51 protein-coding genes and 1 pseudogene (1 of these 52 cut by a window edge) are annotated in these 56,626 nt (G+C 63.4%); 34 read left to right on the forward strand and 18 right to left on the reverse strand.

Annotated elements, in window-relative coordinates:
• Window positions 1–169: 169 nt before the first annotated feature.
• From ACODS5_RS05415 to ACODS5_RS05430, 4 genes are all read right to left on the reverse strand, one after another.
• Window positions 170–928, reverse strand: coding sequence for a collagen-like protein (locus ACODS5_RS05415; RefSeq protein WP_489108156.1), 759 nt, complete (start codon window positions 926–928; stop codon window positions 170–172).
• Window positions 921–1,196, reverse strand: a complete 276-nt coding sequence (locus ACODS5_RS05420) for a DUF1145 domain-containing protein (RefSeq protein ID WP_134693636.1) — start codon at window positions 1,194–1,196, stop codon at window positions 921–923. Before ACODS5_RS05420 ends, ACODS5_RS05415 begins: the two co-directional genes overlap by 8 nt.
• A gap of 99 nt (window positions 1,197–1,295) precedes the next feature.
• Window positions 1,296–2,015 carry a PA1041 family peptidoglycan-binding anchor lipoprotein gene (locus ACODS5_RS05425; RefSeq protein ID WP_134693637.1) on the reverse strand — a complete coding sequence of 240 codons (720 nt, stop codon included), beginning with the start codon at window positions 2,013–2,015 and terminating at the stop codon, window positions 1,296–1,298.
• Between the two features lie 89 nt (window positions 2,016–2,104).
• The gene (locus ACODS5_RS05430; protein WP_134693638.1) at window positions 2,105–2,797 is read right to left on the reverse strand and encodes a PA1041 family peptidoglycan-binding anchor lipoprotein; all 693 of its coding nucleotides are present in this window, start codon (window positions 2,795–2,797) and stop codon (window positions 2,105–2,107) included.
• 159 nt (window positions 2,798–2,956) lie between these two features.
• Between ACODS5_RS05430 and ACODS5_RS05435 the strand changes: the two genes are divergently transcribed.
• The 6 genes from ACODS5_RS05435 (at window position 2,957) to ACODS5_RS05460 (ending at window position 8,621) form a co-directional block, all read left to right on the forward strand.
• The gene (locus tag ACODS5_RS05435) at window positions 2,957–3,451 is read left to right on the forward strand and encodes a DUF6231 family protein (protein WP_134693639.1); all 495 of its coding nucleotides are present in this window, start codon (window positions 2,957–2,959) and stop codon (window positions 3,449–3,451) included.
• Between the two features lie 4 nt (window positions 3,452–3,455).
• On the forward strand, window positions 3,456–3,932 hold the full coding sequence (locus ACODS5_RS05440; protein WP_489108157.1) for a YchJ family protein: 477 nt from the start codon (window positions 3,456–3,458) through the stop codon (window positions 3,930–3,932).
• Between the two features lie 2 nt (window positions 3,933–3,934).
• A complete protein-coding gene (locus ACODS5_RS05445) occupies window positions 3,935–4,411 on the forward strand; it encodes an LEA/WHy family protein (RefSeq protein ID WP_489108158.1) in 477 nt (158 codons plus the stop codon).
• A gap of 7 nt (window positions 4,412–4,418) precedes the next feature.
• Complete coding sequence (locus tag ACODS5_RS05450) at window positions 4,419–4,622, forward strand: SEC-C metal-binding domain-containing protein (protein WP_134693642.1); 204 nt, start codon at window positions 4,419–4,421, stop codon at window positions 4,620–4,622.
• Between the two features lie 171 nt (window positions 4,623–4,793).
• Window positions 4,794–7,229, forward strand: a complete 2,436-nt coding sequence (locus tag ACODS5_RS05455) for a penicillin acylase family protein (protein WP_489108159.1) — start codon at window positions 4,794–4,796, stop codon at window positions 7,227–7,229.
• Between the two features lie 276 nt (window positions 7,230–7,505).
• Window positions 7,506–8,621: a succinylglutamate desuccinylase/aspartoacylase family protein gene (locus ACODS5_RS05460; protein WP_134693644.1), complete on the forward strand. Its 1,116-nt coding sequence runs from the start codon at window positions 7,506–7,508 to the stop codon at window positions 8,619–8,621.
• A gap of 6 nt (window positions 8,622–8,627) precedes the next feature.
• Here the strand turns inward: ACODS5_RS05460 and ACODS5_RS05465 are convergent, their stop codons facing one another.
• The gene (locus ACODS5_RS05465; RefSeq protein WP_134693645.1) at window positions 8,628–8,870 is read right to left on the reverse strand and encodes a hypothetical protein; all 243 of its coding nucleotides are present in this window, start codon (window positions 8,868–8,870) and stop codon (window positions 8,628–8,630) included.
• Between the two features lie 98 nt (window positions 8,871–8,968).
• On the reverse strand, window positions 8,969–9,535 hold the full coding sequence (gene dcd / locus ACODS5_RS05470) for a dCTP deaminase (protein ID WP_003258001.1): 567 nt from the start codon (window positions 9,533–9,535) through the stop codon (window positions 8,969–8,971).
• Between the two features lie 329 nt (window positions 9,536–9,864).
• Here dcd and ACODS5_RS05475 point away from each other — a divergent pair, with 329 nt between their 5' ends.
• Window positions 9,865–10,074, forward strand: coding sequence for a cold-shock protein (locus ACODS5_RS05475; RefSeq protein WP_003254922.1), 210 nt, complete (start codon window positions 9,865–9,867; stop codon window positions 10,072–10,074).
• Between the two features lie 225 nt (window positions 10,075–10,299).
• Here ACODS5_RS05475 and apbC read toward each other — a convergent pair whose 3' ends face one another.
• On the reverse strand, window positions 10,300–11,394 hold the full coding sequence (apbC, locus tag ACODS5_RS05480) for an iron-sulfur cluster carrier protein ApbC (protein WP_489108160.1): 1,095 nt from the start codon (window positions 11,392–11,394) through the stop codon (window positions 10,300–10,302).
• 158 nt (window positions 11,395–11,552) lie between these two features.
• Between apbC and metG the strand changes: the two genes are divergently transcribed.
• The 8 genes and pseudogenes from metG (at window position 11,553) to ACODS5_RS05520 (ending at window position 17,956) form a co-directional block, all read left to right on the forward strand.
• Window positions 11,553–13,595 (forward strand): methionine--tRNA ligase, encoded by a 2,043-nt coding sequence (gene metG, locus ACODS5_RS05485; protein ID WP_489108161.1) that lies wholly within the window; start codon window positions 11,553–11,555, stop codon window positions 13,593–13,595.
• A gap of 85 nt (window positions 13,596–13,680) precedes the next feature.
• Entirely contained in the window at window positions 13,681–14,208 is a 528-nt protein-coding gene (locus tag ACODS5_RS05490) for an Rnf-Nqr domain containing protein (RefSeq protein WP_134693648.1), read from the forward strand.
• Window positions 14,205–14,948: pseudogene (rsxB, locus tag ACODS5_RS05495) on the forward strand (electron transport complex subunit RsxB); the annotation flags it as partial. The gene ACODS5_RS05490 and the pseudogene rsxB, both read left to right, overlap by 4 nt.
• A complete protein-coding gene (locus ACODS5_RS05500; protein WP_134693650.1) occupies window positions 14,944–15,915 on the forward strand; it encodes an RnfABCDGE type electron transport complex subunit D in 972 nt (323 codons plus the stop codon). The pseudogene rsxB and the gene ACODS5_RS05500, both read left to right, overlap by 5 nt.
• Window positions 15,912–16,511: an RnfABCDGE type electron transport complex subunit G gene (locus tag ACODS5_RS05505; protein ID WP_489108162.1), complete on the forward strand. Its 600-nt coding sequence runs from the start codon at window positions 15,912–15,914 to the stop codon at window positions 16,509–16,511. Before ACODS5_RS05500 ends, ACODS5_RS05505 begins: the two co-directional genes overlap by 4 nt.
• A complete protein-coding gene (locus ACODS5_RS05510) occupies window positions 16,508–17,032 on the forward strand; it encodes an Rnf-Nqr domain containing protein (RefSeq protein ID WP_134693652.1) in 525 nt (174 codons plus the stop codon). Before ACODS5_RS05505 ends, ACODS5_RS05510 begins: the two co-directional genes overlap by 4 nt.
• A gap of 4 nt (window positions 17,033–17,036) precedes the next feature.
• Complete coding sequence (nth, locus tag ACODS5_RS05515; protein WP_134693653.1) at window positions 17,037–17,675, forward strand: endonuclease III; 639 nt, start codon at window positions 17,037–17,039, stop codon at window positions 17,673–17,675.
• A gap of 104 nt (window positions 17,676–17,779) precedes the next feature.
• Window positions 17,780–17,956, forward strand: a complete 177-nt coding sequence (locus ACODS5_RS05520; RefSeq protein WP_167659518.1) for a PA3496 family putative envelope integrity protein — start codon at window positions 17,780–17,782, stop codon at window positions 17,954–17,956.
• Window positions 17,957–17,996: 40 nt separating this feature from the next.
• Here ACODS5_RS05520 and ACODS5_RS05525 read toward each other — a convergent pair whose 3' ends face one another.
• Window positions 17,997–18,623 carry a response regulator transcription factor gene (locus ACODS5_RS05525; RefSeq protein ID WP_134693654.1) on the reverse strand — a complete coding sequence of 209 codons (627 nt, stop codon included), beginning with the start codon at window positions 18,621–18,623 and terminating at the stop codon, window positions 17,997–17,999.
• A gap of 365 nt (window positions 18,624–18,988) precedes the next feature.
• On the opposite strand from ACODS5_RS05525, the gene ACODS5_RS05530 reads away from it, so the two are divergent.
• The gene (locus ACODS5_RS05530) at window positions 18,989–19,519 is read left to right on the forward strand and encodes a hypothetical protein (RefSeq protein WP_134693655.1); all 531 of its coding nucleotides are present in this window, start codon (window positions 18,989–18,991) and stop codon (window positions 19,517–19,519) included.
• Between the two features lie 54 nt (window positions 19,520–19,573).
• Here the strand turns inward: ACODS5_RS05530 and ACODS5_RS05535 are convergent, their stop codons facing one another.
• Together ACODS5_RS05535 and ACODS5_RS05540 are read right to left on the reverse strand one after the other, a co-directional pair.
• Window positions 19,574–20,791, reverse strand: a complete 1,218-nt coding sequence (locus ACODS5_RS05535; RefSeq protein ID WP_134693656.1) for an argininosuccinate synthase — start codon at window positions 20,789–20,791, stop codon at window positions 19,574–19,576.
• Window positions 20,792–20,925: 134 nt separating this feature from the next.
• The gene (locus tag ACODS5_RS05540; RefSeq protein ID WP_134693657.1) at window positions 20,926–21,900 is read right to left on the reverse strand and encodes a flagellar protein MotY; all 975 of its coding nucleotides are present in this window, start codon (window positions 21,898–21,900) and stop codon (window positions 20,926–20,928) included.
• Window positions 21,901–22,030: 130 nt separating this feature from the next.
• On the opposite strand from ACODS5_RS05540, the gene pyrC reads away from it, so the two are divergent.
• Window positions 22,031–23,077, forward strand: a complete 1,047-nt coding sequence (gene pyrC / locus ACODS5_RS05545) for a dihydroorotase (protein ID WP_134693658.1) — start codon at window positions 22,031–22,033, stop codon at window positions 23,075–23,077.
• 59 nt (window positions 23,078–23,136) lie between these two features.
• Window positions 23,137–23,748: a ribonuclease T gene (rnt, locus tag ACODS5_RS05550; protein ID WP_372239547.1), complete on the forward strand. Its 612-nt coding sequence runs from the start codon at window positions 23,137–23,139 to the stop codon at window positions 23,746–23,748.
• 127 nt (window positions 23,749–23,875) lie between these two features.
• Here the strand turns inward: rnt and ACODS5_RS05555 are convergent, their stop codons facing one another.
• Complete coding sequence (locus ACODS5_RS05555) at window positions 23,876–24,478, reverse strand: peroxiredoxin (RefSeq protein ID WP_009684560.1); 603 nt, start codon at window positions 24,476–24,478, stop codon at window positions 23,876–23,878.
• A gap of 216 nt (window positions 24,479–24,694) precedes the next feature.
• Here ACODS5_RS05555 and ACODS5_RS05560 point away from each other — a divergent pair, with 216 nt between their 5' ends.
• Both ACODS5_RS05560 and bfr read left to right on the forward strand, forming a co-directional pair.
• Window positions 24,695–24,916, forward strand: coding sequence for a bacterioferritin-associated ferredoxin (locus ACODS5_RS05560; RefSeq protein ID WP_011532520.1), 222 nt, complete (start codon window positions 24,695–24,697; stop codon window positions 24,914–24,916).
• Window positions 24,917–25,118: 202 nt separating this feature from the next.
• The gene (gene bfr, locus ACODS5_RS05565; RefSeq protein ID WP_134693660.1) at window positions 25,119–25,592 is read left to right on the forward strand and encodes a bacterioferritin; all 474 of its coding nucleotides are present in this window, start codon (window positions 25,119–25,121) and stop codon (window positions 25,590–25,592) included.
• Between the two features lie 178 nt (window positions 25,593–25,770).
• On the opposite strand, the gene grxD is transcribed toward bfr, so the two are convergent.
• Together grxD and ACODS5_RS05575 are read right to left on the reverse strand one after the other, a co-directional pair.
• Window positions 25,771–26,106: a Grx4 family monothiol glutaredoxin gene (grxD, locus tag ACODS5_RS05570; protein WP_027918973.1), complete on the reverse strand. Its 336-nt coding sequence runs from the start codon at window positions 26,104–26,106 to the stop codon at window positions 25,771–25,773.
• A 91-nt stretch (window positions 26,107–26,197) separates the two neighbouring features.
• Complete coding sequence (locus ACODS5_RS05575) at window positions 26,198–28,306, reverse strand: molybdopterin oxidoreductase family protein (RefSeq protein WP_489108163.1); 2,109 nt, start codon at window positions 28,304–28,306, stop codon at window positions 26,198–26,200.
• Window positions 28,307–28,670: 364 nt separating this feature from the next.
• Between ACODS5_RS05575 and argF the strand changes: the two genes are divergently transcribed.
• Both argF and ACODS5_RS05585 read left to right on the forward strand, forming a co-directional pair.
• Window positions 28,671–29,591: an ornithine carbamoyltransferase gene (argF, locus tag ACODS5_RS05580; protein ID WP_134693662.1), complete on the forward strand. Its 921-nt coding sequence runs from the start codon at window positions 28,671–28,673 to the stop codon at window positions 29,589–29,591.
• Window positions 29,588–30,697: an ABC transporter ATP-binding protein gene (locus tag ACODS5_RS05585; protein WP_134693663.1), complete on the forward strand. Its 1,110-nt coding sequence runs from the start codon at window positions 29,588–29,590 to the stop codon at window positions 30,695–30,697. The genes argF and ACODS5_RS05585 overlap by 4 nt, the downstream gene beginning before the upstream one ends.
• Before the next feature lie 88 nt (window positions 30,698–30,785).
• Here the strand turns inward: ACODS5_RS05585 and ACODS5_RS05590 are convergent, their stop codons facing one another.
• A complete protein-coding gene (locus ACODS5_RS05590; RefSeq protein ID WP_134693664.1) occupies window positions 30,786–31,565 on the reverse strand; it encodes a PhzF family phenazine biosynthesis protein in 780 nt (259 codons plus the stop codon).
• A gap of 99 nt (window positions 31,566–31,664) precedes the next feature.
• Window positions 31,665–32,135: a Cys-tRNA(Pro) deacylase gene (gene ybaK, locus ACODS5_RS05595; RefSeq protein ID WP_134693665.1), complete on the reverse strand. Its 471-nt coding sequence runs from the start codon at window positions 32,133–32,135 to the stop codon at window positions 31,665–31,667.
• 304 nt (window positions 32,136–32,439) lie between these two features.
• Between ybaK and ACODS5_RS05600 the strand changes: the two genes are divergently transcribed.
• The 4 genes from ACODS5_RS05600 (at window position 32,440) to glpD (ending at window position 37,538) form a co-directional block, all read left to right on the forward strand.
• Entirely contained in the window at window positions 32,440–33,291 is an 852-nt protein-coding gene (locus ACODS5_RS05600; RefSeq protein WP_489108164.1) for an MIP/aquaporin family protein, read from the forward strand.
• Window positions 33,292–33,370: 79 nt separating this feature from the next.
• Window positions 33,371–34,870 (forward strand): glycerol kinase GlpK, encoded by a 1,500-nt coding sequence (glpK, locus tag ACODS5_RS05605; RefSeq protein WP_134693667.1) that lies wholly within the window; start codon window positions 33,371–33,373, stop codon window positions 34,868–34,870.
• Between the two features lie 153 nt (window positions 34,871–35,023).
• Entirely contained in the window at window positions 35,024–35,779 is a 756-nt protein-coding gene (glpR, locus tag ACODS5_RS05610; protein ID WP_489108165.1) for a DNA-binding transcriptional repressor GlpR, read from the forward strand.
• A 220-nt stretch (window positions 35,780–35,999) separates the two neighbouring features.
• A complete protein-coding gene (gene glpD / locus ACODS5_RS05615) occupies window positions 36,000–37,538 on the forward strand; it encodes a glycerol-3-phosphate dehydrogenase (protein ID WP_177414262.1) in 1,539 nt (512 codons plus the stop codon).
• Window positions 37,539–37,585: 47 nt separating this feature from the next.
• On the opposite strand, the gene ACODS5_RS05620 is transcribed toward glpD, so the two are convergent.
• Window positions 37,586–41,728 carry an NEL-type E3 ubiquitin ligase domain-containing protein gene (locus ACODS5_RS05620; protein WP_489108166.1) on the reverse strand — a complete coding sequence of 1,381 codons (4,143 nt, stop codon included), beginning with the start codon at window positions 41,726–41,728 and terminating at the stop codon, window positions 37,586–37,588.
• Window positions 41,729–42,060: 332 nt separating this feature from the next.
• On the opposite strand from ACODS5_RS05620, the gene ACODS5_RS05625 reads away from it, so the two are divergent.
• The 6 genes from ACODS5_RS05625 to aauR all read left to right on the forward strand — a co-directional run bounded on the left by ACODS5_RS05625 (window position 42,061) and on the right by aauR (window position 48,558).
• Entirely contained in the window at window positions 42,061–42,978 is a 918-nt protein-coding gene (locus ACODS5_RS05625; RefSeq protein WP_134693671.1) for a glutamate/aspartate ABC transporter substrate-binding protein, read from the forward strand.
• 143 nt (window positions 42,979–43,121) lie between these two features.
• Complete coding sequence (locus ACODS5_RS05630) at window positions 43,122–43,868, forward strand: amino acid ABC transporter permease (RefSeq protein WP_489108167.1); 747 nt, start codon at window positions 43,122–43,124, stop codon at window positions 43,866–43,868.
• A complete protein-coding gene (locus ACODS5_RS05635; protein ID WP_489108168.1) occupies window positions 43,869–44,540 on the forward strand; it encodes an amino acid ABC transporter permease in 672 nt (223 codons plus the stop codon).
• On the forward strand, window positions 44,537–45,271 hold the full coding sequence (locus tag ACODS5_RS05640; protein WP_134693475.1) for an amino acid ABC transporter ATP-binding protein: 735 nt from the start codon (window positions 44,537–44,539) through the stop codon (window positions 45,269–45,271). Before ACODS5_RS05635 ends, ACODS5_RS05640 begins: the two co-directional genes overlap by 4 nt.
• A gap of 60 nt (window positions 45,272–45,331) precedes the next feature.
• Window positions 45,332–47,236: a two-component sensor histidine kinase AauS gene (gene aauS, locus ACODS5_RS05645; RefSeq protein WP_134693474.1), complete on the forward strand. Its 1,905-nt coding sequence runs from the start codon at window positions 45,332–45,334 to the stop codon at window positions 47,234–47,236.
• Entirely contained in the window at window positions 47,233–48,558 is a 1,326-nt protein-coding gene (gene aauR, locus ACODS5_RS05650) for a two-component response regulator AauR (RefSeq protein ID WP_489108169.1), read from the forward strand. The genes aauS and aauR overlap by 4 nt, the downstream gene beginning before the upstream one ends.
• A gap of 77 nt (window positions 48,559–48,635) precedes the next feature.
• Here the strand turns inward: aauR and ACODS5_RS05655 are convergent, their stop codons facing one another.
• The gene (locus ACODS5_RS05655) at window positions 48,636–49,631 is read right to left on the reverse strand and encodes an alpha/beta fold hydrolase (RefSeq protein ID WP_489108170.1); all 996 of its coding nucleotides are present in this window, start codon (window positions 49,629–49,631) and stop codon (window positions 48,636–48,638) included.
• Window positions 49,632–49,822: 191 nt separating this feature from the next.
• On the opposite strand from ACODS5_RS05655, the gene ACODS5_RS05660 reads away from it, so the two are divergent.
• Both ACODS5_RS05660 and metR read left to right on the forward strand, forming a co-directional pair.
• Window positions 49,823–55,255, forward strand: a complete 5,433-nt coding sequence (locus tag ACODS5_RS05660) for a dermonecrotic toxin domain-containing protein (RefSeq protein WP_489108171.1) — start codon at window positions 49,823–49,825, stop codon at window positions 55,253–55,255.
• 116 nt (window positions 55,256–55,371) lie between these two features.
• Window positions 55,372–56,289, forward strand: coding sequence for a transcriptional regulator MetR (metR, locus tag ACODS5_RS05665; RefSeq protein WP_134693470.1), 918 nt, complete (start codon window positions 55,372–55,374; stop codon window positions 56,287–56,289).
• On the opposite strand, the gene ACODS5_RS05670 is transcribed toward metR, so the two are convergent.
• Window positions 56,273–56,626, reverse strand: the 3' portion of a protein-coding gene (locus tag ACODS5_RS05670; protein WP_134693469.1) for an NUDIX hydrolase. The gene runs 60 nt beyond the window's last position; the window shows 354 of its 414 coding nt (coding positions 61–414); the start codon falls outside the window, past its right edge — the gene reads right to left on this strand; it ends in the stop codon at window positions 56,273–56,275. The genes metR and ACODS5_RS05670 overlap by 17 nt on opposite strands.

The following is a 56,626-nucleotide window of genomic DNA, read 5'->3' on the forward strand; positions in this document are numbered from 1 at the left end:
TGGTTCCTTTTTGATCCTTCAAAAAGGGACCCGCCGTAAGGGCGGAAAGGTGATTGTGCGTCGACATCGCAAATGAATGCGCCTACAACTCTAAAAACCAACTAACCAACTAACCAACTAACCAACTAACCAACTAACCAACTAACCAAACAACCCTATTCAAACCCACTCAAAGCCGCTGCAGAATCAACTCCCCAGAAGCCCCAGCCAACCCAGGCTGCCCGGCCTGCCCAGGCCGCCCACTGGCCCCCGCATCGGTTCTATAAACCAGACACCCCTTGCTCGCCCCACCCCGCCCCGCCTTGCCCGCAGCCCCCGGCTTACCCGGCGCACCACCATCGAGCCGTACCACGATCCGCTCCTGAGCGAACCCCTCAGGCACGCTCAAGCGAATCCGCCCGCCCGCGGCGCCATCATGACCATTGCCCCCATCATCACCATTGGCCCCCCGGCTAGCCTGACCCCAGGTGCAACCACCCGGCGTGCCATTGGCGCCATCGAGCCCGAAATACCCAGGCGCCCCCGCCCCGCCGCGGGCATCGATAGCCAACCGCTCGGCCTCCAGCGCCTCCAGGCGCAGATCCAGGTTGCGTCCCGGCCGCGCCGCGCGCTCGTAGGTGCCCGGCGCGCCCGGTGCGCTGAACTCGCTGCCTTCGGCCAACGCCGCATGCGCCGCCACGATATTCAGCTCATGCTCGGCCGGGGCAATGGCAATGCGCGCATCGCGCCCCAGTTCGAGCCGGTCGATCTTCAATTCAGTCAGGCTGGCCGGCAGCAGCAAGGTCGCCGAATCGGCCACCCGCAACTGCTCCAGGTGCACACTGGCCGACTTGTTGGGCAGGCGCAGCATCGAATGGGCGGCAACTTCAAGGCTCTCGGCCTGAGCCAGAGGGGTGGCCAATGCGGCCAACAACATCAATTTACGCATGGCTCGACGCCTCCTGCGGCCGTGGGATGGACATGACGTGGAAAATGCCGGTCAGCAAGATCTGCAACCGATCGAACCAGCGATGGCTGCGCCCACGCAGGCTGCCATTGAAAAACAGCACCTCCAGCGCATGCAAGCCGAGCAGGAAAGCGCCCGCGGCGTTGATCAGCAGGTTGAACGGCAAGGGCTGCGGCATGAACAGGTTGACCAGCACCACCCACCAGAACACCACCGTCAGGGCCTTGCCCAGGCCCAGGATGAACTTCATAGCCCCGCCCCCAAAGGATTGTTGTTATGTCGGAGCGGCCCGTTCGAGCGGGCCGTGCCGACAACAGTAACCCTACAGCTGGAGCGCGCGCCAGAGGGGTCAGTTCAGGTGCAACTCCACCCGTCGATTATGCGCGCGACCTTCGTCGGTGTCGTTGTCGGCCACCGGCTGCGCCTCGCCACGTCCCTGGCTGGTCACCTTGGTCGGCGCCAACCCCTGGCTGATCAGGTATTCGGCCACACTACTGGCACGCCGCTCGGACAGTTTCTGGTTGTAGCTGTCCGAGCCTACGCTGTCGGTGTGCCCGACCACCTTGACGCTGGTCACGCTGGGATCGTTGAGCTTGGGCAGCAGGCTGTGCAGCCGCTGCTGGGCACCGCCGGTGAGTTCGGCGGAATCGAAGGCGAACAACACCTGGCCCTGGTCGTCCAGGGTGATCACTTCAGGTGTCGCCACAGGCACTGGGGCCGGCGCCGATGCAGGGTACTGCGGCAACGGGCAGCCCATGTGATCGACCTGCGTCCCCGCCGGCGTGTCCGGGCAGCGGTCGCGGCGGTCGAAGACCCCATCGCCATCCTCGTCGCCATCCTGGGCATAACAGATCAACCCACCGGCAATGGCCCCGGCGACACCGGCGCCGGCCGCCCAACTGGAACTCTCGATGGCGCCCAGGCCACCACCGACCAGCCCGCCAAGCAGGCTGCAGATGGGCCAGGTCCTTTGATTGAGGGGCGCACTGCCGTCGCTGTGGGTGGCGCAACCTGCCAGCAGGCTGGTGGCCACTACCAGCGGCAGTGCCGCCTTCGACAAAACACGCATGGTGAATGCTCCTGTGTCACCGGCCGCTACCGGTCACACAGGAGTAAAGACGCGCCCGCGCCACTTCTCAAGGTACAGGCGCCACGCCATCAACGCTGGATCTTGATCTCGGTACGGCGGTTCATCGCGCGGCCATCGGCCGTGGCATTGTCGGCCACCGGCTGGGTCTCGCCGGCCCCCACCACCGAAACGAAGCTACCACGCGGCACACCGCTTTCGACCAGGTAGCTGGTCACCGACTGGGCGCGACGCTCGGAGAGCTTCTGGTTGTAGGTATCGGAGCCGACGCTGTCGGTATGGCCACTGACGCTCAGGCGGGCGCTAGGGGCTTCCTGCTTGAGGCGCGTGGCGACGGTGTTGAGGCGCTCCTTGTCGGTCGCGGTCAAGCGCGCCGAGTCGAACTCGAAGTGCACATCGCGAATGACGATGACTTCTTCCTTCTGCACCACGACTTCCTCGACCACTGGCGCAGGCTCCGGCGGGCAACCGTTGGCGTCGACCTGCACCCCGCGCGGCGTGCCCGGGCACTTGTCGCGGCTGTCCGGCACGCCATCGCCGTCTTCGTCGCCATCGCCATGGGCCCAGCAGTAGCCAGCCGCCAGACCGCCGCCGAGCAAGGCGCCCCAGCCTGCCCAGCTGGAACTCTCGATCGCGCCCAGGGCCGCGCCGCCCACACCCCCGACGGCAGCGCACTTGGGCCAGTCGGTTTTCTGCAAACCTGCACAACCAGTCAACACACTGGTGAGCAGAACCAGGGGTATCGCTGTGCGTACTATGCTCATCTTGTTGCTTCTCCTAGGGGAATCGGTGCAAAACCGATGCCCTGGGAGTAAAGACCGGCGATTCCCGCCCTGCCAGCAAGAAGCCACGACGCGGCGACGCGGCGCTTTGCCCGATCGCCGGGGACCGCTAGTCTTGAGCGACCTGAACGAGGAATGGCAATGACCGACGTTTTCTCACAACGTACACCCCAGCAGGCCCTGGCCGCCCTGCTCGAACGCTTCACCCCGCGCCATCTGCTGCTGGTGGGCAGCCGCTTCCCAGCCCTCGAGGCTTTCGCCGCCGCCCACCCCGATAGCCAGATCGAGGTTGCCGCGCCCGGCCCGCTGCCCAGCGAACAAGCGGCCCGACGCTTCGACCTGGCGGTACTGGTGGACTGCCTGGAGCACCTGCCCAAGCGTACTGGCCTCGAGCTGCTGGGCGGCATCCGCAACCTCAATGCCAGCCGCGTCGCGGTGCTGGCGGACCTGAGCGCCTGCGGCTGGCGGGACACCGACTTCTATTCGCTGGCGCTCTCGGCCAGCGAAAAATTCCAGCGCGACGAGCAGGTGCTGAGCCTGTTCACCTATGATCTGCATGACTACAAACAGGTCCCGGACTGGCTCAACGCCAGGTTCTGGGCCAACCCGGAAAATTTTGGCAAGTACTGGTGGTGATTCAATGAGTGTCTCGGTCTGCCCTTGCGGCAGTGGCAACCTGCTCGACGCCTGCTGCGGGTATTATCACAGCGGTACCCCGGCGCCGGACGCCCAGGCCCTGATGCGCTCGCGCTACAGCGCCTATGTGCTGGGGCTGGTGGACTACCTGGTGGCCACTACCCTGCCGGCCCAGCAAGCTGACTTGGACCGCGCCGGCATCGCCGCCTGGAGCGCCCAGAGCACCTGGCTGGGGCTGGAAGTGGAAAGCGCCGAGGTGCTTGGTGGCCAGCCCGAACATGCTTTCGTCACCTTCACCGCGCGCTGGCACGACCAGCAGGGCGATCACCAGCACCGCGAGCGTTCGGCCTTCGTCCAGCACGCTGGGCGCTGGTACTTCATCGACCCGACGGTGCCTTTCAAGGCCGGGCGCAACGACCCCTGCCCCTGCGCCAGCGGGCAGAAGTTCAAGAAATGCTGCGCCAGTTACCTCGGTAGCTGAGCATGCGCCTCCTGACCCGCCTGCTCACCCTCGGCCTGTTACTGGCCTGGCTGGCGAGCTGCGCGAGCTGGGGCGGCGATGCCTGGCGCGAACCGCAGGTGCACCTGCTGAAGGTCGAACCGGTCAAGCTGCACCTGCACCAGCAGGAGTTCGTCCTGCACCTGCAGGTCGACAATCCTAATGACAGCCGCCTGTTCATCCGCAACCTGGCTTATTCGGTCAAGCTCGGCGATCTGTTGCTGGCCGAGGACCAGGCCAGCCTCTGGCGCAGCGTCGGCGGCCATGCCCGGCGCACCTTCAAGATCACTGCATACACCAACCTCTGGCAGCACCTCAAGCCACTGGCCAAGCTGCTCAAGAGCGGGCAACCGTTGCAGTACCAACTGCGCGGCGAACTGGCTACCGGGTTGATCGTGCATCGAGACCTGCACATGACGCAAAGGGGTGAGATAATCTCCGGCGATCTTCAACCGGAGTAACACCGTAATGACCCAGCAACCCCATGTCCATGGCCCCGACTGCAACCACGATCACGACCACCAGCATGATCACGATCACGGCCATGTGCACGGCCCGCACTGCAACCACAGCCACCAGGAGCCGGTGCGCAACGCCCTGAAGGACGTCGGCCGCAACGACCCTTGCCCATGCGGCAGCCAGAAGAAATTCAAGAAGTGCCACGGCGCCTGACCGACGCACCACCGCTCCCCGGCAAATGCCGCGGGAGCGGGCCCACCCCACGCTCGAGCCGGCCCACCACGACCGCTGGTAAATAAAGCTCTCCGGCACCTTGCACGGCGACTGCGCGCTCACTACCTTAGCGCCTTTCACAACCTTGCCACGCCCTGCAGGAGCCTAGTCATGGCCGCCCCCGTCCTACCACCCTTCCGCCCACGCTTGGGCAGCGCCGCCGTGTTGCTCGGCATGCTCGCGCTCGCCGGCTGCCAACTGGGTGGCTACCAGGACAGCGTGCCGCCGACCACCGGCGTGCAACCACTCAAGGGCCTGGCACAGAACGTTTCGGTGCGGCGCAACGCCATGGGCGCGCCGTTGATCGAAAGCAGCACCTTCCATGACGCACTGTTCAGCCTGGGCTACGTGCATGCCGGCGACCGCATCGGGCAGATGGTCGCCATGCGTCTGCTGGCCCAGGGCCGCCTGGCGGAACTGGCCGGCAGCGAGGCACTGGAGATCGACCGCCTGATGCGCGCGGCCAATCTCAAGCAGAGCGCCGGCCAGCTCTATGCCGATGCCTCGCCGCGCTTGAAACGTTTCTTCGAGGTGTATGCCCGCGGGGTCAATGCCTACCTGTTCCGCTACCGCGACAAGCTGCCGGCTGAGCTGGCAAGCAGCGGCTACCGCCCGGAGTACTGGAAGCCCGAGGATTCGGCGCTGATCTTCAGCCTGTATGCCTTCAGCCAGTCGGTGAACCTGCAGGAGGAACTGTCGGCCCTGACCCTGGCGCAAAAGGTTGGCAGCGACAAACTGGCCTGGCTGCTGCCCGGCGCCCCCGACGAACCGCTGGCCGAAGCCGAGGTGGACAAGCTCAAAGGCCTGAACCTGGCCAGCCAACTACCGGGCCTGGCCTCGCTGGCGGCAGCCGGCCAGCGCCTGGCCGACCTCGGCCTGCTCGGCGCCCCTGGCTCGTCCAACCTGGCCCTGGGCCCTCAACGCTCGCGCAGCGGCAAGAGCCTGCTGGCCAGCGACAGCCGCGCCACCTGGGCACTGAGCCCGGTACAGATCCACACCAGCAAGTACCAGGTCGCCGGCCTGTCGCTTCCTGGCCTGCCGATCGTGCTGGCCGGCTACAACGGCAAGCTGGCCTGGAGCGCCAGCGCGGTAATGGCCGACAACCAGGACCTGTTCCTCGAACAAGTACGCCGCCAGGGCAGCCAGCTGAGCTACCTGGCCGATGGCAAGTGGCAGACGGCCCGCGCGCGCAACGAAACCTTCTTCGTCCGGGGCCAGCGCCCGCAGCGCGAGGTGCTGTACGACACCCGCCATGGCACCCTGCTGCCGGGCCATGGCAGCCTGGCCCTGGCGCTGCACCTGCCGCAGCTCAAGGACGACCGCAGCCTCGATGCGCTGTTCGACCTGACCCGCGCGGCCAACATCGAGAAGGCCTTTGACAGCACCCGCGAGGTCGGTGCCGCGGCCCTCAATTTCGTCTTCGCCGAGCCGCAGCATATCGGCTGGCAGGTCAGTGGCCGCTACCCCAATCGCCGCGAAGGCCAGGGCCTGCTGCCCTCGCCAGGCTGGGACGGGCGCTACGACTGGGATGGCTTCGCCGACGCCATGCTGCATCCCTACGACCAGGACCCTCCGAACGGTTTCATCGGCCACGCCAACCAACGCAGCCTGCCCAAGGGCTACGGCATGCAGCTGTCGAGCAGTTGGTACTACCCCGAGCGCGCCGAGCGCCTGGCCCAGCTGGCCAGCAATGGACGCCACGACAGCCGCAGCCTGATGGCGCTGCAGAACGACCAGGTGACGCTGCTGGCCGACAAGCTCAAGCAGATGTTCGACGCCCCCGGCATGGCCCAGCCGCTCAAGCAGGCCATCGATGCCTTGCCCGCCGCCCAGCGCGACAAGGCCCGCGACGCGCTGGCCCGGCTCAAGGCTTTCGATGGCCGCTTGAGCCCGGTCTCGGCGGATGCCGCACTGTATGAATTGTTCCTTCAGGAAGTTACCCGGCAGACCTTCCTCGACGAACTGGGCCCGGAGTCCAGCCCAGCATGGCAGGCGTTTGTCGGCAACGCGCAACTGTCCTACTCGGCCCAGGCCGACCACCTGCTGGGGCGCGAGGACAGCCCGTTCTGGGACGACCGCGGCACCGCGCAGAAAGAAGACAAACCGGCCATCCTGGCCCGCAGCCTGGCCGCCGCGATCGATACCGGCACCGCGCAACTGGGCGCCGACCGCCGCGCCTGGCAATGGGGCAGGTTGCACCAGTACCGCTGGCCGGCATCGAACTACCAGGGCCTGGGCGACAACCTGAACCGCGCGCCGCTGGCCGCCGGTGGCGACTTCAGCACCCTGGCCCTGACCCCGTACGCCTGGGGCAGCCGCCTCGACAGCCAACTGCCAGCCTCGACGCGCATGGTCGTGGACTTCGGCCAGGCCGAACCCCTGCAGCTGCTGACCAGCAGCGGCCAATCCGGCAACCCTGCCAGCCGCCACTACAGCGACGGGCTGGATGCCTGGTTCAAGGGCCGCTTCATGAGCTTGCCGCTGCAACCGCAGAACTTCGCCCGGGCATATGGCAGCCAGCGCCTGACGCTGGTGCCGGGCAGGTAGGCAAACGGACAGCTGCCGGCCTTTCGCTGGCAGGGCGCCCCCGTGAAGCAAGCGACGCGGTGCCTGGCACCGGCTACGCCGGGTGTTCGCGGGTGTACCCGCTCCCACAGGCCTCAAGCCATGCGCGTCACCTGTAGGAGCCAGCCCTGCTGGCGAACCAGGCGACGCGGTACTTGGCTTAGCCTTGGGGCACACGGCAAATGATGCACCCCAGCGCAAGTTGTGCTTCTATCCTTGATCCCAGCCCCTACCGCAGACGCTCCGACCAGGACCACCATGCACCATTCGACCCATGACCTGCTGTCCCCCGTCCCGGGCATCGCCCGCCAGCTGCACAGTTTTCACTTCGGCCCACGCGGTGGCGCCAAGGTGTACATCCAGGCCTCGCTGCACGCCGACGAACTGCCGGGCATGCTGGTGGCCTGGCATCTCAAGCAACGCCTGGGCGAACTGGAACAACAGGGGCGCCTGCAGCGCGAAGTGATCCTGGTGCCGGTCGCCAACCCCGTGGGCCTGGAACAGGTACTGCTGGATGCGCCGCTGGGCCGCTTCGAGCTGCAGAGCGGAGAAAACTTCAACCGCCATTTCGTCGACCTGTCGGACAGCATCGGCGACCAGGTCGAGGCCCACCTCACCCAGGACCCCGTGCACAACCTGGCCTTGATTCGCGAATACCTGCGTCGCGGCCTGGATGCACACGCGCCACGCACGCCACTGCAGTCGCAGCGCCTGACCCTGCAACGCCTGGCCTGCGACGCCGACATGGTGCTCGACCTGCACTGCGACTTCGAAGCGGTCGAGCACCTGTACACCACGCCCGAGGCCTGGCCACAGGTCGAGCCGCTGGCCCGCTACCTCGGCGTGCAAGCCAGCCTGCTGGCCACCGATTCCGGCGGACAGTCGTTCGACGAATGTTTCAGCCTGGTCTGGTGGCAACTGCAGCAGCGCTTCGGCAAGCGCTTCCCGATTCCCCAGGGCAGCTTCTCGGTGACCATCGAGCTACGAGGCCAGGCCGATGTCAGCCATGCCCTGGCGACCCAGGACTGCCAGGCGATCCTCGATTTCCTCACCCACAGCGGCGTCATCGAGGGCCATCCTGCCCCGCTGCCCGCCCTGCGCCAACCCGCCACGCCCCTGGCGGCGGTGGAGCCGGTGACCGCGCCACTCGGCGGCCTGCTGGTGTTTCATGCCAAGCCAGGGCAGTACCTGGAGGCAGGTCAACTGATCGCCGAAGTCATCGACCCGCTCAGCGACCGGGTTACTCCGCTGCGCAACAGCCAGGCCGGGCTGATGTACGCGCGCAGTGTGCGGCGCATGGCCACGGCGGGCATGGTCGTCGCCCATGTTGCCGGTGAGCAGATCTGCCGCAGCGGTTACCTGCTGGGCAACTGAGGTCGCTCAGGCCACCGGGGCCGGTGGCGGCTCATCAGGCAGGGTCGGCTCGCCAGGCTCCATGGGCGGATGCTCACCGGGTTCCGGCGGTTGCGGCGTGTCGGGGTCAGGCTGGTGCGGGACACCACCGGCCTGCATGGGAATCGGCGTGGCGATCGGCGGGTGGGCCAACAGCGACCATACCGGCAAGCCGATCTGGTTCGGCTGCAGGACGGCCAGCTTGGCACTGATGGCGGGGTCGAGTTTCATCGGCGGCTCCTGGCGAGGCCCGGCGCGCGTCGTGCGCACCAGGGCTATTCACCTGTTGGAGTGCCAGGCGGAGAAACAATTCCCCGCGTTTGGTCGGCTCAGGTGCGCGGCAGGGTGACGCCGCGCTGGCCTTGGTACTTGCCGCCACGGTCCTTGTACGAAACTTCGCATTCTTCGTCGGATTGCAGGAACAGCATCTGCGCCACGCCTTCGTTGGCGTAGATCTTCGCCGGCAACGTGGTGGTGTTGGAGAACTCCAGGGTCACATGGCCTTCCCACTCGGGTTCCAGCGGGGTGACGTTGACGATGATGCCGCAACGGGCATAGGTGCTCTTGCCCAGGCAGATGGTCAGCACGTCACGCGGGATGCGGAAGTACTCGACGGTACGGGCCAGGGCGAAGGAGTTCGGCGGGATGATGCAAACATCGCTCTTGATGTCGACGAAGCTGCCGGCGTCGAAGTTCTTCGGATCGACGGTGGCCGAATTGATGTTGGTGAATACCTTGAATTCATCGGCGCAGCGCACGTCGTAGCCGTAGCTGGAAACGCCGAAGGAAATGACTCGGCTGTCCTGCTCGCCACGCACCTGGCGCTCGACGAAGGGTTCGATCATGCCGTGTTCCTGCGCCATGCGGCGAATCCACTTGTCCGATTTGATGCTCATGGCGGGGTGTCCTGAAAGAGTGCGGGGTGAAAAACCAGATGCGCATCTTACCGGTCCCGACGTCCAGGTTAAAGTTTCCTTGCCCGATCCCGCGCCGGACGGGGGCTGCACAGGCCGCCGATCCGAATTTCATCAAAGCGCTTCTTGGCCATTGGCAGGTTGTGGAAAGTGGGTTAAGGTGGCGCCACTGTGCTGCACGTGACACCGAGAATCTCTAGTTTGATGCACGATCCTGATCGGCCCATCGCTGAATTTTCTGCTCTCTTTGCGCTCAGTCCCGGTCAGGGTGTTTCCTGACCGTTATCAACTTTGTCCAAGGAGACAGAAAAATGTCCAACCGCCAATCCGGTGTTGTTAAGTGGTTCAACGATGAGAAGGGCTACGGCTTCATCACCCCTCAGTCGGGCGACGACCTGTTCGTGCACTTCAAAGCCATCCAAGCTGACGGCTTCAAAACCCTGAAAGAAGGCCAAGCTGTTACTTTCGTCGCTACCCGCGGCCAGAAAGGCATGCAGGCTGAAGAAGTTCAGATCGCCTAAGTCGATCTCGCTTCCTCGCTTTCAAAAAAAACCCGCCATTGGCGGGTTTTTTTGTGCCTGCTCGAAAGTTATCCGCCGCCCCCCCTGTAGGAGCGGCCTTGTGTCGCGAATGGGCTGCACAGCAGCCCCAGGATTTCAGCGGTGATGCAGAAAGTGCCGGGGCCGCTGTGCGGCCCTTTCCGACCGGTCCGACGCCTCGGCAAGGCCACTCCTACAGGTAACGCGTCAGTCTTCGCTGATGGTAATGCTCGGCATCGCTGGCGCCGCCGCTTCCTGCAGCACGATCCGCGCCCCCACCTGCCGCGCCAGCTCCTGGTAGACCATGGCGATCTGGCTTTGCGGCTCGGCGATGGCGGTCGGCTTGCCGCTGTCGGCCTGCTCGCGGATCAACATCGACAACGGCAACGACGCCAGCAGCTCGACGCCGTATTGCGCCGCCAGCTTCTCGCCGCCGCCCTCACCGAACAGGTGCTCGGCATGGCCACAGTTCGAGCAGATATGCACGGCCATGTTCTCCACCACGCCCAACACCGGGATATTGACCTTGCGGAACATCTCCACGCCTTTTTTCGCATCCAGCAGCGCCAGGTCCTGAGGCGTGGTGACGATCACCGAGCCTGCCACCGGCACCTTCTGCGCCAGGGTCAGCTGGATGTCGCCGGTGCCCGGCGGCATGTCGATCACCAGGTAGTCGAGGTCGTCCCAGGCGGTCTGGGTCACCAGTTGCAGCAACGCCCCCGAAACCATCGGACCACGCCAGACCATCGGCGTGTTGTCATCGGTGAGAAACGCCATGGACATCACCTCGACACCATGGGCCTTGATCGGCACGAACCACTTCTGCTCACGGATCTGCGGACGGGTGCCGTCGGCGATGCCGAACATCACGCCCTGGCTCGGGCCATAGATGTCAGCGTCGAGAATACCGACCCGGGCGCCTTCGCGGGCCAGGGCCAGGGCCAGGTTGGCCGCGGTGGTCGACTTGCCCACCCCGCCCTTGCCCGACGCCACGGCGATGATGTTCTTCACGTTGGCCATGGCCGGCACCTGGGCCTGGGCTTTATGGGTGGCGACCACGCAGTCGATGCTCACCAGGGCCGAGGCGACCCCCTCCAGGTTCTCGATGGCGGTCTGCAGCACCTGGGCCCAGCCACTCTTGAACAGACCAGCGGCATAACCCAGTTGCAACTGCACCTTGACCTGCCCGCCGTGGATATCGATGGCGCGCACGCACCCGGCGCTGACCGGGTCCTGGTTCAGGTAGGGGTCGGTGTACTGGCGAAGCACGCCTTCGACGGCGGCACGGGTGACGGCACTCATGGAGGCTCCCATTGGCAAACGGAATACGAAACAGACGCCTATGCTAACCCGTCAATCGTCAGCAGATGCGCACGCGGGGTGAAATAAATTCGCCAGCCCTTTATAGTGGCCGATCATCCTTATTTTTACCCCGTCGCCAGATAAGTAGCCGAGCCACCATGTCCGAGCCACGTCAGATTCTCGTCACCAGCGCCCTGCCCTATGCCAATGGATCCATTCACCTTGGCCATATGCTCGAGTACATCCAGACGGACATGTGGGTGCGCTTCCAGAAGCTGCGCGGCAACCAGTGCGTCTACGTCTGCGCCGATGACGCCCACGGCTCGGCCATCATGCTGCGCGCCGAGAAGGAAGGCATCACCCCCGAGCAACTGATCGCCAACGTCCAGGCCGAGCATGCTGGCGACTTCGCCGATTTCCTGGTGGACTTCGACAACTTCCACTCCACGCACAGCGAGGAGAACCGCGAGCTGTCGAGCCTGATCTACGGCCGCCTGCGCGACGCCGGCCACATCGCCACCCGTTCCGTCACCCAGTACTTCGACCCTGAAAAAGGCATGTTCCTGGCCGACCGTTTCATCAAGGGCACCTGCCCCAAGTGCGCGGCCGAGGATCAGTACGGCGACAACTGCGAAAAATGCGGGGCCACCTACGCCCCAACCGAGCTGAAGAACCCCAAGTCGGCGATCTCCGGCGCTACCCCGGTACTGCGCGACTCGCAGCACTTCTTCTTCAAGCTGCCGGACTTCCAGGCCATGTTGCAGCAGTGGACCCGCAGCGGCACCCTGCAAGACGCCGTGGCCAACAAACTCGCCGAGTGGCTGGACGCCGGCCTGCAGGAATGGGACATCTCCCGTGACGCGCCGTACTTCGGCTTCGAGATCCCCGGCGAGCCAGGCAAGTACTTCTATGTGTGGCTGGACGCGCCAATCGGCTACATGGCCAGTTTCAAGAACCTCTGCGCACGCCGCCCGGAGCTGGACTTCGACGCGTTCTGGAGCGAAGGCTCGCAGGCCGAGCTGTACCATTTCATCGGCAAGGACATCGTCAACTTCCACGCCCTGTTCTGGCCAGCCATGCTCGAAGGCGCGGGCTTCCGCAAGCCGACCGCGGTCAACGTGCACGGCTACCTGACCGTCAACGGCGCGAAGATGTCCAAGTCGCGCGGTACGTTCATCAAGGCGCGCACCTACCTCGACCACCTGCAACCGGAATACCTGCGCTACTACTATGCCGCCAAGCTCGGCCGCGGTGTCGACGACCTCGACCTGAACCTCGAGGACTTCGTGCAGAAGGTCAACTCCGACCTGGTCGGCAAGGTGGTCAACATCGCCAGCCGCTGCGCCGGCTTCATCCACAAGGGCAATGACGGCCTGATGGTTGCGGGCGATGCCGCGCCTGAGCTGACCGAAGCCTTCCTTGCCGCCGCGCCGTCGATTGCCGAGGCCTACGAAGGCCGTGACTTCGGCCGCGCCATGCGCGAAATCATGGCCCTGGCCGACCGCGCCAATGCCTGGATCGCCGACAAGGCGCCGTGGTCCCTGGCCAAGCAGGAAGGCAAGCAGGAAGAAGTCCAGGCCATCTGCGCCCAGGGCGTCAACCTGTTCCGCCAACTGGTGATTTTCCTCAAGCCGGTGCTGCCGCTGCTGGCCGCCGACGCCGAGGCTTTCCTCAATGTCGCGCCACTGACCTGGAGCGACCTTCAGTCGCGCCTGGAAAACCACAAGCTCAACCCGTTCAAGGCACTGATGAGCCGCATCGAGCCGGCCAAGGTCGAAGCCATGGTCGCCGCCAGCAAGGAAGACCTGCTGGCCGCCGAAGCCAAAGCCGCCCCGGCAGGCAACGGCGAGCTGGCCAAGGATCCGCTGTCGGCCGAGATCGAATTCGACACCTTCGCTGCGGTAGACCTGCGCGTGGCCCTGATCGTCAAGGCCGAGGCTGTACCCGGTGCCGACAAGCTGCTGCAACTGACCCTGGACATCGGCGACGAGCGCCGCAATGTGTTCTCGGGTATCAAGTCGGCCTACCCGGACCCGTCTCAATTGGAAGGCAGGCTGACCATGATGGTGGCCAACCTCAAGCCCCGCAAGATGCGTTTCGGTATCTCCGAGGGCATGGTCATGGCCGCCGGCCCTGGCGGGGAAGAGATCTACCTGCTGAGCCCCGACAGCGGCGCCAAGCCCGGCCAGCGCATCAAGTAAGCTTTGCCCCGGCCCATGGCCGGGGCATTTGCATCGACCGCGTGCTGTCGGATAATCAGGTTTTCCCGCAGACTTCGGCATTTCCATGAGCGACTACGTTCTGGTCCTGGTCAGCGCCGCGCTGGTCAATCACCTGGCCCTGCTGGGCGAACCCGTCGAACGCGCCCGCGTGCACCTGCTAGGGCTATGCACCGGGCTAGTGCTGCTGGCGCTGCCCATCGGCCTGCTGCTGCCGGCGGCATGGCGCGACCTGCAGCTGCTCCTGTTACTGCCATTGTTAAGCGCCTTGGCCTGGGCAATGCCCACCCTGCTCAGCCGCTGGCGACCCGATTGGCCCGTGGACGGCCTGAGGCCGTTGCTGATGGGCAATGCCGTGGTGCTAGGCTTGCTGTTGCAGCTTGCCAGTGATGCCAGCAGCATTGGCCAAGCACTGATCTACAGCGTTGGCGCGGCACTGGGCTTCTGGCTTGCCCTGGTGCTGTTCGCCGACCTGCGTGTACGCAGTCACCACCCGGACCTGCCTGTGGCGCTGCGCGGGCTGCCGATCGAGCTGATTGGAGCCGGGGTAATGGCCCTGGCGTTTTCCGGGTTCAACGGATTATTCACCCAATGAGTCTGATACAAAGCATCGATGCCTTGCTGCCGCAAACCCAGTGCGGCAAATGTGGCCACGGCGGCTGCCGACCCTATGCCGAAGGCTTGGCCGCGGGAGAAGCAATCAACAAATGTCCGCCCGGCGGCCGCGAGACCATCGCTGCCCTGGCCACGCTGCTGCAGGTACCGGTGATCGCGCTCGACCCTCAACGCCCACCTGGCCCCTCGCAGGTGGCATTCATTCGCGAGGCCGAATGCATTGGCTGTACCAAGTGCATCCAGGCCTGTCCGGTGGACGCCATCGTCGGCGCGACCAAGTTGATGCACACCGTGATCGCCAACGAGTGCACCGGTTGCGACCTGTGCCTGGCGCCCTGCCCCGTCGACTGCATCGACCTGTTACCGCTGCCGGCCAATGTGACTCCTATCGTCGGCGACCTGACCCATGGCGCCGAGCAACGCCTGGCACGCAGCCAGCGGCGTGACCGGGCACGCTACCGCCACGAACAGCGCGAAGCGCGCCAGCGCCGGGAGGAAGCCCTGCGCCAGGCACAACGCCAGGCGCGGCAACATCCTGTCGACAACGATACCGCCCTCAAGCAGGCGAAGGTTGCCGCGGCCATGAGTCGCGCCCAACTGAGCAAGGCCCGCAGCGCCTTGGGCGCCGCCCCCGAGGCGCAACAGCTCGCGCAACTCCAGGCCCTTGAGGCCAGCGCCGAGCAGGCTCGCCAGCACCTTGAAGCGCTGCAAGCCCATGCCAGTGTCTGACCCGCGCCTGCGCAGCGCCATGAACCTGGTGCTACTGGCCTGCGGGCCAGGCTTGCTGGTGCTGTTCTGGCTGCACGGCTGGGGAGTATTGGTCAACCTGCTGCTGTGCAGCGCCGCCGCGTTGGCGACCGAGGCCCTGTTGCTGGGCTGGCGCAGGCTGCCTGTAGCCGTGGCGCTCGGCGATGGCAGTGCGTGGGTCACCGCCGTGCTGTTGACCGCTGCCCTGCCCGCCCAGGCGCCCTGGTGGTTGCCGGTGGCTGCCGCGAGCGTCGCCATCGGCCTGGGCAAGCAAGCCTACGGCGGCGTCGGACGCAACCCGTTCAACCCGGCGATGGTCGGCTACGCCTTTGTTCTGCTCAGCTTCCCGCTGCAGATGCATCACTGGTCTGGCCACAGCCCGGGCCTGCTGGACAGCCTGCACCTTAGCTTTGCCGCCAACGAGCAGATTGACGCCTGGGCCAGCCCGACGGTCCTGGACGTACTGCGCCACAACCGCAGCCTGACCGTCGACGAACTGTTCAGCACTGATATGGCCTTCGGACACTGGGGTGGCAGGGGCGGCGAATGGGTCAACCTCGCCTTCCTGCTCGGCGGCCTTTTGCTACTGCAGCGTAAGCTGTTCAGCTGGCACGCGCCGGTCGGCCTGCTCGGAGGGCTGTTTCTGTTCAGCCTGCTGGGCTGGAACGGCTCGGGGTCCGACTCCAACGGCTCGCCCCTGCTGCACCTGTTTTCCGGCTCGACCATGCTGGCGGCGTTCTTCATTGCCACCGAGCCGGTATCCGGTTGCAAGCGCCCGCTTGGCCGCTTGCTGTTCGGCTGCGGCGCCGGCCTGCTGATCTATCTGATTCGCACCTGGGGCAGCTTTGCCGACGGCACGGCGTTCGCCATCCTGCTGATGAACCTGGCCGCGCCTGCCCTGGACCGCTTGGCAGAAGCCCGCGAGCGGGTGCGCGCATGAATGTTCGCTGGCGCAGCCACCTGCTGCTGGTGCTGATAACTGCACTGGCCTTGGCTGCCACGCTCACCTGGCGACACTGGACCGCCGGCCCGATCGCCGAAGCCACGCAGCAGTGGAAGGAACGGCAATGGCTGGCGGTGCTTCCCGCAGGCAGTTACGACAACCGTCCACTGGCCAATCCCTTGCCCTTGGTGCAACCGACCCTGGCGCACAGCCGCCTGCTCGCCGCCTACCGTGCCAGCCTGGCCGGCACGCCGGTGGCCATCCTGCTGCACAGCAGCTTCCAGGGCTATGCCGGCCCTGTCGAACTGGCGATCGCCATCGACAGGCAAGGCCGCCTGCTCGGCGTGCATGTGCTCAGGCAACAGGAGAGCCCAGGGTTGGGCGACCAACTGATCAATCCGACCCTGCATTGGCTGGACCAGTTCACCGGCAAGGCCCTCGACCAAGCCTGGGCGATCAAGCGCGACCATGGCACCTTCGACCAGATGGCGGGGGCCACGGTGACCTCGCGGGCCGTGATCGATGCGCTGCAAGATGCCCTGCGTTATTTCGATGAGCAGCGCCCGACACTGCTTGGCGAGGCGACGCCATGAGCGCACAGTGGCTACTGCTAACCGGCCTTGCTCCGCTACTGGGCGCCACCGCCAGCGCGGCCCAAGGTGCGGCTATCGGCCTCTGCGCGCTCGTGCTCGCAGGCCTGCACCAAGTGCTGATGGCCCCCCTGCGCCGGCATCTCGACAGCAGCACCCTGCCCTGGGCGAACATTGTGCTGGTGAGCGCCCTGACCACCTGCCTGCTGCTGAGCCTGCGGGCCTGGGCTCTCCCCCTGGCCGTGCAACTGGGCCACTATCCCGCCCTGCTGGCCCTGACCTGCCTGGCCATCGACCCGCTGCTGCCACAACGTGAACGCTGGCGAGCACTGTGCATCAGCCTTGGCGGCCTGCTGGCAGCCTGCATCACCCTGGGAGCCTGCCGGCAACTGCTGGCCCATTCGCTTGGCCTGCATATTGCCGAGCTGGCGCCGGGTGCCTTGGTGCTCCTCGGCTTGCTGCTGGGCTTGTACAATCACCTGCGCCCACGGATCCACCCCTCACGTCGCCAAGGAACCCGTTGACCCCATGAATGCCGCCAAACGCCTGGAGATCTTTCGCAGGCTGCATGAAGACAATCCCGATCCAAAGACCGAACTGGCCTACAGTACCCCGTTCGAACTGCTGATCGCCGTGATTCTTTCGGCCCAGGCCACCGATGTAGGGGTCAACAAGGCCACCGCCCGGCTGTACCCGGTGGCCAATACACCGCAGGCGATCCATGCCCTGGGCGTGGAAGGCCTGAGCGAGTACATCAAGACCATTGGCCTTTACAACAGCAAGGCCAAGAATGTCATCGAGACCTGCCGCCTGCTGGTCGAACAACACGGCGGCGAAGTGCCACAAACCCGCGAAGCACTCGAAGCACTGCCGGGTGTTGGGCGCAAGACTGCCAACGTGGTTTTGAACACAGCTTTCCGCCAGTTGGCCATGGCAGTCGATACGCACATTTTCCGCGTGAGCAACCGTACCGGCATTGCCCCGGGCAAGACCGTGCTCGAGGTGGAAAAAAAACTGCTGAAGTTCGTCCCCCGAGATTACCTGCTCGATGCCCACCATTGGCTGATCCTGCACGGCCGCTATGTGTGCCAGGCGCGCAAGCCACGTTGCGGGAGTTGCCGGATCGAGGACCTGTGCGAGTACAAGCACAAGACCTCGGACGATTGAGGCGATAGTGAATTACGTCCCTGGACGATTGAAAAAATCTTTTTTACCCGCCCTGCGAATCCCGTTATAAGGACGGCCAATGGCCCTTTGGCTTGGAGTGACGCATGAGCACCGATAAAGAAGACCTGACTATCGACGAAGAATTCCAGAGCGTGGACGAAGACGAAGAGCCTCAGGCCGAACCGGCCAAGACCAACCTCAGCAAACGCCGCACCATCGACAACATGCTCGAAGAGCGGCGACTGCAGAGACAACTGGCCGATTTCGACTACGACCTGTAACCCTGAAAAGCCTCCACCACGGGGGCTTTTTCAATCATACTCAGACCAGCCCATGGCGCTGGGCCAACTCGATGAGGTCGACCAGGGAACGCGCATTGAGCTTGAGCAACAGTCGAGTCTTGTAGGTACTGACGGTCTTGTTGCTGAGGAACATGCTGTCAGCGATTTCCTTGTTGCTTTTGCCCCGCGCCAGTTGCTGCAACACCATCATCTCTCGCCCAGACAGACGCTCGACCATCTCGCTTTCCGTCGCCCCCCCGACACCAGACCGCCCCTTGTGCAACGCCTGGTTGGGGAAGTAGCTATAGCCGGACAGCACCGCCTTGATTGCGCTGAGCAACTCGGTCAATTCCTGCTGCTTGCATACGTAACCCGCCGCCCCCGCCTGCATGCAGCGCATCGAGAAATGTCCCGGGGTCTGTGATGTCAGTACCAACACCTTGCTCGCAGGGCTCAGCAGGGCCAGCCGAGCTATCACCTCGAGCCCATCCAGCTTGGGGATCCCGATATCCAGCACAACGATGTCCGGAAGATACTCCCGTGAAAGTTGCAGGGCATCCACACCATTGTCGCTCTCCGCCACCACCTCGTAACCATGCCGTTCCATCAGCATGCGTACGGCCAGGCGAATGACCGGGTGATCATCCACGATCAGCACTTTATTCATGCGATATCCATTGATTCGTTATTTTCAATTCGCCAGGCCACCTTAACCGACCTTGCGGCCGATTAGTTATGAGGTTTCCCTGACAGATACATCAAAAGAAGAGGACTACAACTATTGAGGATTAATCCTACGCGTACCTATTTCACAACCTGTAATAGATTCATGCCTGAATTAACCGTCACAAAAATTAACAGCCCCGCTGATGGGATCCAAGTACCGACCCCTTACATAGCTCGCAGGAAATTTCACTTATAGGTACAGGAGAAAGGTTGAAGGAGATTCATTTCCAATAATGGAAGTGCCTCACACTGCTGTCTGGAAAAGAAACAACGTACAGATGAGCGACGCTCGATCGGATACTCATCATGAACCAAGAATCCATTAGTCCCCTGACCCTTATCGCCGTGTTCGCCGGCGTCATCGAAGCCTCGGCACTGGCCTCTCTTCCCTTTCTGAGTGAGCAGAGCCAGAGTATCTACACTTGGTTTCTGGTGGGGTTTCCGTTTTTCCTGACGGTATTGTTCTTCCTCACCCTCAACTTCAACACCGGCTCATTGTTCGCCCCCGAGAAACACGAGCCCGGTTCAAGTTGTCAGCCGCCCTCTTCTGCCACCGGCCCAAGCTCCGAACAGACACCGGCACCTCACAGCCCCACGATGCCCGATGAAGCCATCAGGCCCTCCAGCCACGATCAAGGCGCAATCATCATCGCCATATCAGGTTCAGAGGGCCTCAAGATGATCGAAAACCATGTACTGCGCATGATCGAGCGCCCACCGCCCTCGGCGCGGCGCTGGGTCCTGTACAACCTGGATGCACGGGTATGCATTCACCTGTCGGTGGAACCTATGCTCGACAACGCCGAAACGGCGTTCGACGAGGAACATCAAGCATGAGATCCAGGCATAAAAAAACCCGGCACTGGCCGGGTTTTTTCTTCAACCGCCTGCTTAGAGCAGTGCACGGCCCTTGTTGGCAGCAATTCGCATACGCAGGGCATTGAGCTTGATGAAGCCTGCGGCATCAGCCTGGTTGTAGGCCCCGCCGTCTTCCTCGAAGGTCGCGATATTGGCGTCGAACAGCGAGTCGTCGGACTTACGGCCGACGACGGTGACATTGCCCTTGTACAGTTTCAGGCGCACGACACCGTTCACGTTGACCTGGGACGCGTCGATCATTTGCTGCAGCATCAGACGCTCCGGGCTCCACCAGTAGCCGGTGTAGATCAGGCTGGCGTACTTCGGCATCAGCTCATCTTTCAGGTGAGCGACTTCGCGGTCCAGGGTGATCGACTCGATGGCACGGTGGGCCCTGAGCATGATAGTGCCGCCTGGGGTCTCGTAGCAGCCGCGCGACTTCATGCCGACATAGCGGTTCTCGACGATATCGAGGCGGCCAATGCCGTTGGCGCCACCGATGCGGTTGAGGTCGGCCAGGACCGTGGCCGGGGTTTTCTCGACGCCGTCGATGGCGACAATGTCACCGTTGCGGTAGGTCAGCTCGATATAGGTGGCCTGGTCTGGCGCATTCTCCGGCGAGACGCTCCAACGCCACATGTCTTCTTCGTGCTCGGTCCAGGTATCCTCCAGGACTCCGCCTTCGTAGGAGATGTGCAGCAGGTTGGCGTCCATCGAGTACGGCGACTTCTTCTTGCCGTGGCGCTCGATCGGGATACCGTGCTTCTCGGCGTAGTCCATCAGTTTCTCGCGGGACAGCAGGTCCCACTCGCGCCATGGAGCGATGACCTTGACGCCGGGCTTGAGCGCATAGGCACCCAGCTCGAAGCGCACCTGGTCGTTGCCCTTGCCGGTAGCGCCGTGGGAAATGGCATCGGCGCCGGTTTCGTTGGCGATCTCGATCAGACGCTTGGCGATCAGCGGGCGGGCGATGGAAGTACCCAGCAGGTACTCGCCTTCGTAGACGGTGTTGGCACGGAACATCGGGAACACGAAATCACGCACGAATTCTTCGCGCAGGTCGTCGATGTAGATTTCTTTCACGCCCATTGCCTGGGCCTTGGCGCGGGCCGGCTCGACCTCCTCGCCCTGACCGAGGTCGGCGGTGAAGGTCACCACTTCACAGTTGTAGGTGTCCTGCAGCCACTTGAGAATCACCGAAGTATCAAGGCCGCCGGAATACGCCAATACGACCTTTTTTACGTCCGCCATGCCATCACTCCACGGGGTTGTACGGAAAGCCGATGATTCTACCGGCCTTGCCGAAAAATTTACAATGGGGCGACAGCTTGTGACGACAAAGCGACAGGAATTGTCGAGAGCGCGACCAGCGGTCGCACCCTGGATTATTTCCCTGGCGCGGGCTGCACGGGAAGTGCCGCGGCACCTGCCGGGGCCGCAGCTGCAGGCGCAGCAGTGGGTGCTGGCGGGGTCTGCACCTGCGGCTGCTCGACGGGCTTCTCCACCGGCGTCACCCGGTCAAGCTGGATGTTGACTCGGCGGTTGCGCGCACGGTTGGCTGGCGTGTTGTTCTTGGCCAGCGGGTAGCGTTCGCCATGGAAGCGCACGGTGATCTGCTCATCCGGCACGCCATGGGCCTTGAAGTATTCGGCCACCGCCAGGGCCCGCCGGCGCGAGGTGTCGCGATTGGTCAGGCGATTGCCGCTGTTGTCGGAGTGGCCATTGAGCTCGATATGATTGACCGACGGATCGGCCTTCAGATAGTCGAGGATCACGTCCAGGCGCGCGCGCGCCGAGCTGTCCAGTTCAATGCCGCCACCGGGAAAGCCGACCTGGGTCTGGCGGATCTGGTCGTAGTTCATCGGCAGCAGCTTGGCCGCGCAGACCTGGTAGTCACTGTAAGCCTTGGCAAAACTCACCGGCATCACATGCACTTCCATGGCCCGCCCGCCTTCACCGGCGTAGTTGCGCACCACGCTGCTGCGCCCATCGAGCAGGCCGTTGATCAGGCGGCTGGCCTGCCCTTGACTGGAGGTGAACAGCACGCCGTTGCGGGCCATGCGCACCACACCCAGGTTGATATCGCCGCGCCCGGGCTGCCAGGGCGCCGCCGCGGCCAGCAGGGTGGCGGAGCCAGCCCCCAGCACATTGCTGTCCGAGCGCAGCTGGAAGGTCGGCTGCTCACCAGCGCGGCGCACGAACTCACCGCTGCCGAAACCGTCGATCGGCTGGATCAGGCGGCATTCGAACTGGTTCCCCTCGACTTTCCAGGCGACGTTCTCCACGCGGGTCTGGAAGGTCAATGCCCCAGCCGGGAGGCTGGCGACAAGGGTGAACAGGGCTAGGTAACGCTGGCGCACGGGCGGCTCCACAGATTCTGACGGCTTACCTCAAGGCTATCGGACGCCCGTGGGAAAACTTGATAGCCGTGCTCGACAAGGGGTTTTCCGGTAGCATTGAGGTCTGAGTTCGACCCGCCTGGAATTCCCAATGTCCGATCGCCTGACCCTCCTGCGCCCCGACGACTGGCACATCCATCTGCGCGATGGTGCCGTCCTGCCACATACCGTCGGTGACGTGGCGCGTACCTTTGCCCGTGCCATCATCATGCCCAACCTCGTGCCGCCGGTGCGCAACGCCGTCGAAGCTGGCGCCTACCGCGAGCGCATCCTTGCCGCCCGCCCTGCCGGCAGCCGCTTCGAGCCGCTGATGGTGCTGTACCTCACCGACCGCACCAGCCCCGAGGATGTCCGCGCGGCCAAGGCCAGCGGCGTCGTGTACGCCGCCAAGCTCTACCCGGCCGGCGCCACCACCAACTCCGACTCGGGCGTGACCAGCATCGACAATATCTTCCCGGCGATCGAGGCCTTGGCCGAGACCGGCATGCCACTGCTGGTGCACGGTGAAGTCACGCGTAGCGAGATCGACGTGTTCGACCGCGAGAAGCGCTTCATCGACGAGCACATGCGTCGTCTGGTAGAGCGCTTCCCGACCCTCAAGGTGGTGTTCGAGCACATCACCACCGGCGATGCCGCGCAGTTCGTCAGCGAGGCCCCGGCCAACGTCGGCGCGACCATCACCGCCCAGCACCTGCTGTACAACCGCAATCACATGCTGGTCGGCGGCATTCGCCCGCACTTCTATTGCCTGCCGATCCTCAAGCGCAACACCCACCAGGTGGCGCTGCTGGATGCGGCCACCAGCGGCAACCCGAAGTTCTTCCTCGGCACCGACTCGGCGCCGCACGCCAAGCACGCGAAAGAAGCCGCCTGCGGCTGTGCCGGCTGTTACACCGCCTATGCCGCGATCGAGCTGTACGCCGAGGCGTTCGAGCAACGCAATGCCCTGGACAAGCTTGAAGGGTTCGCCAGCAAGCACGGCCCGGACTTCTACGGCCTGCCACGCAACACCGACACTATCACCCTGGTGCGCGAGGAATGGTCGGCGCCTGAAAGCCTGCCGTTCGGCGACACCACCGTGGTTCCCCTGCGCGCCGGTGAAACCTTGCGCTGGCGCCTGCTGGAGGACAACGCGTGAGCGAAGACTTCTACGAAGACGACCAGGACAACGCGGTCAGCAGCGGCTCGCGCCACCCGATGGCCGAGCGCTTCCGTGGCTACCTGCCAGTGGTGGTGGACGTCGAAACCGGCGGTTTCAATAGCGCCACCGACGCCCTGCTGGAAATCGCCGCAGTAACCATCGGCATGGATGAGAAGGGTTTCCTGTTCCCCGAACACACCTATTTCTATCGGGTCGAGCCCTTCGAAGGCGCGAACATCGAGCAGGCCGCCCTGGAGTTCACCGGCATCAAGCTGGACCACCCGCTGCGCATGGCGGTGAGTGAGGACAGCGCGCTGACCGACATCTTCCGTGGCGTGCGCAAGGCACTGAAGGCCAATGGCTGCAAGCGGGCGATCCTGGTCGGCCATAACAGCAGCTTCGACCTGGGCTTCCTCAATGCCGCGGTAGCGCGCAACGATATCAAGCGCAACCCCTTCCACCCGTTCTCCAGCTTCGACACCGCCACCCTCGCCGGGCTCGCCTATGGGCAGACTGTGCTGGCCCGGGCTTGCCAGAGTGCGGACATCGACTTCGACGGCAAGGAAGCGCATTCGGCGCGCTACGACACCGAGAAGACCGCCGAGCTGTTCTGCGGCATCGTCAATCGCTGGAAAGAGATGGGCGGCTGGCGCGATTTCAACGACTGAGCTGCAAGCCACAAGCTTCAAGCGACAAGAAAGAGCTGCCTGCATGCGCCGTGCTTTTCACTTGAGGCTTGAAGCTTGAGGCAAAAAAAACCGGCCACCAGGGCCGGTTTTTTTTGCGCTTGGCAAATTACAGCTTGCCAGCATTCTCGCTCAGGTAGGCGGCAACACCTTCCGGCGAAGCGTTCATGCCCTTGTCGCCTTTCTTCCAGTTGGCCGGGCAGACTTCGCCGTGCTCTTCGTGGAATTGCAGGGCGTCGACCAGGCGCAGCAGCTCGTCCATGTTACGACCCAGTGGCAGGTCGTTGACGATCTGCGAACGCACGACACCGTTGGTGTCGATCAGGAAGGCGCCACGGAAAGCCACGCCGCCTTCGGACTCGACGTCGTAGGCCTTGCAGATTTCGTGGGTCATGTCGGCCGCCAGGGTGTACTTGACCTGGCCGATGCCGCCGTTGTTGACCGGGGTGTTACGCCAGGCGTTGTGGGTGAAGTGCGAGTCGATCGACACGCCGATCACTTCCACGTTGCGGGCCTGGAAGTCCGGGATGCGGTGATCCAGGGCGATCAGCTCGGACGGGCAGACGAAGGTGAAGTCCAGCGGGTAGAAGAACACCAGGCCGTACTTGCCTTTGATGGCCGAGGCCAGGTTGAAGCTGTCGACGATTTCGCCGTTGCCCAGCACAGCCGGTACGGTGAAGTCAGGGGCTTTCTTGCCAACGAGTACGCTCATTCGATTTCTCCTGATGAGGGGGTGAAGAAGCTTGCCCGGGTGGAACGCATTCCCCCGGATCCAGCAAAGGTTGACCATCATACACAGCTTTGCGTGACAGGCCGAATCTGTGCCACCGGTCGCTCAAGCATGGCCCTTTCAGAAAGTGCTTTGACAAGCATTCTCATTACCATTACTCTCCAACCCATCGACTCAACCCTGCGATGGTCAGCCTTTATGTATGTGTGTCTTTGTGTCGGTGTCACCGACGGACAGATCCGCGATGCGATCTACGAAGGATGCTGCAGCTACAAGGAAGTTCGAGCCGCGACCAACGTCGCCAGCCAGTGCGGCAAATGCGCCTGCCTGGCCAAGCAGGTGGTGCGTGAAACGCTCACCGAATTGCAACTGAGCCAACAGGCCGTGCTGCCCTACCCCGTGGAATTCAACGCCGCCTGACCTGACAGAATTCAAAGAACCGGACCTCGTGTCCGGTTTTTTTATGCCTTCAATTCAATAACTTAGCGCCCTAACGCGGTTCACAAACATTCTTATTCCTATTAATTTTCACTTATTATTCAATAACTTAGGTTTGACATAGATAGTAGTCGGGCTCAAACTTGATTTCATTGGCTCAACTTCTACAGGGCAGGACCCCATTATGAAAGGCGACGTAAGCGTCATCCAGCATCTCAACAAGATCCTCGGAAACGAGCTGGTCGCGATCAACCAGTACTTCCTGCACGCACGCATGTATGAAGATTGGGGCCTGAACAAGCTGGGCAAGCTCGAGTACAAAGAGTCCATCACCGCGATGAAGGACGCTGACAAGCTGATCAAGCGTATTCTGTTCCTCGAAGGCATCCCCAACGTGCAGGACCTGGGCAAGCTGATGATCGGCGAGCACACCAAGGAGATGCTCGACTGCGACCTGAAGCTTGAGAAAAAAGCCCACGCCGACTTGAAAGCCGCCATCGCCCATTGCGAAACCGCTGGCGACTTCGGTTCCCGTGACTTGCTCGAAGATATCCTCGAGTCCGAGGAAGAGCACATCGACTGGCTGGAGACCCAGCTGGGCCTGATCGACAAGATCACCATCGAGAACTACCTGCAATCGCAGATGGGCGAAGAATAAGCCCTGCCACTGCCGCGGTGGATGGCACCAGGCCTACCGGTATTCGCCGGCAAGCCGGCTCCTACAGACGTTTATTTCAACCGTAGGTGCCAGCCTTGCTGGCGAACCAGGCGACGCGGTGACACTACGCAACAAAAAGCCCCGCAATTGCGGGGCTTTTTGTCATGCGAGGACCGAATCAGGCTTCGGAAGCCTTGGCCTTGGCAGCCGCTTCCTTGATCAGGGTCTGCAGCTCACCCTTTTCGAACATCTCCAGCATGATGTCGCTGCCGCCGACCAGCTCACCGGCCACCCACAGTTGCGGGAAGGTCGGCCAGTTGGCGTACTTGGGCAGGTTGGCGCGGATTTCCGGGTTCTGCAGGATGTCGACATAGGCGAACTTCTCGCCACAACCCATCACAGCCTGCGAAGCACGGGCCGAGAAGCCGCACTGCGGGGCATTCGGCGAGCCTTTCATATAAAGCAGAACGGTGTTGTTGGCGATCTGCTCTTTGATTGTTTCGATGATATCCATGAAGCACCTCGGCTGAACTTTCCGACGTGATCGTCGGCACGGTGGCGCATTGTAACGGAAAGCCGAGCAGCGTGCTCGGCCTTGCCGTACCTCAGGCGGCCTCCACCTGCACCGGTACGCCATTGAGCGCGGCATTGCCAGACACGCCGTCACGCAGACGCTCGTCGGTCAGGTCGTTGGCACTGACCCCAGGCAACACGGCCGCCACCTGCAGACGCGCCCCTTGGCGGGCATGGCCAAAACCATGGGGCAGGCTGACCACCCCTGGCATCATGTCCTCGCTGGCCTGCACCTGTACCTCCAGCACCCCGGTGCGCGAACGAACCCGCACGGTCTGGCCATCGTGCAAGTGACGCTGGCGCAAGTCCTCCGGGTGCATCAGCAACTGGTGGCGCGGCTTGCCTTTGACCAGGCGCTGGAAGTTGTGCATCCAGGAGTTGTTGCTGCGCACATGGCGACGGCCGATCAACAACAGTTGACCTGGCACCGGCGGCCGCTGTCGAGCCAGGCGCTGCAGGTCGTCGAGCAAGACCTGCGGTACGGCCTCGACCGCCTGGCTGGCGGTGCGCAGGCGGCCAGCCAAGTTCGGCTGCAACGGCCCCAGGTCCAGGCCATGGGGATGCTGCTCGAGCGTCTGTAACGAGAGCTGCCAGATCGAACCGTCGCCATGACGGCCCTTGCGCAACGCCTGATCGATCATCTGCGCTGGCGGCAAGGTCGCCTTCAACTCAAGCTGGGCGCGCGCGGCAAACGCCTCGGCCAGCCCCACGAAGATTTCCCAGTCGTGCAGCGCGCCCTCGGGCTTGGTCAGGATCGCCCGGTTGAAACGGGTGACGTTACGCACCGCCAACAGGTTGAAGGTGGAGTCGTAATGGTCGTTCTCCAGGGCCGAGGTCGACGGCAGGATCAGGTCGGCATGGCGCGTGGTCTCGTTGATGTACAAATCGATGCTGAGCATGAAGTCCAGGCCTGCCAGCGCTTCATCCAACTGCCGGCCATTGGGTGTGGACAACACCGGGTTGCCGGCGACCGTGACCAAAGCCCGCACTTGCCCCTCGCCCGGCTCAAGAATTTCCTCAGCCAGGGCCGACACCGGCAGTTCGCCGCCATACTCGGGCAAGCCCGAGACGCGGCTGCGCCACTGGTCGAAGTGCCCGCCCGCGGTACTGGCCACCAGGTCCACCGCAGGCTCCGTACACAGCGCGCCGCCCTCGCGGTCGAGGTTGCCGGTCACCAGGTTGATCAGTTGCACCAGCCAGTGACACAACGTGCCGAAGGCCTGGGTCGACACCCCCATGCGGCCATAGCACACGGCCTTGTCGGCGGCGGCGAAATCCCGGGCCAACTGCCGGATTGCCTCGGCCGGGATACCACAACACGCACTCATGGCATCGGCAGCGAACGGCGCCAGGGCTGTGCGCAGCTGTACCAAGCCGTTGACCGGCAAATGCGATCCACGGGCAAGATCCTCCGCGAACAGGGTATGCAGCAGCCCCGCCAGCAGCGCCGCATCGCCACCTGGGCGGATGAAAAGGTGCTGGTCGGCCATCGCCGCCGTCTCGCTACGGCGCGGGTCCACCACCACCAGGCGCCCGCCCCTGGCCTTCAGCGCCTTGAGCCGCTTCTCCACATCCGGGACCGTCATGATGCTGCCGTTGGAGGCCAATGGATTGCCGCCAAGGATCAGCATGAACTCGGTATGGTCGATGTCCGGGATCGGCAGCAGCAGGCCGTGGCCATACATCAGGTGGCTGGTCAGGTGCTGTGGTAGCTGGTCGACCGAGGTCGCGGAAAAGCGGTTGCGCGTCTTGAGCAGGCCGAGGAAGTAGTTGCTGTGGGTCATCAAGCCGTAGTTGTGCACGCTGGGGTTGCCCTGGTACACCGCCACGGTATTGCGCCCGTGCGCCTGCTGCAGCGCCCACAACCGTTCGGCGGCCAACTTGAATGCCTGCTCCCAACTGATCGGCTGCCAGCCGTCGGCCACTCGCCGATGCGGCCGGCGCAAGCGGTCCGGATCTTCCTGGATGTCCTGCAGGGCCACGGCCTTGGGGCAGATATGGCCACGGCTGAAGGGGTCCTGCGGGTCTCCCTTGATCGAACTGATGCGCGCCCGACCATCGACCTCGTGGCTAACTTCGATGTTCAGGCCGCAGATGGCCTCGCACAGGTGACAGGCTCGGTGATGCAGGGTCTTGGTCATGGCCGCCTCTGCCTTGTTGTTCTGGACGTTCGACTATGCGCCGTGCCATTGCGGCGTGCCAGCGCGCTTCGCCGCGTGAATCGGGCGACATCAGGCCGGCGATTCACGACAGTGGGTTTGCCAAAGCCGCGCCGAGCCGTGTACAACCTCTGTAGCAAATAAAAAACGGCTGCCTGCCAAAGGGTTACGACACCCTTTGCCACAGTGGCAGCGTTTCCCCTCTTGGTTTCAGGCGACATTTAATTATAGTATTGCGCCTTTCCCTATTCCGTCCGCCCCGTGCGGCTTACGCCGCAGGTCACCTCCGTTGTCAACAAAAACCATACGGTCGACCTGCAGAACGTTGCAGATAAGGTAGTCAATCATGAGCGCTAGGCACTTTCTCTCCCTGCTGGATTTCACCACCGACGAATTGCTCGGTGTGATCCGCCGAGGCATCGAGCTGAAGGACCTGCGCAAGCGTGGCGTGCTGTTCGAGCCGCTGAAGAACCGTGTGCTGGGCATGATCTTCGAGAAATCCTCGACCCGTACCCGGGTGTCGTTCGAAGCCGGCATGATCCAGCTCGGCGGCCAAGCCATCTTCCTGTCGCCGCGCGACACCCAGCTGGGCCGTGGCGAACCGATCGCCGACAGTGCGATCGTGCTGTCGAGCATGGTCGACGCGGTGATGATCCGCACCCACGCCCACAGCACGCTCACCGAGTTCGCCGCCCATTCCAAGGTACCGGTGATCAACGGCCTGTCCGATGAATCGCACCCCTGCCAGTTGCTGGCCGACATGCAGACCTTCGTCGAGCACCGCGGCGCGATCCAGGGCAAGACCGTGGCGTGGGTCGGCGATGGCTTCAACATGTGCAACTCGTATATCGAGGCCGCCCTGCAGTTCGATTTCCAGCTGCGCATCGCCTGCCCAGAAGGCTACGACCCTGACCCACGCTTCCTGCAACTGGGCGGCGAGCGCGTGCAGATCGTCCGTGACCCCAGGGAGGCGGTGCGTGGCGCCCACCTGGTGACCACGGATGTCTGGACTTCCATGGGTCAAGAAGAGGAAACTGCACGGCGCCTGGCGCATTTCGCGCCTTACCAGGTCACCCGCGAACTGCTCGACCTGGCGGCACCCGACGCCCTGTTCATGCATTGCTTGCCCGCACACCGCGGTGAGGAAATCAGCCAGGACCTGCTCGACGACCCCCGTTCGGTCGCCTGGGACGAGGCTGAAAACCGCCTGCATGCACAGAAGGCCCTTCTGGAATTCCTTGTAGAACCGGCTTACCACCACGCATGAGTCAATCCCTGCTGCTCAACCTGCGCGACCTCGCCTGTGGCTATGGCGACCAGCGCATCGTCCAGAACCTCAACCTGCACCTGAACGCAGGCGACATCGGTTGCCTGCTGGGCTCTTCGGGCTGCGGCAAGACCACCACCCTGCGCGCCATCGCCGGTTTCGAGCCGGTACACCAGGGCGAGATCCAGCTAGCCGGCGAGGTCATCTCCCGCGCCGGCTTCACCTTGGCCCCGGAGAAGCGCCGGATCGGCATGGTGTTCCAGGACTACGCGCTGTTCCCCCACCTTACCGTGGCGCAGAACATCGCCTTCGGCATCGGCAAGCACCCCAAGCAGGCTGAAGTGGTCGAGGAAATGCTCGCCCTGGTCAAGCTCGGCGGCCTCGGCGGGCGTTACCCGCACGAGCTGTCCGGCGGCCAGCAACAGCGCGTCGCCCTGGCTCGGGCGCTGGCACCGGAACCGCAATTGCTGCTGCTCGACGAGCCCTTCTCCAACCTCGACGTGGAGCTGCGCCGACGCCTGAGCCACGAGGTGCGCGATATTCTCAAGAGCCGTGGCACCAGTGCCATCCTCGTCACCCACGACCAGGAAGAAGCCTTCGCCGTCAGCGACCACGTCGGGGTGTTCAAGGAGGGCCGCCTGGAGCAATGGGACACGCCCTACAACCTCTATCACGAGCCGCAGACGCCGTTCGTCGCCAGTTTCATTGGCCAGGGCTACTTCATCCGTGGCCAGATGAGCAGCCACGAGGCGGTGACCACCGAGCTCGGCGAGCTGCGTGGCAACCGCGCCTATACCATGGCCCCCGGCAGCTCGGTGGACGTGTTGCTGCGTCCCGATGACATCATCCATGCGCCCGACAGCACCTTGCGCGCACAGGTCATCGGCAAGAGTTTTCTCGGTGCCTCGACCCTGTATCGCCTGCAGTTGCCCACCGGCAGCCAGCTCGAAGCGATCTTCCCCAGCCATAACGATCACCCGGTCGGCCAGGAGGTCGGCATTGCCGTGGCGGCCGATCACCTGGTGCTGTTCCCGGTGCCTGGCAGCGTGGCGGCGCAACTGGCGCGCCATGAGAACGGAGTACGCCGGGTCAGCTCGGCGCACTGATCCGTATAACTGCCCGCAAAGCTGGCCCTACCAAACAGGTAGGAGCCAGCCTTGCTGGCGAAGCGCACGACGCCATGCTCTGGATAGATCACAGCATCAGCGTGCCACTGGCCACCCGCCGGGCCACTCCACCGATCTTCACCCGCTCCCCTTCCAGGCGGCAAAACAGCTCCCCGCCCCTGGCCGAGCGCTGGAAGGCATGCAACTCGGACTTGCCCAGACGCGCCGCCCAGTACGGGATCAACGCGCAGTGGGTCGATCCGGTAACCGGATCCTCCGGGATGCCTATGCCGGGCGCGAAATAACGCGACACAAAATCATGCTGCTCGCCCGGGGCGGTGACGATCACCCCTAGCCCCGGCAAATCTGCCAGCGCCGCCATGTTCGGCGCACAGTCACGCACGGCCTGCTCCGCGGCCAGCACGACCATCAGTTCCTTGGTCTGGTACACCTCCTGCACCTCGCAACCCAAGGCTTCGGCCACCGCCAGCGGTTCTGCCAGCGGTTGCGGATCGATACGCGGAAAATCCAGCCATAGATACCCATCTTCACGGGTCACGCTCAGCAATCCCGACTGGCTCTGAAAATCCAGACGTTGGGCCTTTTCGCCATACACCTCGAACAGCACATGAGCGGTGGCCAGCGTGGCATGGCCACACAGCGGCACCTCGGTGCTCGGGGTGAACCAACGGATCCGATAACCCTGCCCTTCAGCCACCACGAACGCGGTTTCGGCGAGGTTGTGCTCGGCGGCGATCTGCTGCATCAACCCGTCGTCGAGCCACTGCTCCAGGTGGTAGACCATGGCCGGATTGCCGGCGAAGGGGCGGTCACTGAATGCGTCGACCTGATGAAAATGCAGCTGCATGCCATGACTCCTGTGTTCGGCGAGAAGGGCCCAGAGCATGGAGTAATGCCCCGGGACCGAACAGTGACAGAGTCGTGGGATTTGAATCAGTACAGATGATCAGCCGCGCCCGATCTCGGCAAATTGCCCATGGGTGTGAACCGCCAGCACCGCTGCCGCCAGTTCCACCTCCAGGCCACGGCGCCCGGCACTCACATGAATGGTTTCATATTGTTGCGCCGATTGATCGATGAAGGTGCGCAGGCGCTTCTTCTGGCCCAGCGGGCTGATGCCACCCACCAGGTAGCCAGTGGCGCGCTGGGCGGCCTGGGGATCGGCCATCTCGCATTTCTTCACCCCCGCCGCATGGGCCAGGGCTTTCAAATCGAGAGTGCCGACCACGGGCACCACCGCCACCAGCAACTCACCTTTTTCGCTGCTGGCGAGCAAGGTCTTGAACACCTGCTGCGGGTCCAGACCAAGCTTTTCCGCGGCCTCCAGGCCATAGGAAGCGCTCTTCGGATCGTGTTCGTAGCTGTGCACGCGATGCTCGGCACGGGCTTTTTTCAACAGGTCCAGGGCGGGGGTCATGGTAGCTCCAGTAGCTCACAGGTCGGCGGCTACTTTAGGGCAAATCCGTCACACCAGCCAGCGCAAGGCCCAGGTTAGAGCAGCGGCCATGGATTCATGCCAAGGCCTGGCAGTCAGAATGTGGCCAGACGTTCATTTTCGACCTTTGACATCAGCGTTTCTTGTCTATATTTTTTCGTTTATGAATAAATGGTGCACTTATAAGGTGCACTTCCTGTACCCGCCTGTCGTCAATGGGGATTGATGCCGGGCATTTTGCTGTCGAGCGCCCTGCGCCTCACAACAACAAGAACCGAGGTCATACATGACGACTGCACTGCGACAACCGACATTGTCCGCCCAATGCCTGGCCGAATTCCTCGGCACCGCCCTACTCATCTTCTTCGGCACTGGCTGTGTCGCCGCGCTCAAGGTCGCCGGCGCCAGCTTCGGCCTGTGGGAGATCAGCATCATCTGGGGGGTCGGGGTGAGCATGGCGATCTACCTCACCGCCGGCGTTTCCGGCGCGCACCTGAACCCGGCGGTGAGCATCGCCCTGGCACTGTTCGCCGGCTTCGACAAGCGCAAACTGCCGTTCTACATGCTGGCCCAGGTCTGTGGCGCGTTCTGCGGCGCCGCGCTGGTGTACTTCCTGTACAGCAACCTGTTCTTCGATTTCGAACAGAGCCATGCCATGGTCCGTGGCAGCCAGGCTAGCCTCGAGCTGGCCTCGACCTTCTCCACCTACCCGCACCCGGCGCTGTCCACCGGCCAGGCCTTCCTGGTAGAGGTGATCATCACCGCCATCCTGATGGCCGTGATCATGGCCCTGACCGACGACAACAACGGTCTGCCACGGGGTGCCACCGCGCCCTTGCTGATCGGCCTGCTGATCGCCGTGATCGGCAGCGCCATGGGCCCACTGACCGGCTTCGCGATGAACCCGGCACGTGACTTCGGCCCAAAGCTGATGACATTCCTTGCTGGCTGGGGTGAAGTGGCCTTCACTGGCGGCCGCGATGTTCCGTATTTCCTGGTGCCGATCTTCGCACCGATTCTCGGCGCCAGCCTGGGTGCGGCCCTGTACCGCGGCCTGATTGCCCGCAACCTGCCGAGCGCGCACGCCGAAACAACCCAGACAGACGATAATCCCCAGGGTAATACCCAGGTTTCCTGATGCCCGCGCCGTGCCCGAGGCCGATCAGCCCGCACCCGCCACGCCCTGACCTACTCCAATTTCTTGCAAGGCCATCGACATGACAGACACCCTGGACAAGAACTACATCATCGCCCTGGACCAAGGCACCACCAGTTCGCGAGCGATCATCTTCGACCGTGACGCCAACGTGGTCGGCACCTCCCAGCGCGAGTTCGCCCAGCACTACCCGCAGGCCGGCTGGGTCGAGCACGACCCGATGGAAATCTTCGCCACCCAGAGCGCCACCATGGTCGAGGCCCTGGCCCAGGCCGGCATCAGCCATGCCCAGGTCGCCGCCATCGGCATCACCAACCAGCGTGAAACCACGGTGGTATGGGACAAGGAAACCGGTCGCCCGGTGTACAACGCCATCGTCTGGCAATGCCGCCGCAGCACCGAGATCTGCGCCCAGCTCAAGCGCGACGGCCACGAGCAGTACATCCGCGAAACCACTGGCCTGGTCACCGACCCGTACTTCTCCGGCACCAAGCTCAAGTGGATCCTCGACAACGTCGAAGGCGCCCGCGAACGCGCCGAACGCGGCGAGCTGCTGTTCGGCACCGTCGATACCTGGCTGATCTGGAAGTTCTCCGGCGGCAAGGTGCATGTCACCGACTACACCAACGCCTCGCGCACGCTGATGTTCAACATCCATACCCTGCAGTGGGACGAAAAACTGCTCGATATCCTCGGCATTCCGCGCCAGATGCTGCCCAAGGTCCGTCCGTCGTCCGAAGTCTATGGCAAGACCAAGAGCGGCATCGATATCGCCGGTATCGCCGGCGACCAGCAATCGGCGCTGTTCGGCCAGATGTGCGTCGAGCCGGGCCAAGCCAAGAACACCTACGGCACCGGTTGCTTCCTGCTGATGAACACTGGCGACAAGGCGGTCAAGTCGTCTCACGGCCTGCTCACCACTATCGCCTGCGGCCCGCGCGGCGAAGTGGCCTATGCCCTGGAAGGCGCGGTATTCAACGGTGGTTCCACCGTGCAGTGGCTGCGCGACGAACTGAAGATCGTCAACGACGCCTACGACACCGAGTACTTCGCCAGCAAGGTCAAGGACAGCAACGGCGTCTACCTGGTACCAGCCTTCACCGGCCTGGGCGCCCCATACTGGGACCCCTATGCCCGCGGCGCGCTGTTCGGCCTGACCCGCGGCGTCAAGGTCGATCACATCATTCGCGCAGCCCTGGAGTCGATTGCCTACCAGACCCGCGACGTGCTCGACGCCATGCAGCAGGACTGCGGCCAGCGCCTGTCGGAACTGCGCGTGGACGGTGGCGCGGTGGCCAACAACTTCCTCATGCAGTTCCAGGCCGACATCCTCGGCACCTGCGTCGAGCGCCCGAAAATGCGCGAAACCACTGCCCTTGGCGCCGCTTACCTGGCCGGCCTGGCCTGCGGTTTCTGGAGCGGCCTGGACGAGCTGCGCGACAAGGCGATCATCGAGCGCGAATTCAGCCCGCAGCTGGATGAAGCCGCCAAAGAGAAGCTGTACAAGGGCTGGCGCAAGGCCGTGGACCGCACCCGCGACTGGGAAGACCACGACGCCTGAGGCTTGAGGTATACCGCGGCAAGCCCGCTCCTACCTGATCGATGGTGGCAGCGGGCTTGCGGCGACGGCCCTTCAGGCAATTACCAGGCTGGTCCTACACCCCGAGCTACGGCATCATTGCAGAATTTGTCCGGCTGCCCCAAAGGACCGCCCATGAATCTGCCTCCACGCCAACAACAAATTCTCGAGCTGGTCCGCGAACGTGGCTATGTCAGCATCGAGGAGATGGCGCAGCTGTTCGTCGTCACCCCGCAGACCATCCGCCGCGATATCAACCAGCTCGCCGAAGTCAACCTGCTACGCCGCTACCACGGTGGCGCAGCCTATGACTCGAGCATCGAGAACACCGCCTACGCCATGCGTGCCGACCAGATGCGCGATGAAAAGCAGCGCATCGCCGAAGCCGTGGCCCAACAAATCCCCGATCACGCCTCGCTGTTCATCAACATCGGCACCACCACCGAGTCCATCGCCCGAGCCCTGCTCAACCATAGCCACTTGAAGGTCATCACCAACAACCTGCACGTAGCCGCGATTCTCGCCGCCAAGGATGATTTCGAGGTGCTGGTGGCGGGTGGCACGGTGCGCCGCGATGGCGGCGTGGTCGGCCAGGCCAGCGTCGATTTCATCAACCAGTTCAAGGTCGATTTCGCCGTGGTCGGGATCAGCGGCATCGATGAAGACGGCAGCCTGCTGGATTTCGACTACCAGGAAGTGCGCGTGTCGCAGGCGATCATCACCAATGCCCGCCAGGTCATTCTCGCCGCGGACTCCAGCAAGTTCGGCCGCAACGCCATGGTACGCCTGGGCTCGATCAACCTGGTCGATTGCCTGGTGACCGACCAGGCACCATCTGCGGCCCTCAGCCAGTTGCTCAATCAGCACAAGATCCGCCTCGACGTGGTTTGAGCGCCTCTACCGCGTTGAGACCGAGCGCCGCCCACGCGACGCTCGAGGCCTCCACTTAGCAAACCAATCATCTTGTCTTTTCGTAAATGTTCATTTCCCTGTCATCCGATCAGTTTTTTCTATAAAGACTGACTGGCAGCCGCCTGTTCATTGCGCTAGTATTTTCGAAAACGAACATCAATGTTCGCATTCGATGCGAACGCCCCAGGAGGCCTTGCCCGTGTCCCAGCCCGTTTCGTCCCAGCCACCCCTGCACGACTGCTACGACCTCGCCGTGATCGGCGGTGGCATCAATGGCGTGGGCATCGCTGCCGATGCCGCCGGGCGCGGCCTCAAGGTGTTCCTTTGCGAAAAGGACGATCTGGCCCAGCACACCTCCTCGGCCAGCAGCAAGCTGATCCATGGCGGCCTGCGCTACCTGGAGCACTATGAGTTCCGCCTGGTGCGCGAAGCCCTGGCCGAGCGCGAAGTGCTGCTGGCCAAGGCGCCGCATATCGTCAAGCCAATGCGCTTCGTGCTGCCGCACCGTCCGCACCTGCGCCCAGCCTGGATGATCCGCGCTGGCCTGTTCCTCTATGATCACCTGGGCAAACGCAAGCGCCTGGGCGCCTCGCGCGGCCTGCGCTTCGGCCCAGGCTACCCGCTCAAGCCGGCCATCACCCGCGGCTTCGAGTATGCTGACTGCGCCGTCGACGACGCCCGCCTGGTGGTGCTCAACGCCATGGCCGCCCGGGAAAACGGCGCGGACATTCGCACCCGCACCCGCTGCCTGCGCGCCGAACGCATCGATGGCCTGTGGCAGGTGGAACTGCAGCACGCCGACGGCACCCTGCAGACCCTCCGCGCCCGCGCCCTGGTCAACGCCGCCGGCCCCTGGGTGGCCAGCTTCATCAAGGATGATCTCAAGCTCGACGCACCGTACGGTATCCGCCTGATCCAGGGCAGCCACCTCATCGTGCCGCGCCTGTATGAGGGCGACCATGCCTACATTCTGCAGAACGAAGACCAGCGTATCGTCTTCTGCATCCCGTATCTGGAGCGTTTCACCCTGATCGGCACCACTGACCGCGAATACAGCGGCGACCCCGCCAAAGTGGCGATCACCGAGCAGGAAACCGACTACCTGTTGAAGGTGGTCAACGAGCACTTCAATCATCAGCTCGGGCGCAGTGACATCGTGCACACCTATTCCGGCGTCCGCCCACTGTGCAACGACGAGTCGGACAACCCCTCGGCAGTAACCCGCGACTACACCCTGGCGCTGTCCGCCAGCGAGGGGCAGGCCCCTTTGCTGTCGGTATTCGGCGGCAAGCTCACCACCTACCGCAAGCTGGCCGAATCGGCGATGGGCGAACTGAAACCCTACTTCACCCAGATGCGCGGCAGCTGGACCGCCACCTCGCCCCTGCCCGGTGGCGAGGACATGACCACCGCGCCAGCATTGGTCGATGCCCTGCTGGCCCGCCATGGCTGGCTGGCAGTGGACATCGCCAAGCGTTGGGCACAGACCTACGGTAGCCGCGTCTGGCAGTTGCTCGAGGCGGTGCAGGGCCCCGAGGACCTGGGGCAATCCATCGGCGGTGGGCTGTTCACGCGCGAGGTCGACTACCTTTGCGCCCAGGAATGGGCCGCCAGCGCCGAAGACATCCTCTGGCGCCGGACCAAACTGGGCTTGTTCACCAGCGCCGCCGAACAGCAGGCACTGGCGGACTACCTGCAGCGCAAGCAGGCCGCCCAAGCCGCTACCCGCGCAGCCTGAGCCCTACCGAGGCGCCGTGGTCCCAAGAACGAGCCCACGGCCAGCACTCACATCGGCAAACGCGCCCAGGCCTCCTCGGCCAACGTCTTGAGCAATTGCTGTTCTGCCTGTTGCAGTTCCTGCATGAGCGTATTGGCCCCCGCTACATAGGATTGTTCAGAACCATTGGCCGCCTCCGCCTCGAGGGTGGCCAAACGCTGATGAAACGGCTCTGCCAGTGCCTCGAAACGGGACGCATAGCGCCGCCTCGCGTAGTGCTCCCAGAACGGTCGATGGATCAGCGTCTCTCGTACCGCCTGCGGCGTCTCGCTCTGCAGCACTTCGAGCTGGGCCTTGAGCAGATCAGCCTCAGTAACATTGGCATAGGCAGCGAAGTGCATGTCGTCGACTTGCACCGGTAATTCCAGGGCTTGTGCCAAGCGGTTACGGTAGAACAAGCGAACCTCGATCTCGTCGACCTCTCGCCCCCCGCTGGCGCGCATCCGTTCAACCTGGCGGGCGGCGATGGCGTCCACCCGATCCAACCGATATAGCTGCTGCCCCAGACGCAACAGTCCCTGCTCGGCCATGGCCGCCGAAAGCCCACCCACCCCTTGCTGGACCAGTACCCCCACTTCCAGCTGACTGAGCAACAGCAACAAGCGATCCTCGCAACTGCGTGGACCACCGGCCTCGCGGAACAGTTGCTCGCGCAACACTTCGTTTTGCTCACAGGCATCGAGAATGCGCCATACCCTGCGCCGATAGTGCCCCGGATGCGCCTCGAAATCCTCCGTTGCGCTGAAGTCAGCGAGAAAACGAAACAGGTCATCGGAGCCCGATGTTTGCCGCAAGCGATCCCAGGTCATTTCCCGCTGGCTGCGTAAAGTGCTGTCGCGCGTGTCGGTCCACTGCCCGCGCACTGCGGTCGTGGCTTCACGGTGCCGGTACGAAGCACTTCCCCGACGCCCCGCGGCGACGTTGCCACGCACTTGATCAAGGCGCGCTCGTCCTGTCGCGCTCAACGGATTGTCATGCAGGTCGACACGCGGCAGGCGCAAGCTCAAACCATGCAGATCCTGTGCAAGCTCGCTAATCCGGTTATCTCGGGCATCGACCAGCGCTCGCCACGACGCACGCTCGAGCAGCTCGTTCACATCGACCAGCCCGGTCGAGCGCAAATGCACATGCCGGACATGACGCAACCCTGAAAGATCCGGCGCCTGCGTCAGCGGGTTGAAACTCAGTTCAATCGTGTCCAACAACCGTAACCGGGCGAAACGGCGGTTGGCCTCGGTGTCGATGGCCAACTGGTTGCGCGACAGGTCCATCCTGCGCAAGTGCACCAGTGTCTCAATGCCGTCCGGTACCTGGGTGAGACGATTGCCGCTCAGGTCGAGCTCGACCAGGTTGGGGAAACGCCTGAGAAAATCGGCGTCTATCGTCTGCAACCCCATGTCGCGCAACACCAGGCGCTGGACATGGGCATAGTCGACCCCTGTCGGCAAGGTCGGCAGTTGCCCGACGTGCTCGCCGCTGATCACCAGCTCATACTCATCGTTGGCATCCACCAGCTTGCGCCGCCAACCACGGCGCAAGGTTTCCACCACCCGCCGGCGCCGGACAGCATCGGCGGGCGTGCGCCATTGCGACTGCCAAGTGTCCAGGGCCTGCCGCAGGTCGGCAAGCTGACGCTGCAACACCTGATAATGGTCCCAAAGGTTGTGCCCTCGCGCGCGCACGGCATTCAAGTAGGCATCCAGTTGCAGCTCACTGAAAGTCGGAAAGATCTGGTGAATACCGCGGCGAATCGCTTGCTGGCTACTTTCACCGCCACCGCTCAGGCGGTAAGCCAGGTGCCCGTCGCCAAACCGCCGGGGCGGCCGCACGCCGGCACCGATCGGTGATAGGCCGAGCAGGCGCGCGGCCTGCTCGCGATCGTCACGGACGGCTTCGACCAACCACTGACGCAACTGCTTGACGCTCAGGTCAGCATGACCCAAGGCGATCTTCTGCTCCTTGTCCAGGCATTGCAGCAGCACCTTGAGCAACGGCGCCTCGTCCCCGCCGGACGCTGACGATGGAGCCCCCTCCAGGCGGTAACGCCCCTGCCCCTGTCGCACAATGACCCGAGCCGGCCCACTCCCTGGTGCCTGGCTGGCAAACAGCAGCCGGCCCCCTGGGCTTGCCTCGCGAAGTTGCACTGCCGTCGAACCGGACCAAGGCGCCTTGAGGTCGACCAGTTTCATTGCCAATTGCTCACTGTCGCGATTGAACCCTGCTTGTAGCCGCAGCCCCAGACAAGCGAGATCGATGCGGCTGTCCCGCAGCGCCCAACGTGCCCGCTCGGCCAGGCTCAGAGGAACCCGCTTGGTGCTGCTCAATTGTGCGATTTGCGCCGAACTGGCGTGCTCGATGATTTCTTCGGCAGCGCGTGACGTCAGCCCTGGGAAAGCCGAGATCAGCAGCGCCTGGTTGGCTGTGGGCGCGACCCCTTGGCTGGCCAACTGCTGCTCGAACTGCGCCCCGCTGAGTTCCGCACGGGAGATATGCAGCCGGACGCGCTCGTCGAGGTCGAATAATCGCGCGGGCGGCTTCGCCTGTTCGACCCGTAGTCTGCGTAGTTGGTCGACGCTCAACCCGCTGGCGTTCAGCAAGATCTGCGCGTGCTCGGCAAGGCCCTCCTCGAAACCACCTGCTTGCCAGCCTTCCAGCAATGCCGCCGGTGAATCCTCGGTATGCCTGGGTTGAAGATTTCGACGCAGCTTGACCCCTGTTGCGCTATCAGTGACCGGCTCCAGCAGATCGACGAACGGCACTCGCTGCAGCAAATGCACCGCCCCCGCGCCTACACCGGCCAGTGCCACGCATTGGGCAACCCCGAACAAGTGATCCAAGGCGCCCTGGCGATCCCCCAGCCGCCACGCCTGGTAGCCTTGGTAAACCTCGCCCAAAAGCTGTCCGGCGTTGACCAGCAGCAGCGCTTCGCCCAGCCCAGGCACGAAAATGGCCGCCAGCCCCAGCATATCCAGCCCTGCGCTCAGCATCCGCTGCAGGCGTGCCTGGCGTGCCTCACGATCTTCATCGTCCGTGGGGACAGCCAGGCAGCGAGCGTCGTCGAAAATCCGGGCGATCTGCAACGCTCGCCCCTGGGCAAACGGATCCCCCTCGATCGGCAGATGCCGCCCATCCAGCTCAATCGCCTGCCCAGCGCTCGATTGGCCTATCGCCTTGGCAAGCGCCGTATCAAACCCCGAGCGGTCTCGTACCCGGATGAAACGGCAGAAAAACCGATAAAAACCAGGCACCTGTAAACGCAGCGCGAAGTCTGCATAGAGCGCGTCCCAATTGTCGTAATGGCGCAGGCTTTTCTGCGGGTCGTCGGGTATCCAGGCAATCACCTCGTCGACATCAGCACCCGGTTCGGGACGCCATTCAAAGGTCATGACCCCCGTCACGCACTTGCCCAACAGGTAGAGCTGCCTGGGCGTCAGGCTGCCCGAACTGCGGTCTTGCCAGGGTTGCCTGGCGAACAGCGACAACAGACGCTGGAGATCCCATTCATCCATATGCCACTTGAACCGTGCCTCGTACACCGCAGCCTGCAACTGCGCGCGCAACGTTTCTTCGAACAATTGCTCAATGCTCCTGCGCGCCTGCCCCTCAGGTTGCCCACGTCCCGCTCGGGGTTGCAGCACGCTCCTGAGCAGCGCCTGATAACGCTCGCCCACATCCAGCGTGCGACAAAGGCTGGCAAATCGCTCGAAGCTCAACGCCAGCCGCCTGTTCTTGGCACCGATCAGCTTGGCCTTACGCGGGAACCAGGGTTGGGTTTCCTGCGCCTGAAAATTGTGCAGGGCAGCCGCGAGCAGGCTTTGCCGGGAATGGTAAGTGACGCTCGGCTGGTAGAACTTCTCTGCAGCGGAGGGGCGCTTGAACTGTTCTTTGATATCAACGAACGCCTGGCGTGGATCCATCGCCGGCAAGCCCGCTTCGAGCAGGGCTTTTTCCAATAACGGCGCGGCGAATTGTTCCGGCGGCACAATCCGATCAAGCAAGTGGCGCAGACGTTCGACAAGGGCCTGCTGCTCGCGCAGCACTTGCTGGTAGCGATCGCGATGGTCACGCTGGGCGCCGAGTAGCCATGCCGGCAGTTGCCGTTCGATAAGATGGTCGACCGAGGCCGACGGAAAGAGTGCTTGAGTTGCCACAGTAGGTCTCCTGTCTAAAAAAACAGAAAAGCACTGCGACGCAGCGGTGATGCGGTACTTAAAACAGCAACCCGGTCAATCAGGCCCACTCATTCGGATTTCCGAACACCCTCCAATACACCATTCGGAATACCGAAAGCCAGTACTCCAACAAACACGTCAAAAAAGATTAATCCGCCGTGTTTTCACGGCGTTATGATCGATATCAGGGCTTGGCACGACTCATGCTCTACACTTGCTAGCCGAATGCACCACGCTTCATGCTGTATTCGTTGAACGAAAGAGTCCGCCAACGGCTCCATAAAAAAAACAAACACGTCGAGGAAAATTTGATGCGCATCGTTCGTCAATTGCTGGGCGCCGCCATCGCGGCCGCTGTCATCGCATCGCCAGTCATGGCCGAAGAGCTGACTGGTACTCTGAAGAAGATCAAGGATTCGGGCACCATCACCCTGGGCCACCGCGACTCCTCCATCCCGTTCTCCTACCTGGCCGGCAGCACCGCGCCAGTAGGCTATTCCCACGACATCCAGCTGGCCGTCGTCGAAGCCCTGAAGAAGCAATTGGGCACCGACATCAAGGTCAAGTACAACCTGGTCACCTCGCAGACCCGCATCCCGCTAGTGCAGAACGGCACCGTGGACCTGGAGTGCGGCTCCACCACCAACAACGTCGAGCGCCAGCAGCAGGTCGGCTTCTCGGTGGGCATCTTCGAGGTCGGCACCCGCCTGCTGACCAAGGTCAAGGATGGCCAGCCATCCTATAAAGACTTCCCGGACCTGGCCGGCAAGAACGTGGTGACCACCGCCGGCACTACCTCCGAGCGCATCCTCAAGGCGATGAACGCCGACAAGCAGATGAAGATGAACGTGATCTCGGCCAAAGACCACGGTGAAGCCTTCAACATGCTCGAAAGCGGTCGCGCCGTGGCCTTCATGATGGACGACGCCCTGCTGGCCGGTGAAATGGCCAAGGCGCGCAAGCCGTCCGACTGGGTCATCACCGGTACTCCGCAGTCGTATGAAATCTACGGCTGCATGGTGCGCAAGGAAGACACGGCGTTCAAGAAAGCAGTCGACGAGGCCATCGTCGCCTACTTCAAGTCGGGCGAGGTCAACAAGAGCTACGACAAGTGGTTCCAGCAGCCGATCCCGCCAAAAGGCCTGAACCTGCAGTTCCCGATGAGCGACGAGCTGAAGAAACTGATCGCCGAGCCGACCGACAAGGCCGCGGACGAGAAGAAGTCCTGACCGGCAGATAGTGGCCTGGCGCCCATCCGCGCGAATCGATCCGACAGGCCACTCATTAAGTGTCTAACCTTTCATCCGAGGGTGCCCTGCACCCCCGGATGCTTAAAGGTGCCCGTGAAACAATCGTCTGAGGGGAAATCCCGATGAATTACAACTGGGACTGGGGCGTGTTCTTCAAGTCCACCGGGGTGGGCAGCGAAACCTACCTGGACTGGTACATCACCGGTCTGGGCTGGACCATCGCCATCGCCATCACCGCCTGGATCATCGCGTTGCTGCTGGGGTCGATCCTTGGCGTGATGCGTACCGTGCCCAACCGTCTGGTGTCAGGGATTGCCACCGCTTACGTGGAACTGTTCCGCAACGTGCCGCTGCTGGTGCAGCTGTTCATCTGGTACTTCCTGGTTCCGGATCTGCTGCCCGAAGGCCTGCAGGAATGGTTCAAGCAGGACCTCAACCCAACCACCTCGGCACTGATCAGCGTGGTCATCTGCCTGGGCCTGTTCACCGCAGCGCGCGTCTGCGAACAGGTGCGCACCGGCATCCAGGCCCTGCCCCGCGGCCAGGAGGCCGCCGCTCGCGCCATGGGCTTCAGCCTGCCGCAGATCTACAGCAACGTGCTGCTGCCGCAGGCCTACCGGATCATCATTCCGCCGCTCACCTCGGAATTCCTGAACGTGTTCAAGAACTCCTCGGTGGCCTCGCTGATCGGCCTGATGGAGCTGCTGGCGCAAACCAAGCAGACCGCCGAGTTCTCCGCCAACCTGTTCGAGGCGTTCACCTTGGCCACGCTGATCTACTTCACCCTGAACATGGGCTTGATGCTGCTGATGCGCATGGTCGAGAAAAAAGTCGCCGTGCCCGGCCTGATTTCCGTGGGGGGCAAGTAAATGGAAATGGACTTCAGCGAAATCATCCCCGCCCTGCCCGCCCTGTGGGACGGCATGCTGCTGACCCTGCAACTGATGGTCATGGGCGTGGTCGGCGGTATCGCCCTAGGTACCGTCCTGGCCTTGATGCGGCTGTCGTCGAGCAAGCTGCTGGCCAACGTCGCCGGCGCCTACGTCAACTACTTCCGCTCCATCCCGCTGCTGCTGGTGATCACCTGGTTCTACCTGGCGGTGCCCTTCGTGCTGCGCTGGATCACCGGCGAGGACACCCCCGTGGGGGCGTTCACCTCCTGCGTGGTGGCGTTCATGATGTTCGAGGCGGCGTACTTCTGTGAAATCGTTCGCGCCGGGGTGCAGTCGATCTCCAAGGGCCAGATGGGCGCGGCGCAGGCACTGGGCATGACCTACGGCCAGACCATGCGCCTGATCATCCTGCCCCAGGCGTTCCGCAAGATGACCCCGCTGCTGCTGCAGCAGAGCATCATCCTGTTCCAGGACACCTCGCTGGTCTACACCGTGGGCTTGGTCGACTTCCTCAACTCGGCTCGCGCCAACGGCGACATCATCGGGCGCTCCCACGAGTTCCTGATCTTCGCCGGTGTCATCTACTTCATCATCAGCTTCTCCGCTTCCTGGCTGGTCAAGCGCCTGCAAAAAAGGATCACCGTATGATTTCCATCAAGAACGTCAACAAGTGGTACGGGGACTTCCAGGTACTGACCGACTGCAACACCGAGGTCAAGAAGGGTGAAGTGGTGGTGGTCTGCGGCCCGTCCGGCTCGGGCAAGTCGACCCTGATCAAATGCGTCAATGCCCTGGAGCCGTTCCAGAAAGGCGACATCGTGGTCGACGGCACCTCCATCGCCGACCCGAAGACCAACCTGCCCAAGCTGCGTTCGCGGGTCGGCATGGTGTTCCAACACTTCGAGCTGTTCCCGCACCTGAGCATCACCGAGAACCTGACCATCGCCCAGCGCAAGGTGCTCGGCCGCAGCGAGGCGGAAGCCACCAAGAAGGGCCTGGCCCTGCTCGACCGCGTCGGCCTCGGCGCCCATGCCAAGAAGCACCCCGGCCAGTTATCAGGCGGCCAGCAACAGCGCGTGGCGATCGCCCGGGCGCTGTCGATGGACCCGATCGTCATGCTGTTCGACGAGCCGACCTCAGCGCTGGACCCGGAAATGGTCAACGAAGTACTCGACGTGATGGTCGAGCTGGCCCACGAAGGCATGACCATGATGTGCGTCACCCACGAGATGGGCTTCGCGCGCAAGGTCGCCAACCGGGTGATCTTCATGGACAAGGGCAACATCATCGAGGACTGCCAGAAGGAAGACTTCTTCGGCAACCCCGAGGGCCGCCACGAGCGTACCCAGCACTTCCTCAGCAAGATCCTGCAACACTAAGCAGGCACCGCTGCCCGGCCCAGCCGGGCAGCCGATGCTGGTGGTGACAAGGCCACTGTGATGAAATGCGACCCTTCGCTCCTGCGCCCTGCCCAACCTGCCGTGAAATCCCGCCTGATCCGCCAATTGCTCGTCCCGCCCCTGGTCATCCTGCTGATGGTCGGTCTGGGCTTGGCCGGCTTCCTGATCAGCGAGAGCAACGGCATCCGCACCCTCAGCGAAACCGGCGAACGCCAGTTGGAGCTGCACGCGCGCACGGTCGAGAGCGAGATCAGCAAATACACCTACCTGCCCAGCCTGCTCGAGCTGGAAGACAGCGTCTCGCGCCTGCTCACCGACCCTGACGCCGGCGACCGCCAGGCCGTCAACGAATACCTCGAGGGCCTGAACCGGCGCAGCCGCAGCCGGGCGATCTTCGTACTCGACACCAGTGGTCGCGTGCAGGCCACAAGCAACTGGCGCGACGCCGACTCGTTCCTTGGCGAGGACCTGGCGTTTCGCGCCTACTTCCAGGTTGCCGTGCGCGGCGAACCCGGGCGTTTCTACGGCATCGGCAGTACCACCGGCGAAGCCGGCTACTACCTGGCCCACGGCCTGGAAGAGCACGGCAAGATCATTGGCGTGGCGGTGATCAAGGTGCGCCTGGACACCCTGGAGGAGCGCTGGCAACGTGCCCGCCTGGAGGCTTTCGTCAGCGACGAGAACGGCATCATCATCCTCTCCAGTGATCCATCCCGGCGGTTGAAATCGGTGCGCCCGCTGAACCCGCAGATCAAGGAGCGCCTGGCGCGCAGCCTGCAGTACTACTGGTGGCCGCTCAACGAATTGCAACCACTGGCCCGGGAGACCCTGGCCGATGGCGTGGAAAAACTCACCTTTCCGGCCAACAGCGAGACCGAGCACGGCAAGCAGCGCGAGGTGGCCTACCTGGCCCAGACCCGACGACTGGCCGACACGCCCTGGCACTTCACCCTCCTCACCCCGCTGCAGGACTTGCGCCGCGAATCGATGGTGCAGGGCATCCTGGTGGGCGTCGCCTTCGCCTTGCTGGCGATCCTGGCCATTGCCTGGAACGAGCGGCGCAAGGTGATCGCCACTCGCCTGGCGGCCCGTGAAGCACTGGAAGAGGCCAATAGCCAACTGGAACGCAAGATCACCGAACGCACCGCCGACCTGCGCGCCAGCAATGAACGCCTCAAGGGTCAGATTCGCGAACGCCGCCATGCCGAGCAAACCCTGCGCCATGCCCAGGACGAGCTGGTCCAGGCGGGCAAATTGGCCGCCATCGGGCAGATGTCCACCAGCATCGCCCATGAGCTCAATCAACCACTGGCGGCGTTACGCACCTTGTCCGGCAACACCGTGCGCTTCCTCGAGCGCGGCGCCCTGGAAACCGCCAGCGCCAACCTGCGCACCATGAACGACCTGATCGACCGCATGGGCCGTATCACCGCCAGCCTGCGTTCGTTCGCCCGGCGCGGCGACGACAGCGGCCAGGCCTCGCTGGACAAGGCAGTGCAGGCCTCGCTGCAGGTGCTGGGCAACCGGATCAGCGCCTGCCACCTGCAACTGCACCTGCAGTTCGAGGACCAGCAGTTGGCCATTGACCAGACCCGCCTCGAGCAGATCCTGGTCAACCTGATCGGCAACGCCCTCGACGCCATGGCCACCCAGCCCTTGCCGCAACTGTGGCTGGAAGGCGAACCGCACGGCGACAAATACCGCTTGCGGGTGCGCGACAATGGCCATGGCATCGACGCCGAGGCCCGCAAGCACCTGTTCGAACCCTTCTTCACCACCAAACCGGGCGAGCACGGCCTGGGCCTGGGCCTGACCCTGTCGGCAAGCCTGGCCACCGCCGCCAAAGGCACCCTGAGCGTCGAGCACCCCGCCAGCGGCGGTACCGCGTTCGTCCTCGTCCTGCCCCTGGTCACGCCCCCTAGCGAAATGGCTGAGCCCCTATGAACCAAGCACCTCTTACCGTCCTGATCGTCGAAGACGACCCGCATGTGCTGCTCGGCTGCCAGCAGGCTCTTGCCCTGGAAGACATCGCCTGCGAAGGCGTCGGCAGCGCCGAACAAGCCCTCGAGCGCATCGGCGACGATTTCGCCGGAATCGTCGTCAGCGATATCCGCCTGCCGGGCATCGATGGCCTGGAGCTGCTCAACCGCCTCAAGGCCCGCGACCGCAGCTTGCCGGTGGTGCTGATCACCGGTCATGGCGACATCGACATGGCGGTCGGGGCCATGCGCAACGGCGCCTATGACTTCATGGAGAAACCATTCTCGCCGGAGCGCCTGGTCGACGTGGTGCGTCGCGCCCTGGAGCAACGCGGGCTGGCCCGCGAAGTATTCGCCCTGCGTCGCCAACTGGCCGAGCAGAGCAGCCTGGAAGGCCGCATCATCGGCCGCTCGCCGGCCATGGAGCAATTGCGTGAGCTAATCGTCAACGTCGCCGACACCTCGGCCAACGTGCTGATCGAAGGCGAAACCGGCACCGGCAAGGAACTGGTCGCCCGCTGCCTGCATGACTTCAGCCGGCGCCAGGGCCAACCGTTCGTGGCGCTGAACTGCGGCGGCCTGCCGGAGAACCTGTTCGAGAGCGAGATCTTCGGCCATGAGGCCAACGCCTTCACTGGCGCCGGCAAGCGCCGCATCGGCAAGATCGAACACGCCAATGGCGGCACGCTGTTCCTCGACGAAGTCGAAAGCATGCCGGTCAACCTGCAGATCAAACTGCTGCGCGTATTGCAGGAACGCACCCTGGAGCGCCTGGGTTCGAACCAGAGCATCCCGGTGGACTGCCGGGTGATCGCCGCGACCAAGGCCGACCTCGCCACCCTTGGCCAGAGCGGCCAGTTCCGCAGCGACCTGTACTATCGGCTCAACGTTGTCACCCTCGAGCTGCCGCCGCTGCGCGAACGGCGCGAGGACATCCTGCAACTGTTCGAGCACTTCCTGCTGCAATCGGCGTTGCGCTTCGACCGCGAGGCGCCGGCCCTCGACAGCCAGACCCTGTCACAGCTGATGGCCCATGACTGGCCAGGCAACGTGCGCGAGCTGCGTAACGTTGCCGAACGCCACGCCCTGGGCCTGCCCGCATTCAAGAAGGGTTCCGGCGGCGCCAGCCAGGGGCTGGGCTTCGCCGAGGCGGTGGAGGCGTTCGAACGCAACCTGCTCAGCGATGCCTTGCAACGCACCGGTGGCAACCTCAGCCAGGCCAGCCAGGAACTGGGCATGGCCAAGACCACGCTGTTCGACAAGGTGAAGAAGTACGGGCTTGGTTAAAGCTTCGAATGCAAGAGGCCCCGCGATACCGGAAAAGCCGGTGCCATCCATCGGGCAAGCCCGCTACCACGCCCTTCTCAAAGCCCGGCGATATGAGTCACATCCTGCCTGTGCGCTTGCAGGTATGGCAGCACCGCCCCCAGCAACGGCGCCTTGAACGGCTCCTGGAAGCGGTGAGCCAGCCCTGGAATCAGTCGCAACTGGCTGCCCTGAATATGCGCCGCCAAGTGCACGCCATGCATCACCGGCAGCAACGGGTCGGCCGTGCCGTGCACCACCAGCGTCGGCACCCGCAGTTGGTTGAGCAACTCGACCCGGCTCGGCTCAGCCAGGATCGCCATGATCTGCCGCTTCACCCCGTCAGGGTTGAACGCCCGGTCATAAGCCTGCGCCGCCTGCTGGCGCAACACGGCGCGATCGTCACTGACCTGTGGGCTGCCCAGCGCCGCCAACAGGTCGGCCTGCTGCTCGATCGCCACCTCGCGACTCGGCGCGCCGCGCCGCGCCAGCAATTGCACCAGCGCCGGGTTCGGCGCCGGCAGGCCAGCAGCTCCCGAGCTGGACATCACCAACGTCAAGCTACGCACCCGCTGCGGCGCCATGGCGGCGATGTGCTGGGCAATCATGCCGCCCATGCTGACGCCCAGCACATGAAATTGACGAATCTGCAGCGCGTCCATCAGGCGCACGCCGTCATTGGCCATGTCGGTCAGCGTGTAAGGCGCCGACACTGGCAACCCCAGCTTGTAGCGCAGCAACTCGACGGTCAGGTTGGCCGACGCCGGTAGCTGGTTCCAGCGCGACAGGCCGACATCGCGGTTGTCGTAGCGGATCACCCGAAAGCCCTGGAGGCACAGGGCCTCGACCACGTCGTCGGGCCAGTGGATCAACTGTCCGCCGAGGCCCATCACCAACAGCAGCGCCGGGTCGCGCGGCGCACCGACGCTCTGGTAGACCAGGCTCAACTCGCCCAGCTCGGCCCGTTGCACCGGCACATCAACGTCGCAGCGGCCCTCGGCAAAGCTTGCTGGCACGCTGCTCAATAGAAAGAAGAAAAGTAAAAACGCCCGCATGAAAGAAACACCAGAATGCAGATCCCCAGTAGAGCGCGAGTCTGATGAAATTCGTTCGGGCGCGCTGCCACAAAACCGTGACAATTTCGTGAACCCTGCCCAGTGGTCGCGTACATATCCCAGTACCTCCATCGTCTCCAGCAAAGTCCCTTCAATGCTCAGCCTACAACCACTGCATTGAAGGCGTTCGCATGCCAGATTCAACCCTCCCCTTTTTACCCTACACCCTCGATACCAGGTTGCTGCGCGCCCGCCTTGCCGATACGCCCGCGACACGCCTAGCCCTGGTCGAATGGCACAGCGCACGGCAAACCTTCAACCGCCTGCTGGCTCTGGCCCCCAGCGTGCGCCAGGTGATCAACGAACTGTTGCACGACACCCTGGGCAGCGACCCGGAACACACAGGCCTGCGACTCAGGCATGGCGACCAGGCGCATTTCGTGAGCCTCACCCAGCTGTGCCTGTTCGCTCACCACTACCCCACCCCAAGCGCTGACCTGGACGCACGCGCCAGCGTGGAGGGCGACAACCGTAAAATTACCGAGCTAAGGCCTAGCGAGCTGTATAACCGCCTGCCTGTGCACGACCTGCCGGGGAGGCTGCGTGGCCGCTGGAAGGCTTACTGGGACGCCCGCGCGCAAGGCACCGCGTCGAACCGGCTGGCATACGCCCGACAACAGTACCGCGCGCATTTTCTGGCCACGCTGGAGGTCGCGCTGATTCAAGGCACACTGGGCACCGAGCATCAGCGCGCGCTCCTGGGGCTGCTGGAAAACCCCGAATGGTTGATCCATGACAATCGCCAGGTACTGATCGAACTGCCCTCCAGCCACCCCGGCGCGATCATCGTCAGCCTCGCGGATGAGCCGACCCAGGTGCTATACGATCCGTCCCAGCCCCAAGCTTTCACCGGCTACGCCACCCGTGAAGCCCTCGAGGTAGTACTCGCCACCGCCGGGCACGAAGCGCTTTCCTACACCTCGGTCGACAGTATCGGCCTAGGTTTCACCCCCTTGTTCGAACAGCTGGAAAGCCAACTGCTCGGCACCTTGGCTCAACAACCGGGCGGTCGCCTCGAACATCACGCCGCCAGCAGCTTGAGCCCGGCCGAACACTTGGCGCGGTCATGGCGCGACAGCCAGGTCTTCGCCCAGCCCCCTGCCGATGATTGGGCGCAGCTGACGAACGACTCGCGGCCGTCCCTGTTCGACTTCGGCAACCTGGGATTGGAGTTGGCACCCGCGCAACGTAAACAGTTGATCAGTCGACAACTCGATTTGCTGGATGCGCTGTCGGAGGATCGGTTTGCGCAATGCAAGCAATTGCAAGCGTCCATCGCCGACGCCCGCAACACCGCGCAGGTGCAGATCAGCATATTGACCGCATCAGCCAAGTGGCACTCCGACGCCAAGCCCACCGCAGCCGGTGAAAGCCTGGTTCAGGCCCATCGCGACGGGCTGCTCGCCCATGCCCGACTCCAGCATGCGCTGGGACTACTGGATGACCAGCAACTCGGCTGGGTGCAATCGGTGCTCGACGGCAGCAGCAACGACGCAGTCGCCGCGCAGATCGAACTGCTGCCGCCCACGGAGGATGGCGCTGACGCCAACGCAGTGAAGTCCATCCTGGTGGGGGCGTTTGCGATCACCGCCAATACGGCCGCAAACACGCCCGATAAGCCTTCCAGCGTGCTGCTTTACTGGCTTGGCGAACAGGGTGGGCTGTTGCGCTTCGAAGATCGCCAGCAACTGGAAACGAGCCTGAACGCCGGCATGCCGGTGGCGCTCTCAGTGCTTGCCAAGGATGCTATCGCGCACACCCTCGACGCCGTACTCGCCGCTGGCCGCCAGGAAAAAAACGCAGTCCAGGAGAAGGCTGGACTTGACGCCGTGGCGACGGCATTGCCGTGGCTGCGTGAAAAACTTGCCCTGAGCCTGCAAGTGCCTCGGCACACAGCACGTGAAATTTCGCTGAGCCTGCGCGACGAGCAGCAACAACTCATAGCTCGAACCAACGCTTCGCTGGGCAGTTTGGCAAAGATCCCCGCCAATCAACGCCAAGCGCTGCTGATACTGGTCAACGACTATCTCGCGGCGCTGCGCAACGCCCAAGCCTTGATTGCTCGTGATGTTCCAGAACGCCGCATTTTTTGCCAGCGCCTTGTCGAAAAACGTCTCAGACGCGATTTTGACGGACTCAACGGCCATGCGATCACCCTGGACTTGCCCGCAAGCGTTGCCCATGTCAAGGACTTGATCGTGGGCAGCGGCGCGCCGGGAACGCCGACCAAGCTTGTGCCCAAACCAAGTGAAGAGCGGGTGAGCCTGGCCCTGGAAACCCTGCTCCTGGACCAGATCGACGACAGCATGTTCAGCCGATTGGGGTTCATGCAACTGAACATCACGCCTGCCGACGAAACGCTGCGCCAGGCCTTGCAAAGCGGTATCGACGCAACTTACCTGCGTGCACTGGCCCAGGAACTGGACCTTGCGCAACGCTATGAACGCGAGATTATCGAGGCCTTCCAAGGTATCGATGAACCCGCATACAGCCATGCCTTCAGACGCGAATGCCTGGTCGAGCCGCATCGCCTGATCCTTCGGCTACAGAACCAGCTGTTCGGCATCAGCGGCCATCTGGATCACAACAGCCAGGCCATGCTGGCGCAAGTGATCGATGCCCGCAGCAAGGCCGACTACCAGGGCAATGGCTACGACCTGCGCCTGTTGCCAGCGATGCTGACCAGCGGTGGCCCGGACACCGATGGACAACCTGTGTCCCTGGCGGGTATCACCTTCATCGAGGACCGAACCCGCAAGACCACCATACTCTATCGCCCCGACCACCCCAGCAGCCCGCTGCGCCAATTTCCCGACCTGGAATCGGCACGCCTGAGCCTGTTCGAAGGCAGTGTCGATAGCCGTGAACGCGACTACCTCGCCAATCGCGCGCTCAAAGGCAACCCCGCGGCCCATCGTTCGCGCCTGGATCAAGCCCACGCCCATCGGTTCAAAGGCATTATCGGTATCGGCATGCAGTGGCCGGCAACACAATCACTGGCGCAGTTGCAGCTCGACACGCACATGGGGCAATTGCTCGAAGCCCACCGTAGCAGCTCACGGAGCAATCTTGACGTACATCTGGAGAACCTGGCCGCGCAAGCCGGCAAACTCCTGATCGGCTTCAAGGTTGCCCTGGGCTTGATCCCCGGCCTTGGCCTGCCGGTCAGCCTCTATGACCTCTACAGCGCTTCCGCCGACCTGGTCAAGGCCATTGCCGAACAGGGTACTGCCGATGTTCTCGAGGCCATCCAGAACATATTTGTGAGCATCCTCGACATTGGCATGGACCTGCTCGGCGGGAGCGCCGCCATCAACACCGCCGGCCTACGTCGCTCGGTCAAACGCCACCAGCTCGGCAAGTTGCGCCTATCGCGCGCCACGCCAATGCCCGCAGTCAACAGCGCTCAAAGCCCCCTTGCGGGCCTGCAGGGCTATCAGATGACCGACCCCGTGTCCCTGGCAGGGCTGTCGGTGGGCAAGGAGGGCCGATACCGAGGCATATATCGTCATGCTCAGAGCAACTACATCCAAGTACAAGGCCGCCAATACCAGGTGCTCTGGGACCAGACCAGCCATACCTGGGAACTGGCGGGCAATGCCAGCCACCGCTTCAAACGCGCCATTGCCCTGGACGAGCAGGGACAATGGGACACCCACCTGACGCTGTACGGCGTACATCGCCTCGGCGGCGGGGTCGGCGGCGGCCAGGTACTGGGACAGCTTGCCGATACGCTGGACCCGCTCTGGCCGGCTCCCATCAAGGAACGTCTCCCTCGTTGGTGGCGAGACCAGGCCTACCGCCGACACAACCGCCTGCGCGACAGCCTTCATCGAGACTTGCCTGAACTTCAGGCCAGAAGCGCGACCATCCACCAGCGCATGCATCGCTCATTCGCCTTGCAGGATGCCCATGACGCATCCCTGAGCAACGCCCTGCAAACCTGTATAGATGACGCCAAACGCCTGCATGCCGACTGCCTGGCGTTCACCGAGGTATCCAGCGGCCGACTCCGCCACGACGCGCAGGCCCAGGCCAACGATCTGGCAATGTTGGTCTGCGATAGCCACAACCGCCTTAGCCAAATGGCCCAACGACGTATCAACGAAGCCTTGGACGACATTACCCGGCTACGTCAACAAGCCCGCGACAACGCCCACAAAATAGTGCCAGGCATGGACGCACAACACTTCCTCGCCCTCTCCCATAAAGCCCTCGCGTTGCGCTCGAGCCTGTACAGTACTCGCAGCACGGCCCTGACCGAACTCGATGAACTGCGCCGGCAGGTCCAGGCCATGCGCACCTGGCGCCGCCAGATCAACCAGATGAGTGCACGCCGTGAGGCGCTCCAGCATATCGACAGCGAACTGGCCAAGTTCACCGATCCTGTCCTGGACTACATGGACATCGGTCAGTTGCTGGGCTTGCTCACCCGGACACCCGAGAATCTCGACGGCACCTGGATCAACCTGCAGTACCTCATGCGTGATCCTCGCGCCGAACTCGATCGCACACTGTATGCCTTGCGTGAACTGGCCAATACCCGGGTCAGTATGCGTCAGCGCAAAGCCATCCTGGACAGGTCGATCGAGCAGATCCGGCAATTCAAAAACCGACTGCACTACTGGAAAACCAGCTATTCCAGGTATTTCGATCAACCGTCGCTCGAGCGTTTAAGAACCACGCTCGACGCCCACGAACGCCATGCCAGAACGTTGCAACCGAGTGCGCCAGCCACCCGGCCAAGCGTCGGGGCAGGGCGACAACAGCCCCGCGTGTTCGAGACCTCGCAGCATCATTACCTGATCGGTGAACCGGATCAGCAACAGCCCAATACCTACCGTATCACCGGAGTGAACGGACGCACCGAGATCTACCGCCAGGACGCTTCGGGTAAATTCACCCTCACCAACCCGGATACCAGCGATCTGCCCACCGTGCACCGCGCCACGCTGACACAGTTGCGCAGCGAAGCCACACGCCACCTCGATGAGCTGGACGCGTTCACCCGACAGGTCCGCCAGTACGCGGCGCAGAACATGGCGGGCACAAGCCTGGAAGACCTGATGCTGTTCAAGGTCGCCGACCTCGACTCCATGGCGACCCGCATTGCCGAGCAAGCGCCGCACGACCCATTACTGCTACGACTGCGCAGCGCTTCACGACAACTCACCGGACAGGGACGGACCCTGCGCATAGAGCAGATCATGAAAACCCATGAGCCCAATGGCGGACAACTGGACTACCTGGTCGAGCAAGACGTCCTGGCCATCGAGAAAGTCGGCAGCCTGGTCGAACTGCGACGTACCGCCGAAGGGCGCCGCGATTTCCTCCAGGAGTTCGTGATTCACGACAAGCGCCAGGAGTCCCCCCGCCCACTGTGGTATGCCCATGTGCATTTCAACAAGCCATCACCCGGGTTCGACGAGTTCGTCAAGGCACATCTGAAGACACCGGCCCAGCGCTACCTGGGTCAGGAATGGCAGGCAAGCCATATCGAACGTGTCTGGCGAGGCGATCTAAGCCGCCCCCTGGCCCTGAAACATTTGGCCGGGCATTTTTAAGCGGCCACAGGGCATCGTGCAGATGCCCTTCTTTTTCCATACATCGACATCCGCTTTAACATGAGGGAAACTCAACACCGGCCTACGCTTACCCAAAGATTTCACCAGGAGTCACCGTGCTGGAAATCCGCCACTTGAAAACCCTTCATGCCTTACGTGAAGCCGACAGCCTGGTGGAGGCTGCCGAGCGCCTGCACCTGACCCAGTCAGCGCTGTCGCACCAGTTCAAGGAGCTGGAAGAACGCCTGGGTCTGCCGCTGTTCGTGCGCAAAACCAAGCCCATTCGCTTCACCAGCGCCGGCCTGCGCCTGCTGCAACTGGCCGACGCCACCCTGCCGCTGCTGCGCGGCGCCGAGCGCGACATCGCCCGCCTGGCCGGCGGCACCGCCGGGCGCCTGCACATGGCCATCGAGTGCCATAGCTGCTTCCAGTGGTTGATGCCGACCATCGACCAGTTCCGCGACGCCTGGCCGGAGGTGGAACTGGACCTGGCCTCGGGCTTCGCCTTCGCCCCGCTACCAGCCCTGGCCCGCGGCGACCTCGACCTGGTGGTGACCTCCGACCCGCTGGACCTGGCCGGCATCACCTATGTGCCACTGTTCACCTACGAGGCCATGCTCGCCGTGGCCAACCAGCATGCGCTGGCCAGCAAACCGTACATCGTGCCCCAGGATCTGCTCGACCAGACCTTGATCACCTACCCCGTGGAGCGCGATCGCCTGGACATCTTCACCCGCTTCCTGGAACCGGCCGACATCGAGCCGGCCGCGGTGCGCACCTCGGAACTGACGGTCATGATGATGCAACTGGTGGCAAGCGGCCGTGGCGTGTGCGGCATGCCGCACTGGGCGCTGCACGAATACAGCTCGCGGGGCTATGTGAAGGGCAAGCGCCTGGGCGAGAAAGGCCTGTTCGCCACGCTCTATGCGGCAGTGCGCACCGACATGCTCGATGCGCCGTACATGCGCGACTTCCTGCTGACCGCCAAGGACACTTCGTTCGCCACCCTCGACGGGGTCAGCGCGGTGCGCTGAGGCTTTCGCGCCACAACGGCAGGATCAGGTCGCGGGTCAGCGGAGCCAAGTTCAGGGTGCAGGCCTGGTCGGCGGCCAACCAGGTCACTTCCTCGATTTCCGCGGCCGGGACCACGGCAGCGAGGCAGTCGACGCGAAACAGTTCGGCGTGAACCTCAAAGCCCGGCTCGTTGGCGGCCGGGGCGCTGAACTGGCCCAGGTGGATGGCCTCGGCGGGATCGACATGCAGCCCCAGTTCCTCGTGCAACTCACGCACCAGCGCCTGCGCCGGCGACTCGCCCGGGTCGATCTTGCCGCCCGGTTGCATGAAGGCCAAGGTACCGCGCTTGCGTACCAG

It is taken from the genome of Pseudomonas sp. FG47 (assembly GCF_057809115.1).

What these genes read in the sequence shown, in the direction of transcription:
- ACODS5_RS05415 (WP_489108156.1), bottom strand. Translation starts at nt 928, where the DNA reads ATGCGTAAATTGATGTTGTTGGCCGCATTGGCCACCCCTCTGGCTCAG.
- ACODS5_RS05420 (WP_134693636.1), bottom strand. Translation starts at nt 1,196, where the DNA reads ATGAAGTTCATCCTGGGCCTGGGCAAGGCCCTGACGGTGGTGTTCTGG.
- ACODS5_RS05425 (WP_134693637.1), bottom strand. Translation starts at nt 2,015, where the DNA reads ATGCGTGTTTTGTCGAAGGCGGCACTGCCGCTGGTAGTGGCCACCAGC.
- ACODS5_RS05430 (WP_134693638.1), bottom strand. Translation starts at nt 2,797, where the DNA reads ATGAGCATAGTACGCACAGCGATACCCCTGGTTCTGCTCACCAGTGTG.
- ACODS5_RS05435 (WP_134693639.1), top strand. Translation starts at nt 2,957, where the DNA reads ATGACCGACGTTTTCTCACAACGTACACCCCAGCAGGCCCTGGCCGCC.
- ACODS5_RS05440 (WP_489108157.1), top strand. Translation starts at nt 3,456, where the DNA reads ATGAGTGTCTCGGTCTGCCCTTGCGGCAGTGGCAACCTGCTCGACGCC.
- ACODS5_RS05445 (WP_489108158.1), top strand. Translation starts at nt 3,935, where the DNA reads ATGCGCCTCCTGACCCGCCTGCTCACCCTCGGCCTGTTACTGGCCTGG.
- ACODS5_RS05450 (WP_134693642.1), top strand. Translation starts at nt 4,419, where the DNA reads ATGACCCAGCAACCCCATGTCCATGGCCCCGACTGCAACCACGATCAC.
- ACODS5_RS05455 (WP_489108159.1), top strand. Translation starts at nt 4,794, where the DNA reads ATGGCCGCCCCCGTCCTACCACCCTTCCGCCCACGCTTGGGCAGCGCC.
- ACODS5_RS05460 (WP_134693644.1), top strand. Translation starts at nt 7,506, where the DNA reads ATGCACCATTCGACCCATGACCTGCTGTCCCCCGTCCCGGGCATCGCC.
- ACODS5_RS05465 (WP_134693645.1), bottom strand. Translation starts at nt 8,870, where the DNA reads ATGAAACTCGACCCCGCCATCAGTGCCAAGCTGGCCGTCCTGCAGCCG.
- dcd (WP_003258001.1), bottom strand. Translation starts at nt 9,535, where the DNA reads ATGAGCATCAAATCGGACAAGTGGATTCGCCGCATGGCGCAGGAACAC.
- ACODS5_RS05475 (WP_003254922.1), top strand. Translation starts at nt 9,865, where the DNA reads ATGTCCAACCGCCAATCCGGTGTTGTTAAGTGGTTCAACGATGAGAAG.
- apbC (WP_489108160.1), bottom strand. Translation starts at nt 11,394, where the DNA reads ATGAGTGCCGTCACCCGTGCCGCCGTCGAAGGCGTGCTTCGCCAGTAC.
- metG (WP_489108161.1), top strand. Translation starts at nt 11,553, where the DNA reads ATGTCCGAGCCACGTCAGATTCTCGTCACCAGCGCCCTGCCCTATGCC.
- ACODS5_RS05490 (WP_134693648.1), top strand. Translation starts at nt 13,681, where the DNA reads ATGAGCGACTACGTTCTGGTCCTGGTCAGCGCCGCGCTGGTCAATCAC.
- ACODS5_RS05500 (WP_134693650.1), top strand. Translation starts at nt 14,944, where the DNA reads ATGCCAGTGTCTGACCCGCGCCTGCGCAGCGCCATGAACCTGGTGCTA.
- ACODS5_RS05505 (WP_489108162.1), top strand. Translation starts at nt 15,912, where the DNA reads ATGAATGTTCGCTGGCGCAGCCACCTGCTGCTGGTGCTGATAACTGCA.
- ACODS5_RS05510 (WP_134693652.1), top strand. Translation starts at nt 16,508, where the DNA reads ATGAGCGCACAGTGGCTACTGCTAACCGGCCTTGCTCCGCTACTGGGC.
- nth (WP_134693653.1), top strand. Translation starts at nt 17,037, where the DNA reads ATGAATGCCGCCAAACGCCTGGAGATCTTTCGCAGGCTGCATGAAGAC.
- ACODS5_RS05520 (WP_167659518.1), top strand. Translation starts at nt 17,780, where the DNA reads ATGAGCACCGATAAAGAAGACCTGACTATCGACGAAGAATTCCAGAGC.
- ACODS5_RS05525 (WP_134693654.1), bottom strand. Translation starts at nt 18,623, where the DNA reads ATGAATAAAGTGCTGATCGTGGATGATCACCCGGTCATTCGCCTGGCC.
- ACODS5_RS05530 (WP_134693655.1), top strand. Translation starts at nt 18,989, where the DNA reads ATGAACCAAGAATCCATTAGTCCCCTGACCCTTATCGCCGTGTTCGCC.
- ACODS5_RS05535 (WP_134693656.1), bottom strand. Translation starts at nt 20,791, where the DNA reads ATGGCGGACGTAAAAAAGGTCGTATTGGCGTATTCCGGCGGCCTTGAT.
- pyrC (WP_134693658.1), top strand. Translation starts at nt 22,031, where the DNA reads ATGTCCGATCGCCTGACCCTCCTGCGCCCCGACGACTGGCACATCCAT.
- rnt (WP_372239547.1), top strand. Translation starts at nt 23,137, where the DNA reads ATGGCCGAGCGCTTCCGTGGCTACCTGCCAGTGGTGGTGGACGTCGAA.
- ACODS5_RS05555 (WP_009684560.1), bottom strand. Translation starts at nt 24,478, where the DNA reads ATGAGCGTACTCGTTGGCAAGAAAGCCCCTGACTTCACCGTACCGGCT.
- ACODS5_RS05560 (WP_011532520.1), top strand. Translation starts at nt 24,695, where the DNA reads ATGTATGTGTGTCTTTGTGTCGGTGTCACCGACGGACAGATCCGCGAT.
- bfr (WP_134693660.1), top strand. Translation starts at nt 25,119, where the DNA reads ATGAAAGGCGACGTAAGCGTCATCCAGCATCTCAACAAGATCCTCGGA.
- grxD (WP_027918973.1), bottom strand. Translation starts at nt 26,106, where the DNA reads ATGGATATCATCGAAACAATCAAAGAGCAGATCGCCAACAACACCGTT.
- ACODS5_RS05575 (WP_489108163.1), bottom strand. Translation starts at nt 28,306, where the DNA reads ATGACCAAGACCCTGCATCACCGAGCCTGTCACCTGTGCGAGGCCATC.
- argF (WP_134693662.1), top strand. Translation starts at nt 28,671, where the DNA reads ATGAGCGCTAGGCACTTTCTCTCCCTGCTGGATTTCACCACCGACGAA.
- ACODS5_RS05585 (WP_134693663.1), top strand. Translation starts at nt 29,588, where the DNA reads ATGAGTCAATCCCTGCTGCTCAACCTGCGCGACCTCGCCTGTGGCTAT.
- ACODS5_RS05590 (WP_134693664.1), bottom strand. Translation starts at nt 31,565, where the DNA reads ATGCAGCTGCATTTTCATCAGGTCGACGCATTCAGTGACCGCCCCTTC.
- ybaK (WP_134693665.1), bottom strand. Translation starts at nt 32,135, where the DNA reads ATGACCCCCGCCCTGGACCTGTTGAAAAAAGCCCGTGCCGAGCATCGC.
- ACODS5_RS05600 (WP_489108164.1), top strand. Translation starts at nt 32,440, where the DNA reads ATGACGACTGCACTGCGACAACCGACATTGTCCGCCCAATGCCTGGCC.
- glpK (WP_134693667.1), top strand. Translation starts at nt 33,371, where the DNA reads ATGACAGACACCCTGGACAAGAACTACATCATCGCCCTGGACCAAGGC.
- glpR (WP_489108165.1), top strand. Translation starts at nt 35,024, where the DNA reads ATGAATCTGCCTCCACGCCAACAACAAATTCTCGAGCTGGTCCGCGAA.
- ACODS5_RS05625 (WP_134693671.1), top strand. Translation starts at nt 42,061, where the DNA reads ATGCGCATCGTTCGTCAATTGCTGGGCGCCGCCATCGCGGCCGCTGTC.
- ACODS5_RS05630 (WP_489108167.1), top strand. Translation starts at nt 43,122, where the DNA reads ATGAATTACAACTGGGACTGGGGCGTGTTCTTCAAGTCCACCGGGGTG.
- ACODS5_RS05635 (WP_489108168.1), top strand. Translation starts at nt 43,869, where the DNA reads ATGGAAATGGACTTCAGCGAAATCATCCCCGCCCTGCCCGCCCTGTGG.
- ACODS5_RS05640 (WP_134693475.1), top strand. Translation starts at nt 44,537, where the DNA reads ATGATTTCCATCAAGAACGTCAACAAGTGGTACGGGGACTTCCAGGTA.
- aauS (WP_134693474.1), top strand. Translation starts at nt 45,332, where the DNA reads ATGAAATGCGACCCTTCGCTCCTGCGCCCTGCCCAACCTGCCGTGAAA.
- aauR (WP_489108169.1), top strand. Translation starts at nt 47,233, where the DNA reads ATGAACCAAGCACCTCTTACCGTCCTGATCGTCGAAGACGACCCGCAT.
- ACODS5_RS05655 (WP_489108170.1), bottom strand. Translation starts at nt 49,631, where the DNA reads ATGCGGGCGTTTTTACTTTTCTTCTTTCTATTGAGCAGCGTGCCAGCA.
- ACODS5_RS05660 (WP_489108171.1), top strand. Translation starts at nt 49,823, where the DNA reads ATGCCAGATTCAACCCTCCCCTTTTTACCCTACACCCTCGATACCAGG.